39 protein-coding genes (2 of these 39 running past the window's edge) are annotated in these 57671 nt (G+C 64.3%); 19 read left to right on the top strand and 20 right to left on the bottom strand.

The features are described from left to right. Together pvdN and pvdM are read right to left on the bottom strand one after the other, a co-directional pair. A protein-coding gene (pvdN, locus tag ACSSVC_RS25405; RefSeq protein WP_492611625.1) for a pyoverdine-tailoring periplasmic protein PvdN crosses the window boundary here: on the bottom strand, positions 1-252 show its 5' end (the start). It extends 1059 nt beyond the left edge of the window; only the first 252 of its 1311 coding nucleotides appear in the window; the start codon lies at positions 250-252; its stop codon lies off the left edge, out of view. A 21-nt stretch (positions 253-273) separates the two neighbouring features. Next, the gene (gene pvdM / locus ACSSVC_RS25400; RefSeq protein ID WP_404937370.1) at positions 274-1647 is read right to left on the bottom strand and encodes a pyoverdine-tailoring dipeptidase-like protein PvdM; all 1374 of its coding nucleotides are present in this window, start codon (positions 1645-1647) and stop codon (positions 274-276) included. A 207-nt stretch (positions 1648-1854) separates the two neighbouring features. On the opposite strand from pvdM, the gene pvdP reads away from it, so the two are divergent. Continuing rightward, on the top strand, positions 1855-3483 hold the full coding sequence (pvdP, locus tag ACSSVC_RS25395; RefSeq protein ID WP_492611624.1) for a pyoverdine maturation tyrosinase PvdP: 1629 nt from the start codon (positions 1855-1857) through the stop codon (positions 3481-3483). Positions 3484-3493: 10 nt separating this feature from the next. On the opposite strand, the gene ACSSVC_RS25390 is transcribed toward pvdP, so the two are convergent. The 5 genes from ACSSVC_RS25390 to ACSSVC_RS25370 all read right to left on the bottom strand — a co-directional run bounded on the left by ACSSVC_RS25390 (position 3494) and on the right by ACSSVC_RS25370 (position 8895). After that, positions 3494-3931: an SMI1/KNR4 family protein gene (locus tag ACSSVC_RS25390; protein WP_404937368.1), complete on the bottom strand. Its 438-nt coding sequence runs from the start codon at positions 3929-3931 to the stop codon at positions 3494-3496. A gap of 18 nt (positions 3932-3949) precedes the next feature. Then, positions 3950-4249, bottom strand: a complete 300-nt coding sequence (locus ACSSVC_RS25385; protein ID WP_492611623.1) for a hypothetical protein — start codon at positions 4247-4249, stop codon at positions 3950-3952. Between the two features lie 100 nt (positions 4250-4349). Further along, positions 4350-5741, bottom strand: a complete 1392-nt coding sequence (locus ACSSVC_RS25380) for an efflux transporter outer membrane subunit (RefSeq protein WP_492611622.1) — start codon at positions 5739-5741, stop codon at positions 4350-4352. Positions 5742-5748: 7 nt separating this feature from the next. Next, the gene (locus tag ACSSVC_RS25375; protein ID WP_492611621.1) at positions 5749-7722 is read right to left on the bottom strand and encodes a MacB family efflux pump subunit; all 1974 of its coding nucleotides are present in this window, start codon (positions 7720-7722) and stop codon (positions 5749-5751) included. Further along, on the bottom strand, positions 7723-8895 hold the full coding sequence (locus tag ACSSVC_RS25370; protein ID WP_492611620.1) for an efflux RND transporter periplasmic adaptor subunit: 1173 nt from the start codon (positions 8893-8895) through the stop codon (positions 7723-7725). 275 nt (positions 8896-9170) lie between these two features. Here ACSSVC_RS25370 and ACSSVC_RS25365 point away from each other — a divergent pair, with 275 nt between their 5' ends. From ACSSVC_RS25365 to ACSSVC_RS25345, 5 genes are all read left to right on the top strand, one after another. Beyond that, positions 9171-9704 carry a sigma-70 family RNA polymerase sigma factor gene (locus tag ACSSVC_RS25365; RefSeq protein ID WP_402887581.1) on the top strand — a complete coding sequence of 178 codons (534 nt, stop codon included), beginning with the start codon at positions 9171-9173 and terminating at the stop codon, positions 9702-9704. 149 nt (positions 9705-9853) lie between these two features. After that, positions 9854-11191 (top strand): lysine N(6)-hydroxylase/L-ornithine N(5)-oxygenase family protein, encoded by a 1338-nt coding sequence (locus ACSSVC_RS25360; RefSeq protein ID WP_404937364.1) that lies wholly within the window; start codon positions 9854-9856, stop codon positions 11189-11191. A 546-nt stretch (positions 11192-11737) separates the two neighbouring features. Further along, complete coding sequence (gene mgtA, locus ACSSVC_RS25355; RefSeq protein WP_346636142.1) at positions 11738-14503, top strand: magnesium-translocating P-type ATPase; 2766 nt, start codon at positions 11738-11740, stop codon at positions 14501-14503. A 243-nt stretch (positions 14504-14746) separates the two neighbouring features. Next, a complete protein-coding gene (locus ACSSVC_RS25350; RefSeq protein ID WP_346636141.1) occupies positions 14747-15463 on the top strand; it encodes an MgtC/SapB family protein in 717 nt (238 codons plus the stop codon). 328 nt (positions 15464-15791) lie between these two features. Continuing rightward, positions 15792-16244, top strand: a complete 453-nt coding sequence (locus tag ACSSVC_RS25345) for an ANTAR domain-containing protein (RefSeq protein WP_346636140.1) — start codon at positions 15792-15794, stop codon at positions 16242-16244. A gap of 117 nt (positions 16245-16361) precedes the next feature. On the opposite strand, the gene ACSSVC_RS25340 is transcribed toward ACSSVC_RS25345, so the two are convergent. Further along, a complete protein-coding gene (locus ACSSVC_RS25340; protein WP_346636201.1) occupies positions 16362-17270 on the bottom strand; it encodes a LysR family transcriptional regulator in 909 nt (302 codons plus the stop codon). 97 nt (positions 17271-17367) lie between these two features. Here ACSSVC_RS25340 and ACSSVC_RS25335 point away from each other — a divergent pair, with 97 nt between their 5' ends. The 3 genes from ACSSVC_RS25335 (at position 17368) to ACSSVC_RS25325 (ending at position 20591) form a co-directional block, all read left to right on the top strand. Next, the gene (locus ACSSVC_RS25335; protein ID WP_404937362.1) at positions 17368-18243 is read left to right on the top strand and encodes a pirin family protein; all 876 of its coding nucleotides are present in this window, start codon (positions 17368-17370) and stop codon (positions 18241-18243) included. Positions 18244-18387: 144 nt separating this feature from the next. After that, positions 18388-19014, top strand: a complete 627-nt coding sequence (ycaC, locus tag ACSSVC_RS25330; RefSeq protein ID WP_102861744.1) for an isochorismate family cysteine hydrolase YcaC — start codon at positions 18388-18390, stop codon at positions 19012-19014. A 134-nt stretch (positions 19015-19148) separates the two neighbouring features. After that, on the top strand, positions 19149-20591 hold the full coding sequence (locus ACSSVC_RS25325) for a mechanosensitive ion channel domain-containing protein (RefSeq protein ID WP_346636138.1): 1443 nt from the start codon (positions 19149-19151) through the stop codon (positions 20589-20591). Positions 20592-20610: 19 nt separating this feature from the next. Here the strand turns inward: ACSSVC_RS25325 and ACSSVC_RS25320 are convergent, their stop codons facing one another. Continuing rightward, the gene (locus ACSSVC_RS25320) at positions 20611-21375 is read right to left on the bottom strand and encodes an AraC family transcriptional regulator (RefSeq protein WP_346636137.1); all 765 of its coding nucleotides are present in this window, start codon (positions 21373-21375) and stop codon (positions 20611-20613) included. Between the two features lie 100 nt (positions 21376-21475). Here ACSSVC_RS25320 and ACSSVC_RS25315 point away from each other — a divergent pair, with 100 nt between their 5' ends. The 3 genes from ACSSVC_RS25315 (at position 21476) to ACSSVC_RS25305 (ending at position 24827) form a co-directional block, all read left to right on the top strand. Continuing rightward, complete coding sequence (locus ACSSVC_RS25315) at positions 21476-22603, top strand: MFS transporter (protein ID WP_492611619.1); 1128 nt, start codon at positions 21476-21478, stop codon at positions 22601-22603. Between the two features lie 148 nt (positions 22604-22751). Continuing rightward, the gene (locus tag ACSSVC_RS25310; protein ID WP_346636135.1) at positions 22752-23825 is read left to right on the top strand and encodes an NAD(P)-dependent alcohol dehydrogenase; all 1074 of its coding nucleotides are present in this window, start codon (positions 22752-22754) and stop codon (positions 23823-23825) included. 90 nt (positions 23826-23915) lie between these two features. Further along, complete coding sequence (locus ACSSVC_RS25305; RefSeq protein ID WP_492611618.1) at positions 23916-24827, top strand: universal stress protein; 912 nt, start codon at positions 23916-23918, stop codon at positions 24825-24827. A 37-nt stretch (positions 24828-24864) separates the two neighbouring features. Here ACSSVC_RS25305 and ACSSVC_RS25300 read toward each other — a convergent pair whose 3' ends face one another. From ACSSVC_RS25300 to ACSSVC_RS25285, 4 genes are all read right to left on the bottom strand, one after another. After that, entirely contained in the window at positions 24865-26265 is a 1401-nt protein-coding gene (locus ACSSVC_RS25300) for a flavin monoamine oxidase family protein (RefSeq protein WP_492611617.1), read from the bottom strand. Between the two features lie 83 nt (positions 26266-26348). Then, a complete protein-coding gene (locus ACSSVC_RS25295; RefSeq protein ID WP_492611616.1) occupies positions 26349-27563 on the bottom strand; it encodes an amidase family protein in 1215 nt (404 codons plus the stop codon). 114 nt (positions 27564-27677) lie between these two features. Next, entirely contained in the window at positions 27678-28421 is a 744-nt protein-coding gene (locus ACSSVC_RS25290) for a Crp/Fnr family transcriptional regulator (protein WP_346636131.1), read from the bottom strand. A gap of 68 nt (positions 28422-28489) precedes the next feature. After that, positions 28490-37180, bottom strand: a complete 8691-nt coding sequence (locus ACSSVC_RS25285; RefSeq protein WP_492611615.1) for a glycoside hydrolase family 94 protein — start codon at positions 37178-37180, stop codon at positions 28490-28492. Between the two features lie 778 nt (positions 37181-37958). Between ACSSVC_RS25285 and ACSSVC_RS25280 the strand changes: the two genes are divergently transcribed. Next, the gene (locus tag ACSSVC_RS25280) at positions 37959-38336 is read left to right on the top strand and encodes a DUF6124 family protein (RefSeq protein WP_492611614.1); all 378 of its coding nucleotides are present in this window, start codon (positions 37959-37961) and stop codon (positions 38334-38336) included. 196 nt (positions 38337-38532) lie between these two features. On the opposite strand, the gene ACSSVC_RS25275 is transcribed toward ACSSVC_RS25280, so the two are convergent. The 5 genes from ACSSVC_RS25275 to ACSSVC_RS25255 all read right to left on the bottom strand — a co-directional run bounded on the left by ACSSVC_RS25275 (position 38533) and on the right by ACSSVC_RS25255 (position 45759). Then, the gene (locus ACSSVC_RS25275) at positions 38533-39447 is read right to left on the bottom strand and encodes a T6SS immunity protein Tli4 family protein (protein ID WP_492611613.1); all 915 of its coding nucleotides are present in this window, start codon (positions 39445-39447) and stop codon (positions 38533-38535) included. Between the two features lie 208 nt (positions 39448-39655). Beyond that, positions 39656-40804, bottom strand: a complete 1149-nt coding sequence (locus ACSSVC_RS25270) for a T6SS immunity protein Tli4 family protein (RefSeq protein ID WP_492611612.1) — start codon at positions 40802-40804, stop codon at positions 39656-39658. After that, positions 40801-42516, bottom strand: coding sequence for an esterase/lipase family protein (locus ACSSVC_RS25265; protein ID WP_492611611.1), 1716 nt, complete (start codon positions 42514-42516; stop codon positions 40801-40803). The genes ACSSVC_RS25270 and ACSSVC_RS25265 overlap by 4 nt, the downstream gene beginning before the upstream one ends. Further along, a complete protein-coding gene (locus tag ACSSVC_RS25260; protein ID WP_492611610.1) occupies positions 42513-45044 on the bottom strand; it encodes a type VI secretion system Vgr family protein in 2532 nt (843 codons plus the stop codon). Before ACSSVC_RS25260 ends, ACSSVC_RS25265 begins: the two co-directional genes overlap by 4 nt. Positions 45045-45240: 196 nt before the next feature. Beyond that, positions 45241-45759 (bottom strand): Hcp family type VI secretion system effector, encoded by a 519-nt coding sequence (locus tag ACSSVC_RS25255; RefSeq protein ID WP_025129830.1) that lies wholly within the window; start codon positions 45757-45759, stop codon positions 45241-45243. Between the two features lie 533 nt (positions 45760-46292). Between ACSSVC_RS25255 and ACSSVC_RS25250 the strand changes: the two genes are divergently transcribed. The 4 genes from ACSSVC_RS25250 to ACSSVC_RS25235 all read left to right on the top strand — a co-directional run bounded on the left by ACSSVC_RS25250 (position 46293) and on the right by ACSSVC_RS25235 (position 51179). Continuing rightward, positions 46293-46676: a DUF2946 family protein gene (locus ACSSVC_RS25250; protein ID WP_346635202.1), complete on the top strand. Its 384-nt coding sequence runs from the start codon at positions 46293-46295 to the stop codon at positions 46674-46676. Positions 46677-46794: 118 nt separating this feature from the next. Continuing rightward, positions 46795-48963: a TonB-dependent receptor gene (locus ACSSVC_RS25245; RefSeq protein ID WP_492611609.1), complete on the top strand. Its 2169-nt coding sequence runs from the start codon at positions 46795-46797 to the stop codon at positions 48961-48963. Positions 48964-49016: 53 nt separating this feature from the next. Beyond that, positions 49017-50501 carry a PepSY domain-containing protein gene (locus ACSSVC_RS25240; RefSeq protein WP_492611608.1) on the top strand — a complete coding sequence of 495 codons (1485 nt, stop codon included), beginning with the start codon at positions 49017-49019 and terminating at the stop codon, positions 50499-50501. 147 nt (positions 50502-50648) lie between these two features. After that, a complete protein-coding gene (locus tag ACSSVC_RS25235; protein WP_346635199.1) occupies positions 50649-51179 on the top strand; it encodes a DUF3087 domain-containing protein in 531 nt (176 codons plus the stop codon). 27 nt (positions 51180-51206) lie between these two features. Here ACSSVC_RS25235 and ACSSVC_RS25230 read toward each other — a convergent pair whose 3' ends face one another. Further along, complete coding sequence (locus ACSSVC_RS25230) at positions 51207-53837, bottom strand: hypothetical protein (RefSeq protein ID WP_492611607.1); 2631 nt, start codon at positions 53835-53837, stop codon at positions 51207-51209. 298 nt (positions 53838-54135) lie between these two features. On the opposite strand from ACSSVC_RS25230, the gene ACSSVC_RS25225 reads away from it, so the two are divergent. Next, positions 54136-54918 (top strand): sulfite exporter TauE/SafE family protein, encoded by a 783-nt coding sequence (locus tag ACSSVC_RS25225; protein WP_346635197.1) that lies wholly within the window; start codon positions 54136-54138, stop codon positions 54916-54918. 21 nt (positions 54919-54939) lie between these two features. On the opposite strand, the gene ACSSVC_RS25220 is transcribed toward ACSSVC_RS25225, so the two are convergent. After that, a complete protein-coding gene (locus ACSSVC_RS25220) occupies positions 54940-55560 on the bottom strand; it encodes a LysE family translocator (RefSeq protein WP_492611606.1) in 621 nt (206 codons plus the stop codon). A 206-nt stretch (positions 55561-55766) separates the two neighbouring features. On the opposite strand from ACSSVC_RS25220, the gene ACSSVC_RS25215 reads away from it, so the two are divergent. Continuing rightward, positions 55767-57671: the 5' portion of a PAS domain-containing protein gene (locus ACSSVC_RS25215; RefSeq protein WP_346635195.1), read on the top strand. It continues 543 nt past the right edge of the window; the window shows 1905 of its 2448 coding nt (coding positions 1-1905); the start codon lies at positions 55767-55769; its stop codon lies beyond the right edge, outside the window.

Here is a 57671-nt window from a genome sequence, read left to right as displayed (position 1 = left end):
GAGCACTGCCCGGTACTTTTCGATGGCCTCGCGCACCGGCCTCGGGTGCGAGGTGATCAGGAAGTTGGAAAGGTGTACGTAATCCGGGTCAAGGTCGAACAATTGGCGCAGTTGGGTCCATTGTGCGGTGCTCACGGCCACGGTCGACGGCGTGGCACTGTCGCCCCGGGCCTGGCTGATGGCGAGGTTGCCCAGGGGCAGGGCGGCGGCCAACAGGCCTGCTTGTTTGAGGAATGTCCGACGATTGGTCACAGGAAGGCTCGTGGTCATGGGTTAGCCGGCGATGGCGGGTTGAGGGGCGGGTTTTGCAGGCTTGGCCAGTTTCTGCACCTGTTCCCAGACGCGCAGATAGTTCTCGCCCCAGAGCTTGGCGATCTCGATATCGCTGTAGCCACGCTGGATCAGCTCGGCGGTGACGTTGCGGTTGTCCGCCACGCTCATCCAGCCATTGACGCCGCCGCCCTCGTTGAAATCGGAGCTGATGCCGACGTGGTCGATGCCGACTTTCTTCACTGTGTAATCGATGGCGTCGACATAGTCCTTGAGGCTGGCCTTGGGCTCTTCATCGAGGATGCCGTACAGGGAGCTGGCGTATTCGCCAAAGCGCTGTTCCGGCCAGATGGTGATCACGGCGTCGCCGGGCATCAGTGCGTTCTCCAGGCCTTGCAGCGGCCCGAGGTCGAAGCGCTTGCGCAAGGCATTGAGCTTGTCCAGGGTCGGCTGGCTGAGGGGGCGCAGGTAGGTGGAGAAGCCCACGACCTGGATCACCCCGCCGGTGGCCTTGATCTGTTGCATTTCCTGGTCGCTGAGGTTGCGCGGGATATCCACCAGCGCCCTGGGGGCGGAGTGAGAAGCCACCACCGGTGCCCGGGTCAGGCTCGCAACGTCGTCCAGGGCCTTGCTCGACATCTGCGAGACGTCGATCACCACCCCCAGGTCATTGAGGCGCTGCACGGCCTGTTTGCCGATGGGCGAGAGACCGCCAAGGGCGTCACGGGTGTCATTGAAGAAGGGCAGCGGGCGCGACGAGTCGGCCCATTCGTTGTTGCCGACATAGCTGAAGCCGAACAGGCGCATCCCCCGGGCAGTCCACTGGTCCAGCTGGTCCAGGTCGTCGCCCATGGCGTAGGCGTTGAGCAGGCTGATCACCACCGCCACCTTGCCTTCGGAGGCAATGCGGCGCAGGTCGGCGGGGGTGTAGGCAATCGCGGTCTGGTTGGGGAAGTCACGCACCATGCCCTGGATGATCCGGTAACGGGTCTCGCGCTGGTGGCGGGCTTCCTCGACGAAGCCAGCGGTGGGGCGGTGCGGCGCGTTGGGGCCGTTCCACATTTCCGGCCAGGCCAGAATGCTCAGGGCGGCCCCGGACATGCGGCCGCGACCGGCCTTGACCAGGTCGAACTGGCGAGAGGTGTCCTTGTCCGCTTCGCTGCCTTCGGTGCCGAAATCCAGGGGTACAGTGATGTGGCTGTCGAAGGAAATGATGCGCTCCTGCAGGTCGTTGGCGTGCTTGACGATCTCGTTGGGGTAGGACACCCGGTCCTTCCAGTAGTAGTGCCAGGCCGCGCCGGCACCGACACCGAGGGCGGCGACGATAAGTATCAGCAGGCTCAGATAGAGGGTTTTCTTACCAGATATTTTGATCATTGCTATCCCAGTCGCAGGCGGGCTGATGACGGGGTCGGGCCCTGGGGTTCAGTGCTGCCGGGTCCGACCTTTTGTGCACATCTATCCGCGATAAACGAGCTGGCCGAGAGCAAATTTAGCGTTCCGGGAATCGCTGGCCGGTAAATTTCCCTGCAAATCCAACGTTCTAGCTAGATGCGTGACGCGCCACTGGATAAAGGTAGAGCGATGAGGTTTTCGAGAAGAGGATTTTTGACCGGTCTGGCGGTGACAGGAGCAGCTATCCCTGTGGCGTTCTACACCCAGAAGGAGTTGCTGCGTCAGGATGTTCGTCGCAAGGAAGAGCAGGAGATCACCCCCGGGGAAGCCAAGCTGGAGGTGGCCCTGGACCCTGGCGTGCGCCTTGCCGATCACCTGCGGGGCATCTGGGATATCGTGTTCCTTGACGCCAACGGACCGCAATCCCTGCCTCGTAAAGGGTGTGAGTTGTTGCTGGATGCCGGCCCCGCCGGGCGCGGCTTGCGCGGTGTCCTGGGACGCGCGCAGAGCCTGCGAGGCGATGGCCCGGTGGAGTTCCTGGTGCAGGGCGACCTGGCGTCGGTGGATGCCGCCAAGCTGCGCTGGCGTCTGTTTGCCGGTGGCCGGATATCCGGCGCCCCCAGTCATGAGTGTCAGGTGGTGCTCGACGAGGTCTGGGCCAGTTGGGGCAATGCCGGTAGTGGCACCCTCAGTGGCAGCCTGCAGTCGTTGCAGGCGTCGCCGCTGGCGCCGGTATCCGCGGCGCGTTTTGTAGCGCGCAAGCGGGTCTTTCCTGCCGCCCGGGACCAGAGCGGGTTGAGTCCCGCTTTGCTGGCGTGGCTGGTATCGCCACAGCACCGCCTGTTCCACCAACTCTGGCACGCCTCGCGGGACCGTTGGCACACCCTGCCCAAGGACAAGCGCAACAGTTTGCGAGGGCTCGGCTGGCAGCCGGGCCCGGTCAAGCATGAGCGTGATGCCCGTGGGCGGCGCAAGCATCGCAATGCCTCGGGCATCGACTTTCTGTTCATGCACCGGCACATGTTGCTGCACGCCCGCTCGTTGCAGCCGGACCTGGTGTCCTGGCACCAGTTGCCGCAGCCCTGTGCCCGTCTTGAGCAGGACCGGCAGGCCTTTATCCGCTATTACGAAAACCATGACGGCTGTTCGGTGCCGCCGGCCTGGGTGGCCGACGACGATGAAGAGTTCACCCAATGGCTGCACGGGCTGAAAAGCGATGCGGCGTTCTATGGCAATTTCCAGGTCTGGGAGTCGCAGTACCAGGACCCCGAGTACCTCAGTCGCCTGACCCTGGGCCAGTTCGGGTCCGAGGTCGAGCTGGGCCTGCACGACTGGCTGCATATGCGCTGGGCTGATGTCGCCCGCGATCCTTCCAACGGCATGCCAGTGATGGAAGCTCGCCTGTCCTCGGACTTCGCCGGGCGCTGGTACCAGCCCCAGAACGACTTTCTCGGCGATCCCTTCTCGTCCCACGTGCACCCCATGTTCTGGAAATTCCATGGCTGGATCGATGACCGGATCGACGACTGGTTCCGGGCCCACGAGCGCTACCACCCCGGCGAAGTGTTGCGCCGCGAGGTCAATGGCGTGCCCTGGTTCGCTCCCGGGCGCTGGGTCGAGATCGACGACCCGTGGCTGGGGGCCTCGACCCATGGCTGCGGCCCCCTGGGCAATGCCCCGGGAGAAATGTCCCTGGAGATGGATCAGGAAGTCATGAAGCTGGCCTTGCGCATCGCCCTGAGCCGCGACGAAGAGGTGCCGGACCTGCTCAAGCGGGCACCGCGGCGGCCCTGGTATGCCCAGCACTTGAAGCTGTGAGGCGGGGGATTCAGTTGCTCAGGGCCACTTCGGCGACGAAGCTCAAGAGCCCACTGTATCGGCTGGTTTGCCATTGCCCGCAGCTGTGGTCGAAAAACTCGACCGGCGCCAGGCAGTGCCGGTTATCGATCCTGAACCCGTAGAAGTCACCGCAGCCGTTCTCTGAAAACAGCAGGTGACTGCGGGCGATGGCCGGGTGCGCTCGGTTGATCTCCACCAGGTGGAAATCGCTGCTGCTGTCCAGTGAGTAGAGCGTGCCCAGGGCAAAGTAGCCGCCGCCGCACTCCTTGAGGAACCAGGCGTAATCGGCTGGCAGTTGCAGCCCCAAGGCCTGCTGCGCCTCCAGGATCTGGGCTTGGCTGGCAAGGCGGTCCGACGGTAGTTCGAACCAGATCGGATGGCTGCGCTTGCGCTCGCTCAGCAGTTGCTTGAAGTTCTCAACGTTCATTTTTTGCTCCTTGCGCGGTCAGTCGTCCGCCAGGATGGCCCGGGCGCCGTGCCGCTCCAGTAAGTCCTGCAACGCCTCCAGCTCTGCGGCGGGCGGCGGCTGGCCGGTCACTGCCGCGTAGATCTCATTGAGAATGATGTCCGCGTCCCTGTGGGTGAGCTGCGCCATCAGCTGCGCCAGATTGCGGTCGCACAAGTGCGGGTACAGCAGCACCAGAAGGCGGTTGTAGTCGCGGCTGTCGAGCCCGTTGGGGTAGACCTTGCGCAGCAGGGGCAGCAGGTCTGCCAGTGGATCGCGTGGCGCGTTTTCGAGGGGCATGGGGTTCTGTTGGCGGTGGGGCGGGAGGGGATTCTAAGCGATTTAACGCTCGACCGCTGCGCTGGACGCAGGAGTGGCCGGGCCGGCCACTCCCGCCGTGTCAGTGGCTCCAGCCGCCACCCAGGGCTTTGTACAGGGCGATGCTCGATTGCAGGCGCGACAGCCGCAGTTGCACGTTCTGATCCTGGGCGGTGTACAGGGTGCGCTGGGTTTCCAGGACCGTCAGTAAGTCTTCGGCGCCGGCCTGATAGCGGCTCTGGGCGATCTCGAAGGCGCGCTGCGCCTGGTTCAGCTCTTCGCTCTGCCACTGGCGCTGCTGGTCCAGGCCGCGAATGCTATTGAGGGCTTTTTCCACATCGGCAAAACCATTGATGATCGCCCCGCGATAAGTCTCCAGCAGCTCTTGCTGGCGCGCGGTGGCCCTGTCCCGTTCGGCGCCCAGGCGCCCGTTGTTGAAGATCGGCGCCACTAGGCCGGAGGCGAGGTTGTAGAAGGGGTTGCGCAAGACATCGCCCAGCTTGTCGGAGCCCGTGCCCAGGTTGGCGGTCAGGGTCAGGGTTGGCAGCATTGCCGCTCGCGCCACCTTGACGTCAGCCTGGGCCGCTGCCAGCCGGGCCTCGGCACCGGCGATATCGGGACGGCGGGTCAGCAGTTCGCTGGGCACTCCGGCATCGATGGTCGGCCAGTTCAATTGGGCAAAGGGCTGGTCGCTCAGTTTCAGGCTCTGCACCGGCCGGCCTAGCAGGGCAGCAAGGGTGATCAGGTTTTCTTCAGCCTGTTGCCGAACCAGCGGCACCTGGCGTTGCTGGGCGGCCACCAGGCTCTTTTGCTGGGCCAGTTCCAGGGCGGTGGCCGAGCCGGAGTCGTAGCGGGTCTGCACCAGTTGCAGCACGTTCTGTGCATTGGCCAGGTTGAGTTCGGCGATGCGCATTTGTTCCCGCAGCGACAGCGCCTGGGCATAGCTGTTGGCCACGCCGCTGAGCAGGGTCAGCTCCACGGTGGTCTGATCGAACTCGCTGGCCTGGACTCCGAGCAAGGCGCTGTCGTAGGCGGCGCGGCGGCCGCCCCAGAAGTCGACTTCATAGGTGGCGCTCAGGCCCGCATCTAACGAGTTCGTGACTTTGCTGTTGTTGCTGGAATCGAGCTGGCTGGAGTTGTTGCCCCGCAGCTGTTTTCTGCGGCTGGCGTTGAAGGTGCCATTGACGCTGGGCAGCAGCGGCGCCCCGGCCACGATGGCACTGGCCTGGGCCTGGCGGACCCGGGCCATGGCTGCGGCCAGGTCGTGGCTGCCGGCCCGGGCTTCGACGATCAGTTGATCCAGCTCCGGGCTGCCGAAACGGGTCCACCAGCGCAGGTCTTGCTGCCGGGCGCCCTGGTTGGCGGGAGAGTGCCAGGACGCCGGTGCTTGCAGGCCACTTTCCGGGCGCGACGTGGGGCTGCTGCAGGCCGCCAGCAAGATGCTGGCGGCCAGGAGGGTCAGGTGCGCTTTCATAGGTCGATCATTCACTGGTAAGGGCCGTGACCGGGTCGAGCCGGGCAGCTTTGCGGGCCGGCATGAAGCCGAAGATGACGCCGGTGACCAGGGCGCAGGCGAAGGCGCCGAGCACTGCGGCCAGGGAGAAGGCCACTGCCACTTCGCTGAGGATCAGGATGCCGCCGATGATCAGGGCCACGCCGATGCCGGCCAGGCCGCCGACCACCGAGAGCATCACCGCTTCGGTGAGGAACTGGCGCAGGATGTCGCGCTGGCGGGCACCGGTGGCCATGCGGATACCGATTTCCCGGGTGCGTTCGCGCACGGTCATAAGCATGATGTTCATCACCCCGATGCCGCCCACCAGCAGCGAGATCGCGGCGATGGCACCGAGCATCAGCGACAGTGTGTTCTGGGTTCGGGCCTCGGCCTGGATCATCGCGGCATTGTTGGTCAGTTCGAAATCGCGCTTGCCGCCGTGCATGCGCAGCATCAGTTCATCGATCTCCTGTTCGGTCTGCTTGACCCGGCTGGCATCGGCGGCGGCAATCGCCACGTACTGCGGGTTGTGGTCGCCGAACAGGCGGATGCTGGCGGCGGAGTAGGGCACGGCGATGCGGTCGTCACTGTCGCTGTCGCCGGAACTGGCGCCTTTTTCCGAGAGTACGCCGACCACCTGGAACGGCACGTTTTCGATGAGGATGTACTGGCCGATGGGGTTGGTCACGTCCTTGAGGAGCTTTTCCCGGACCTTGTGGCCAATCACCGCCACTGCCGCCGCCGAGCGTTCGTCGGCCTCGCTGAAGTAGCTGCCCTGGGCCACGGGCCAGTTGAAGATATCCGGGAAGTTGGTGTCGTTGCCGCCCACGTAGCTCATGTAGTCGGCGTTGCCGAAACGCACCCCGGCCTTGGCGCCGTTGACGGCCATGATGCGTTTCACCTGGGGCAGGTTGGCCAGGGCTGCGACGTCATCGAGGGTGACGATGCCTTCCGGGGTGCGCGGGTTGGGTGAATAGCCGCTCAGGTAGATGATGTTCGAGCCAAAGGCGCCCATCTGCGCCATCACCTGGCGCTTGCTGCCTTCGCCCACCGCCAGCATCACCACCACCGAGGCCACGCCGATGACGATCCCCAGCAGGGTCAGGGCGGTGCGGAAGCGGTTGATCCACATCACCCGCCAGGCAGCCTGCACCGCTTCCAGCAGTTCGCCTTTCCAGGCGCCGGTGGCTTCGCTGCCGTCGGCCAGGCGCTGGCGCAGGTCCACCGCCTGCAAGGCGCCGGCATTGGCGCTCAGTTGCACCGACGGGTCCTGGTGGGCGGTGTCGCTGATGATCTCGCCGTCGCGGATCTCGATGATGCGCTTGGCCCGGGCTGCCACTTCACGGTCGTGGGTGATGAGGATCACCACGTGGCCCTGGCTGGCCAGTTCGTCCAGCAGGGTCATGACTTCGGCGCCGCTGTGGCTGTCCAGGGCGCCGGTGGGTTCGTCGGCGAGGATGATGTGGCCGCCGTTCATCAGGGCGCGGGCGATGGACACCCGTTGCTGCTGGCCTCCGGACAGTTGATGCGGGCGGTTGCCGCTGCGACTGGCCAGGCCCAGGCGCTCCAGCAGGGCGGCGGCGCGGGCGTGGCGTTCGGCGGTCGGGGTGCCGGCGTAGATGGCCGGCATCTCGACGTTTTCCTGGGCCGAGGCCGAGGGGATCAGGTGGTAGCCCTGGAACACGAAGCCAAAGGCTTCGCGGCGCAGCCAGGCCAGTTCGTCGCTGTCGAGCTGGGCGACGTTCTCCCCGGCGAACAGGTACTCGCCGGAGGTGGGGCGGTCCAGGCAGCCGAGGATGTTCATCAGGGTCGACTTGCCGGAACCGGAGGCGCCAACGATGGCGACGAATTCCCCGGCGTGGATCGACAGGTCGATGCCCCGCAGGACATCGACTTGCGGGCTGTCGCCGCCGCCGTAGGATTTGCGGATGTCTCTGAGGTCGATCAGCGGAGTCTGCATTCAACCCCCGCTGCTGTTGGCCGGGCCGATCAGCAGGTGATCGCCTTCGTTCAAACCGTCCATTACCTGGATGCGCAGGCGGTCGCTGATGCCGACTCGGACCTTGCGCTCGTCGATCGAACCGTTCTTGGCCACCACGCGGGCAATCTGCAGGTCCGGTTCAGTACTGCCCTGCAGAGCGGCGATGGGGGCGGTGAGGACATTTTTTGCCTGGTTGGCGACGAAGAACACTTGGGTGGTCATTTCCGCCATCAGCGCGTTGTCGGCGTTGTCCACGTCCAGCAGCACGGTATAGAGCACCACCCGGCCGCTGCCGCTCTTGCTGGTGCTGGTGGGGCTGCCGCTGCCCTGGCTGGTTTCGTTCAGGGGCTTGGGCGGGATCGGCAGGATCTGCCGCACGGTGCTGGTCCAGCGCCGGTTGCCGCCGCTCAGGGTGGTGAAGTAGGCGTGCATGCCGGGTTTGACGTGGCCGATATCGGCTTCCGAGACTTCGGCCCAGACGGTCATGGGCGAGAGTTTGGCGATGCGCAGGATCAACGGCGTCTGCTGCTGGGCGTTGAGGGTCTGGCCTTCGCGGGCGTCCACCGCGACCACGGTGCCGGACATGGGGGCGTAGATGCGCGTATAGCCCAGCTCCGCCTGGTCGCTGCGCAAGCTGGCCTGGGCCTGGCGGATCTGCGCCTTGTACATGTCAATCCGCGCCTGGGTGGCCTTGAGTTCGGCCTGGGCGGTCTGTACGTCTTCTTCGCGAGTGGCGCCGCCGGCCGCCAGGTTCTGTTGGCGCTGGTATTTCTGTCGGGCCAGTTGATTCTGGGCGTACTGCTCTTGCAGCTGCGCTTGCAGGTTCTCGATGGAGAAACGGCTGGCGTCGAGCTTGGCCTGTTGGGTGGAGGGGTCGATTTCCACCAGCAACTGGCCTTCCTTGACCTGGTCGCCGGACTCGACGTGGATCTTGCGGATCTGCCCGGAGGCCTGGGCGCCGACGTCGACATAGCGCCGAGGCTGCAGGGTGCCCAGGGCGGTGACGCTGCTTTCTATATCGCCGCGGCTGACTTGCACCGTCGCGAACTGATCCCGTCCAGGGGGAATGACGGTCCAGGCAGTGATGGCTACAACGGGAATCAAGCAGAGTGCGGCAAGCAGGGCGCGTCGGGTATGTCGGGGACGTTTCATGCAGGGTTCCGGCCAGGGGAAATCGGCCCGTCACAACTGCCGGCCGCACAAGGGGCAGCCAGGCTTGCGGCTGCCGCAGGAACGGCAGAGACGGGGAGCTGTCAGGTAAACGAGATGCCGGGGGGGGAATTTAACTGCCGACACATGGCGTTACAGCTGTCGGAATACTGAAAATAAACCCACCGCGGCACTGCGGTACTTTAAATCTATATGAGAATTACTATAAATTACGCCGCTACTAAACAGCCATCACGAATTACCGGGTGCAATCGGCCATTGCCGGTCTTGCTCAAGGACAGAATCGCCCCAGTGGGCGCTCGGGAGCCCTGTTGGAAAACTACTATCGCGAGCTGATGTGCTTCCTTAACGCCAAGCTGGGCAATCGCCAGGTGGCCGAGGATGTGGTGCACGACGCTTATGTGCGGGTCCTGGAGCGCTCCAGCGATACCCCCATCGAGCAGCCGCGGGCGTTTCTCTATCGTACGGCCCTGAACCTGGTGATCGACGGCCATCGGCGCAATGCCTTGCGCCAGTCCGAGCCCCTGGAGGTGCTGGACAACGAAGAGCGTTACTTCAACCCTTCGCCGCAGACCAGCCTGGATCATGGCCAGCGCCTGGAAATGCTGCAACGGGCCCTGGCCGAGCTGCCCCGGCTGTGTCGCGAGAGCTTCCTGCTGCGCAAGCTCGAAGGCCTGTCTCACCTGCAGATCGCCGAACAGCTGGGGATTTCCCGCAGCCTGGTGGAGAAACACATCGTCAATGCCATGAAGCATTGCCGGTCGCGCCTGCGCCAGTGGGATGCTCAATAACGCGTTGCCGTTGAGACGTATTTAGTTAAATTTTTTTTCATTGTCCTCGTCCCTACTCAACAGACGATCTGCTGTCCTGCATGGGCCAGTCGGGTCACCGTGACACTTTATCCCCCGCGTTGAGGCGGTTTATCCAGAGGACACTGGAAATGACACAGGCAATTGCATCGGCCCACGTTCACGATTTGATCGGTATCGGTTTCGGCCCCTCGAACCTGGCGCTGGCCATTGCGCTGGAAGAGCGCGGGCAGGAGCACGGTCCGCTGGACGCGCTGTTCCTCGACAAGCAGGCTGACTATCGCTGGCACGGCAATACCCTGGTAACCCAGAGCGAACTGCAGATTTCCTTCCTCAAGGACCTGGTGACCCTGCGCAACCCCACCAGCCCCTATTCCTTCGTCAACTACCTCAAGCACCACGGGCGCCTGGTGGACTTCATCAACCTGGGCACCTTCTATCCGTGCCGCATGGAGTTCAACGACTACCTGCGCTGGGTGGCCGGGCACTTCCAGGAACACAGCCGTTACGGCGAAGAAGTGCTGGCCATCGAGCCGGTGCTGCACAACCAGCAGGTCGAGGCGTTGCGGGTGATTTCCCGGGATGCCCAGGGCAGCGAACTGGTGCGCACCACCCGTTCGGTGGTGGTCAGTGCCGGCGGCACGGCGCGGATTCCGGAAACCTTCAAGGGGCTCAAGGGCGATGCGCGGGTGTTCCACCATTCCCAGTACCTGGAACGCATGGCCAGCCAGCCCTGTGTCAGTGGCAAGCCGATGAATATCGCCATCATCGGCGGCGGGCAGAGCGCGGCAGAAGCCTTCATCGACCTCAACGACAGTTTCCCTTCGGTGCAGGCCGACATCATCATGCGCGGTTCGGCACTCAAGCCGGCGGATGACAGCCCTTTCGTCAACGAAGTGTTCTCCCCGGCCTTCACCGACCTGGTGTTCCAGCAGACTGGCAGCGAGCGCGAGCGCCTGGTCAGCGAGTACCAAAACACCAACTACTCGGTGGTGGACATCGACCTGATCGAGCGGATCTACGGGATCTTCTATCGGCAGAAGGTTTCCGGCATCGCGCGCCACACCTTCCGCACCATGACCACGGTGGAGAAGGCCACCGCCACCGATCTGGGCATCGAGCTTACCCTGCGCAACAGTGCCAGCGGCGAGCGCGAAGTGCGTCACTACGATGCTGTGGTCCTGGCCACCGGCTACGAGCGGCAGATGCACCGCCAGCTGCTGGCGCCTCTGCAGGAATACCTGGGCGACTTCGAAGTGGACCGCAACTATCGCGTGATCACCGACGAGCGCTGCAAGGCCGGTATCTACATGCAGGGCTTCAGTCAGGCCAGTCATGGCTTGAGCGACACCTTGCTGTCGGTACTGCCGATTCGTGCCCAGGAGATTGCCGAGTCGCTGTACGAACATGGCAAGACCCGCGGTCACAGCCGCTCGGTACGCGACCTGCTGCTGGCCACCGCCAGCTGATCAGCGGCAAGGCATTTTTGCGCACATCTTCGCCGGCAAGCCGGCTCCTACGGTTGTCAGTGACAGTGTGGGGAGCCGTAGGCATCGGCTTGCCGGCGAAGGCGTTCCTGAACCTTGGCTGAAGAACTTTTCGATTCCCTCTGTCAGGGTTTTTCCCAGGTTTACTCTGCAAATAGTGCGGCGTAAGCTGCGCGCGTTTTCAATCAGTGGAGGCCCAGTGTGGGTACTTGTTCGAGTGACAGGAGTCGGCCGGTTTCAGTAACCGGCGCAGTCCCGGCAAGATAACGCGCAGCCTGTTCCTGCCGTTGTCTCGCCGTCCAGCGAGATGCGGCATCCCGATCGCGAACCTCTGCGGTTCGCTTCCCGACGTCACTTCCTGGCGACTTCTATTTTCCCTTCGACCCGGCCGGTTGCCGTGTCGTGGTGGCACCGACGCGCAGGTCCCGGACCTGCGGATCAGGCTTGCGTGGAGGATTTCTCCCTCCGGCACGCCCGGTCGTACCTGCCTGCGGTTTTCCCTACGCCGTTGCTGCAGGAGTCATCACCATGAAGCTCACCCTGTTGAAAGAGTTCTTTGCCGGCTTCCTGCGGACCCGGCATTTCGCCCGGCACTTCCGCCGCCTGGCCCTGTTGGAAAGCTTCAATGACGCCAGTGTCAGCCGCGAGGTGCCGCCGACCCTGGCGCAAACCCTGGTGACCGCGGCCAACAGCGATGCCGCGCAACTGCTGGACCAGCTTGGCAGCCACACCGATGGCCTGAGCACCGAAGAAGCCGATGCCTTGCGTGAGCGTCACGGCCTCAACGAGGTCGAGCACGAGCAGGCGCTGCCCTGGTGGATTCACCTGTGGCACTGCTACAAGAACCCTTTCAACCTGCTGCTGACCCTGTTGGCGGTGATTTCCTGGCTGACCGAGGACATGAAGGCAGCCACGGTGATCTTCTCCATGGTGGTGCTGTCGACCCTGCTGCGTTTCTGGCAGGAGGCCAAGTCCAACAAGGCCGCCGATGCTCTCAAGGCCATGGTCAGCAACACCGCCACGGTGATGCGCCCAGGGTCGGCGCCCCAGGCTGCGCCGATGCTCGACCGCCTGTTGGGAGCTGCCGCCGAGGCCAGGGGCGCCCAGCGCATCGAGCTACCGATCAAGCAGTTGGTGCCCGGCGACCTGATCGTGCTCTCGGCCGGTGACATGATCCCCGCCGACTGCCGGGTACTCAGCGCCAAGGATCTGTTCGTCAGCCAGGCTGCGATGACTGGTGAATCCATGCCGGTGGAGAAGTTTCCCCGCCAGCAGGACGCCGACACCCGCAACCCTCTGGACCTGGACAACATTCTGTTCATGGGCACCAACGTGGTCTCCGGTTCGGCCACGGCAGTGATCCTGACCACCGGCAACAGCACCTATTTCGGCGCCCTGGCCCAGCGGGTCAGCGCCACCGACCGCGCGCCCACCTCGTTCCAGAGCGGGGTCAACAAGGTCAGCTGGCTGCTGATCCGCTTCATGTTCGTCATGGCGCCCCTGGTGTTGTTCATCAACGGCTTCACCAAGGGCGACTGGATGGAAGCGTTGCTGTTCGCCCTGTCCATCGCCGTGGGCCTGACCCCGGAAATGCTGCCGATGATCGTCACCTCGACCCTGGCCAAGGGGGCGGTGTTCCTGTCGCGCAAGAAGGTCATCGTCAAGCGTCTGGACGCCATCCAGAACTTCGGCGCCATGGACGTGCTGTGCACCGACAAGACCGGCACCCTGACCCAGGACAAGATCTTCCTGGCGCGGCACGTGGATGTCTGGGGCGAGGATTCCGATGACGTGCTAGAAATGGCCTACCTCAACAGCTACTACCAGACCGGGCTGAAAAACCTGCTGGACGTCGCGGTGCTGGAGCACGTCGAGGTCCACCGGGAACTGAAGGTCGGCACCGCCTTCCAGAAGGTCGACGAGATCCCGTTCGATTTCACCCGTCGGCGCATGTCGGTGGTGGTGGCGGAACAGGACCGGCCACATCTGCTGATCTGCAAGGGCGCGGTGGAAGAGGTGCTGGCGGTGTGCCGCAACGTGCGCCACGGCGAGGCCGAGGAAGCCTTGACCGACAGCCTGCTGGCACGGATTCGCCAGGTCACCGCCGATCTCAACGAAGAGGGCCTGCGGGTGGTGGCGGTGGCCGCGCGGCCGATGCTTGAAGGTCGCGACACCTACAGCCTGGCGGACGAGTGCGAACTGACCCTGATCGGCTACGTGGCCTTTCTCGATCCGCCCAAGGAAAGCACCGCTCCGGCCCTCAAGGCCCTGGCCGAGCATGGGGTGGCGGTCAAGGTGCTGACCGGCGACAACGAACTGGTAACGGCGAAGATCTGCCGCGAAGTGGGCCTGGAGCAGCAGGGCCTGCTGATGGGCAACGACATCGAACGCATGAGCGACGAGCAACTGGCCAAGGCGGTGGAAACCACCAACGTCTTCGCCAAGCTGACCCCGACCCACAAGGAACGCATCGTTCGCTTGCTCAAGGCCAACGGCCATGTGGTGGGCTTCATGGGCGACGGCATCAACGATGCCCCGGCGCTGCGTACCGCTGATATCGGTATTTCCGTGGACAGCGCGGTGGACATCGCCAAGGAAGCGGCGGACATCATCCTCCTGGAAAAGAGCCTGATGGTGCTGGAGGAGGGCGTGCTGGAAGGGCGCCGGACCTTCGCCAACATGCTCAAGTACATCAAGATGACCGCCAGCTCGAACTTCGGCAACGTGTTCTCGGTACTGGTGGCCAGTGCCTTCATCCCGTTCCTGCCGATGCTGCCGATGCACCTGCTGGTGCAGAACCTGCTGTACGACATTTCCCAGATCGCCATTCCTTTCGATAACGTTGACGAGGAGATGCTGAAGAAACCCCAGCGCTGGCAGCCGGCGGATGTGGGGCGCTTCATGGTGTTCTTCGGGCCCATCAGCTCGATCTTCGACATCAGCACCTTTGCCTTGATGTGGTACGTGTTCGACGCCAACACCCCGGATCACCAGACCCTGTTCCAGTCCGGCTGGTTCGTGGTGGGGCTGCTGACCCAGACCCTGATCGTGCACATGATCCGCACGCCGAAGATTCCGTTCCTGCAAAGCCGCGCGGCCACGCCGTTGCTGGTGATGACCGGGATCATCATGGCGGTGGGGATCTTCCTGCCGATGGGCCCGCTGGCGCACTACTTCAAATTGCAGGCGTTGCCGTCGCTGTACTTTGTGTTCCTGCCGCTGATCCTGCTGGCCTACATGGCCCTGACCCAGGCAGTGAAGGGCTACTACGTCCGCCGTTTTGGCTGGCAGTAATGCTGCCCCTGTAGGAGCCAGCTCGCTGGCGAAGGCTTTCTTGCCAGCGAAAGTTACCCCGCAGACGAACGCGTCTCTGCCCGCGAAAGTTACCCTGCTGACGAAGGCGCCCTCACGGGCCTCTTCGCTGGCAAGCCAGCTCCTACGGCAGGCCGTGCGCCCACCGCAGGCCATGAGACGTTCATGGACCGCTGCTAGAGTCCTCTGGTGCCATTCATGCCGCCCCGCTCAAGGACAGTTGCCATGCAAGCCCTGAACAACATCAATTTGGATTCGCTGATCGATACCCTGGTCAGCCTCAGCGCTGCCTTTATCCTCGGTGGCCTGATCGGTTTCGAGCGCCAGTACCGACAACGCACCGCCGGTTTGCGCACCAATGTGCTGGTGGCCGTGGGGGCGGCGATCTTTGTCGACATGGCCAACCGCCTGGGAGGCGCCGACGGCGCGGTGCGGGTGGTGGCCTATGTGGTCTCGGGTATCGGCTTTCTCGGGGCCGGGGTGATCATGCGCGAGGAGGGTAACGTCCGTGGCCTGAATACCGCCGCGACGCTCTGGGCGTCGGCTGCGGTGGGGGCCTGTGCCGGTGCCGATCTGGTTCTCGAAGCGCTGTTGGGAACCTTGTTCGTGCTGGCGGCCAACACATTGCTGCGGCCCATCGTCAACAACATCAACCGCCAGCCCCTGGATGTGATTTCCGCCGAGGTCACCAACATCGTTTATGTGATTGCCCACCGTTCGAAACAGAAGGCGGTGTTCGCGCTGCTGGAGGCGGAGCTGGCGCGCAGCAACTACCCGGCCAGCGATGTCGACGTGCATGCCTTTGGCAACGATGAAGTGGAGATCGAGGCCACCCTGGCCACCACCTCGGTGGACGGCGATGAACTGGATGCATTGGTGGCTCGCCTGTCTACCTCGTCCTTGGTGCATCAGGCTTTCTGGAGCCCGAGTACCACCGAGTGAATGGGGCCTGGCTGCTGGCAACGTGCTGGCCTATTGCGTCCCCTCAGAGGTGTGTTGCCTAGTCTGGGAAAAGCCTTACAAAACCATGAGACCTTTCACCCTCTAAAAAAGCTGAGGGGCGATTAAGGTAGTTCGCAGCCTCGTAAAGGGTTGGAGATTGGGCCGGTGTGACAGCGGACTTGTCCGAAAAACCAACGGTAAGACTGAACTGGGGATGGTTTTCAGAATAATCCTAAAGAAAACCCATAAACACTTCCCTAGCCTTCTACCGATCTAGGAGGAAAGGCCGGCAATCGTCGGTCGTAGTCTCATGAGCAGGATCAGAAAAATGTCCAATAGAGCGCTGCGTATATTGATTGCCGATGATCAGCATTTTCATCGAATGCAGATCGAGCGAACACTTAACCAACTCAATTACTACCGCGTGGCTCCGGTGCACAGGCTTGAAGAGCTCCTGACGCTGGTGGAGTACGCCTGCGATCCGTTCGATCTGCTGATCATCAACGGCACCCTGGCTACTCACAGTGGTTTCGATCTGCTGGATTTCTGCCTGGACAACCCTCAGGTCGACCATGCACTGATTTACGACAGTCAGCGCTTCCCGCCGATTCCTAGCAGCCTGCGACACAGGATTCAGGCCAGCCGCGCCGAGCTGCCGGACAACGAGGCGATCAAGCGCCTGATGTTGCACATCGATCCGCCGCGGCTCAAGGCACCCAGGCCGGGTATCCAATGGCTGCCGGAACCGCAGCACGGCAGCTGGAGTGCCAGCGCCAGTTGATGTAACCGCGCTCTATGCAAAACGGCATCCCCAGGGGATGCCGTTTTGCGTTGCGCGATAAACAATCGGCAGTCAGTCCCACGGCGATTTGTTCGATCAAGGCGCAGGTGGTGCTGTTCAGGCCATGTCGCTCTGGCTGAATTCCTCGCCGAGAAAGTCGATCAGGCTGCGTACCGAAGGCAGCAGGCCGCGGCGCGACGGGAAGATGGCGTGGACGATCCCGCAGCGCGGCGCCCAGCCGGGCACCAGTTCCAGCAGACGTCCGGCGTCCAGGTCCTCGCGGACCACCACCTTGGGCAAATGGGCGATGCCGACGCCCGCCAGCACCGCATGGCGCAGGGCCAGCAAGTCGTCGGTGACCATTCGCGGCCGATGGCGGATCAAGGCTTCGGCGCCGTCGGGCCCCAGCAGTTGCCATTGGTAATCGCGCTGCGCCGCGCCCCAGTGCAGGCTCGGCAGGCCACTGAGGTCCGCCGGTGCGGCCGGACTCGACAGGCGCTGGAGAAAGTCCGGATGGCCCACCAGGCTCTGGGTGCTGTTGCCCAGCACCTTCATTACCAGATCGGTGTTTTCCAGGGGCGGGAAACGCACTCGCAGGGCAATGTCGAAGCCCTCGTGGATCAGATCGACTCGGCGGTTGGTGCTTTCGATGAACAGCTCCACCAAGGGGTACTTGAGCATGAAACGGGTGAGCATCGGCCCGACCCAGGAGTTGAGCAGGGCAGTGGGGCAGGCCACGCGCACCAGGCCTTGAGGTTCGGAGCGATTGCGTTCGATGACTTCCGCCGCACCCTCGGCTTCCACCCGCATGGCCAGGCAGCGCTGGTAATACTCCTGGCCGATCTCGGTCAGCGAACAGTGGCGGCTGGTGCGCTGGATCAGGCGCACGCCGAGGCGCTCCTCCAGCTGGGCAATCCGTCGGCTGAGCTTGGACTTGGGCATGTCCAGGGCGCGCCCGGCGGCGGCGAATCCCCGGTGCTCCACCACTTGGGTGAAGTAGTAGAGGGTATTCAGGTCTTCCAAGATCGTTCTCCAAATAGAACGCTAAGGGCGATTTTTGCAGTCTAGCGCGGCAAAGGTGTGAGTTTTAAGGTGTGTCCATCAGATAGTTCTGGAGGACGACATGAAAAACATCATCGGCATCTACACCAGCCCCCGGCCTCACTGGGTCGGTGACGGCTTCCCGGTCCGCACCCTGTTTTCCTACGACAACCTGGGTCAGCACATCAGCCCGTTCCTGCTGCTGGATCACGCCGGTCCCGCCCAGTTCAGCCCTACCAGCGCTCGCCGCGGCGTCGGCCAGCATCCCCATCGCGGCTTCGAGACAGTGACCATCGTCTACGACGGCGAAGTGGAACACCGTGACTCCACCGGCAGCGGCGGCACGATCGGTCCGGGCGACGTGCAGTGGATGACCGCCGCGTCGGGGATTCTCCACGAGGAGTTCCATTCCGCCGATTTCGCCCGGCGTGGCGGTCCTCTGGAAATGGTCCAGCTGTGGGTCAACCTGCCGGCGAAGGACAAGCTCGCAGCCCCCGGTTACCAGACCATCGTCGCGGCGGACATCCCGCAGATCCCGCTGCCCGGCCATGCCGGCAGCCTGCGCCTGATCGCCGGTGAGTTCGGCGGTCAGCGCGGTCCGGCACAGACCTTCACCCCGATCGACGTCTGGGACATGCGCCTGCTGGCCGGCAAGCACCTGGAGCTGCCCCTGCACCCGGGGCGCAACACCGCCCTGGTGGTGCTGCGTGGCACGGTCCAGATCAATGGCCAGGAGCGGGTAGCGCAAGGGCAGTTGGCGCTGTTGGAGCGCGAGGGCGACCTGATCAGCCTGCAGGCCGACAACGACGCGATTGTGCTGTTGCTCAGCGGCGAGCCCATCGACGAACCCATCGTCGGTCACGGCCCGTTCGTAATGAACAGCGAAGAGGAGATTCATCAGGCCTTCGTCGACTTTCAATCGGGCCGCTTCGGCCAGATGGACGCCACCGGGCACTGACCGGCAGCGCTGGCGCGGCGCGCATGGCCGACTAGGCTCTGCGAGTCGCGCGCTATCCCCAATGTCCGCCCTCACGCTGCAGGTGCGGCCATGGGTTTAACCCCAGCCGGGTTATCCGGCATCGATCATTAGCGAGGACTCACCATGACTAACGCCTACAAACGTCTCGACAAGGAAAACGCCGCCGTTCTGCTGGTCGACCACCAGGCCGGCTTGCTGTCGCTGGTCCGCGATATCGAGCCCGATCGCTTCAAGAACAACGTGCTGGCCCTGGCTGACCTGGCCAAGTACTTCAAGCTGCCGACCATCCTCACCACCAGTTTCGAAACCGGTCCCAACGGCCCGCTGGTGCCGGAACTCAAGGCGCTGTTCCCCGACGCGCCGTACATTGCCCGTCCCGGCCAGATCAACGCCTGGGACAACGAAGACTTCGTCAAGGCGATCAAGGCCACCGGCAAGAAGCAACTGATCATTGCCGGGGTGGTCACCGAAGTCTGCGTGGCCTTCCCGGCGCTCTCGGCCCTGGAAGAAGGTTTTGAAGTCTTCGTGGTCACCGATGCCTCCGGCACCTTCAACGCGCTGACCCGGGACTCGGCCTGGAATCGCATGTCCAACGCCGGCGCGCAGTTGATGACCTGGTTCGGCCTGGCGTGCGAGTTGCACCGCGACTGGCGCAACGACGTCGAAGGCCTGGGCACCCTGTTCTCCAACCACATTCCCGACTACCGCAACCTGATGACCAGCTACAACACCCTGACCCAAGGCCAATAAAGCCCCGGCAGCGGCGGGCATCGCGTCCGCCGCTGTATGGCATGGCCTCATCACCGGTTTTTGTCTTTTCCAGCTATACCTGCCCCAGCGTTTTTCGTGCGATCTTGCCGCCATTGTCCTGCTGGAGTTGCTCGATGCTTGCCCCATTCGCCGATCACCTGCTGTTGGCCGCGTTGACGCTGTTGCTGCTGGACCTTGCCCTGTGGCACCTGATCGGTCGCCAGGGCGATCGCTGGAAGCTGGCGGTACGGGTGCTGATCTTTTGCCTGTACAGCCTGATGCTGTTCAACCAGGGCCTGAGCCCCATGCAGACGGCGCCCTGGCCGGACGATGTGCCGTTGCACCTGGCTGCCACCGGTTTGCAGATCGGCTGGTGGCTGTTCGGTGCACGGACCCTGACGGTGTTGCTGGGCACCCTGATGATGCAGCGGGTTGGTCACACCGGGCGGCTGCTGCAGGACTTGATGGGCGCGGTGATCTTCCTGATCGCCATCATCGCCGCCCTGGCCTACGTGCTGGACCTGCCGGTCAAGGGCGTACTGGCCACCTCCGGGGCGCTGGCGATCATCGTCGGCCTGGCCCTGCAAAGCACCCTCAGCGACCTGTTTTCCGGGTTGGTCCTCAATACCACCAAGCCCTATCAGATCGATGATTGGATCGCCATCGACGGCACTGAAGGCCGGGTGGTGGACATCGATTGGCGGGCAACCCGGCTGCAGACCTCCCAGGGCAGCATGGTGGTGATCCCCAACTCCCTGGCGTCCAAGGCCAAGATCACCAACTTCAGCCGCCCCAGCGATATCTACGGTTTATCCATTAGCGTGCAGGTCAGCCCCCACGCTCGCCCGCAGAAGGTCATCGAGGCCCTGGAGCGGGCCATGCTCGGCTGCCGTTTCCTGCTCGGCAGCCCGGCCCCCAGCGTGGCCCTGAAAAGCTCCGGCAGCAGCGGCGCGGAGTACGAGATCAGCGGCTTCGTCGCCACCATGGGGCAGAAGCGCGAAGTGCGTAACCAGCTGTTCGACCTGGCATTCCGTCATCTGCAGGCCAGCGGCATCAGCCTGCTGTCCAGCGACGAGCCGGTGCAGAACCAGGCGCTGTCGCGACCTCGGGCGCTGCTGGACGCCTCCAGTATCTTTTCCACCCTGCGCCAGGAAGAGAAGGACACCTTCAGCCAGAACATGCAGTTGCAGACCTTCCGTGCCGGCGAAATCATCCTGCCGGCGGGGGCGGTCAGCGATCACCTGTTCATCATCGAGTCCGGCGTGGTGTCGGTGACCATGCAGCGTGACGGCAAACCCTTTGAAGCCGGGCGCATGGGCCCGGGTGAAGTGATTGGCGAAGCGGGCGTGGTGGCCGAGCAGGCCACGATCGCGGAGTTTTCGGCCAAGACCTTCTGCAGCCTGTACCGCATCGACAACGAGTTCCTCAAACCCTGCCTGGATGCCCGTCACGACATCGGCGACGCCATGAAGACCCTGCTGGACTTCCGCCAGCACATTGCCCAGAGCCTGGCCCAGTCGCCGCCCAAGCCTGTGGCCAAGAAGGGCTTTCTGCAGTGGTTGCGCAGCCGCACCTGAGGTGCCCCGTCGCGGTTCCTCATTTGAAGTAGGCCCGGGGCGTGGTGCCGGTCATGGCCCTGAAAAAGGCGATAAAGATGCTGTCACTGGCAAAGCCCAGTTCGAAGGCGGCGTAACCGATGCTGCGGCCGGTGGCCAGCAGCTCGATGGCACGCATCAAGCGCCATTGCTGACGCCATTGCTGGTAACCCAGGCCCGTCTCGCGCTGGAAGATGCGGCCGATGGTGCGGCTGCTGGCGCCGACCCGGGTGGCCAGCACCTGCAGCTCCGGTGGCAGGCGCTGCAGGTCTTCCAGCAAGGGTTGCAGGCGCTTGTCCCGAGGCAGGGGCAAGGACAGTGGCTGGTGCAGCGCGGCGCCGATTTCCTCCAGGCACAGGCCCAGCAGGTGCGGGTAGCGGCCCTGGCTCCAGTCGCAATCGAACGCCGCCAGGGCCATGGGTTCCAGCACGGCGCGCAGCAAGGGACTGACATCGATCACCGCCACCTCCGCAGGCAAGCGCGGACTCAGTTCAACACTGAAGTACAGCGAGCGGTAATCCACGCTCTGTTGCATCTGCGCGCGGTGCTGCACCCCGCCGGGAATCCATGCCGCCCGCGAGGGAGGCAGCAGGCACAGGCGGTCGGCGAGGGTGATCCGGGTGCAGCCCTGGCGGGTGTACAGCAGTTGCCCGCGACGGTGCCGGTGCAGGCCGGAATCATGATCGCCGAGGGTAGCGGCAATGCCGATCACCGGCGCGCTGAAGGGGTCCGGGTCGAAGCGTGCCTGGGGATCGAGCCATGCCATCTTTGTCCGATTTCCACTGTTTATTGGCCAGGTTGCGATAATACGCCAATGTCGCCTGCCTAGAATCGCCGGCATGTTTTTTTTGCCGAGCACCCACCTGATGAATCCCCGTTCCCTGTTGCCCCTGGCCATGGCCCTGCTGATGTTTGCGCAGATCGCCCAGACCCTCTTCAGCCCGGCCCTGACCGACATCGGCCGGGTCTTTGGCGTTCCTGCGCAGCAGGCGGCCCAGAGCCTGTCGGTGTTTATCCTCGGTTTCGCGCCGGGGGTGGTGCTCTGGGGACGCCTGAGCGATCGCTGGGGGCGGCGCCCGGCCTTGCTCGGCGGGCTGGCGCTGTATGCCCTGGCGCTGGTCCTGGAGTTGCAGGCTCGCAGCTTTGCCCAGCTGTTGCTGTGCCAGGGCCTGGCGGCGCTGGGGGTGGCCGCCTGTTCCGTGGTGACCCAGACCCTGTTGCGGGACCTGTTCCAGGGCCGCGAGCTGATCCGGGTGTTCTCGCTGATGGGCATGGTGCTGGCGGCCAGCCCCGCCATTGGGCTGTTTGTGGGGGCGGCCCTGAGCCGCGCTTTTGGCTATCAGGGCGCGCTGACGGGGTTGCTGGTGCTGGCCCTGGCGTTGCTCGGCTGGTGCGCCCGGGCCTTGCCGGAAACCCGTCCGCCTGCGCAGCCTCTGGCGCCCTTGGCCGGTACCTTGTGGCAGATGCTGCGGGACCCTGCGATCTGGCGCTCGGCGCTGCTGGTGGCGGTGTTCAACCTGGCCTTGCTCAGCTATTACAGCCTCGGGCCCTTTGTGTTCCGAGGCCTGGGGCAGGGCGCGCAATGGTTCGGCTACAGCGGCGCGTTGCTGGCCCTGGGCTCCGGCCTGGGTGCCTGGCTAAACCGCCGGCTGTTGGGCCGAGGCTGGTGCAGCGAGCGGCTACTGGTATTGGCGGCCCTGGCGGTGTTGGCCGGGGGCGGCGGGGTCCTGGCCTTGCAGCACAGCCTGTGGCTGGTGCTGCCGATGTTCGGGGTGGTGCTGGGGTTTGGCCTGGCGATCCCGAACATTCTCGGCTCGGCCCTGGCGGCCTACAGCGACCGGCTGGGCAGCGCCGGGGCCTGGTTCGGCTTGTTCTATTACCTGCTGATCGGCGCCGGCCTGCTGCTGGTGGGCTGGGGGCAGGTCCTGGGGCTGAGCCTTTGCCTGTGCGGCGTGGTGGCCCTGTTGCTGTGCCTGGGCGCGCGTCGCAGGTGAATGTCGGGTTTGCGACACGCGGTCGCCGCAGCGCCCCTGAAGGGTCCATTGTTTGATCATGATCAAGCCGTTGCCCGGCGCATCCGCGCAGCCTGTTGGCAGATCTGTGCAACGGCGCAGCCCCTTCCCGGAAATGGAGATCGGCAACATGGCCAAGATGAAAGCAGCGGTATTCGTGGAAAAGAACCGCATCGTGCTGGAAGACAAGGACATCCCCGAAATCGGTCCGCTGGACGCTCTGGTGCGTATCACCACCACTACGATCTGCGGCACCGATGTGCACATCCTGCGGGGCGAATACCCGGTGGCCAAGGGCTTGACCGTCGGCCACGAACCGGTGGGCGTGATCGAGCGCCTGGGCTCCCAGGTCCGCGGTTTCCATGAGGGCCAGCGGGTGATCGCCGGGGCCATCACCCCTAGCGGCCAGAGTTATGCCTGCCTCTGTGGCTGTGGCTCACAGGACGGTCCGGACACCCGCCACGGGTTTCGCGCCAGCGGCGGCTGGAAGTTCGGCAACACCATCGACGGCTGCCAGGCCGAGTACGTGCGGGTGCCGGACGCCCTGGCCAACCTGTGCCCGATTCCCGACGGTCTGAGTGACGAAGAAGTACTGATGTGCCCGGACATCATGTCCACCGGTTTCTCCGGCGCCGAGCGCGCCGAGGTCAACATCGGCGACAGCGTGGCGGTGTTCGCCCTGGGGCCCATCGGCTTGTGCGCGGTGGCCGGGGCCCGGCTCAAGGGCGCCACCACCATCATCGGCGTCGATACCGTGGCGGCGCGCATGAGCGTGGCGCGGGGCCTGGGGGCGACCCACGTGGTGGACTTCAAGCAGGGCGACGTGGTCAAGCAGATCATGGATCTGACCGACGGTCGCGGGGTCGATGTGTCGATCGAGGCCCTGGGCACCCAGGGCACCTTCGAGTCGGCGCTGCGGGTGCTGCGCCCGGGCGGCAAGCTGTCGAGCCTCGGGGTCTATTCCAGCGACCTGCGCATCCCGCTGGATGCCTACGCCGCCGGACTCGGCGACCTGAGCATCCTCAGTACCCTGTGCCCCGGCGGCAAGGAGCGCATGCGCCGCTTGATGGAAGTGGTCGCCAGTGGCCAGGTGGACCTCAAGCCTCTGGTTACCCACCGCTTCAAGCTGGATGACATCGAAGCCGCCTACGAGCTGTTTGCCAGCCAGCGCGACGGGGTGATGAAGATTGCCGTGACACCTTGATCCGTGCGCCGGGTGTCCTTGATGCACATCAAGGCGCCCGCGCCCGTCTGCCTCGACACTCAGGCCCATCAACGTCCAAGGAGGTCAACCATGAGCCAGTACCAGCGTCTGTTGCTGATTGCCGATCCCCAGCAGCACCAGTCTCCTGCGGCGCGCCGCGCTGCCGCCCTGGCCAAGGCCAGCGGAGCGGCCTTGCATGCCCTGGTGTTCGTCGAACCACCGGCGCGCACCTACCTGTGGGAAGAGCACCTGGAAGACAGTGAACGCCAGGCCTACCTGCAACGCCATGAGCGCTGGCTGCAGGTGGAAGCCCAATGGATGCGCGAGCAGGGCGTGGAGGTCACCACCCAGGTGATCTGGAGCACTCAGGTGCTCAAGGACATGCTGGACTACATCAGCGCATTCCGCCCCGATCTGCTGATCAAGGATGTGACCCTGGAATCGGCCCTCAAGCGCGTTTTCGTCACCCCCCTGGATTGCCACCTGCTGCGTGAAGCCCCGGTGCCGGTGCATCTGGTCAACGATGCCCCGCACAAACTGCCCCGGCGCATTGTCGCCGCCGTCGACCCGGCCCAGTCCGACACCCAGATCAGCGGCCTCAATGGCCTGATCATCCAGACCGCCAACGCCCTGGCCCTGCAATGCGATGCACAGTTGCACCTGCTGTATGCCTACGACCTGATGCCGATGCTCGATGGTGTCGCGCCGGTGGCGTCCACCGCCTGGAGCGTCAATTGCCTGGACGAGTTGCGCGAATCCCTGCACAAGGAATTCGAACGCCTGGGCGATGAACACAACGTGCCCCAGGAATTTCGCCACTTCATCATGGGACCGCCGGTGCCGGGCATCGCCCAGTTCGTCGACGAATACCTGGTGGACGTGGTGGTCATGGGCACCGTGCACCGCACCGGCTTTGGCCGCTTGATCGGCAGTACCACCGAACGGGCCCTGTACTCGATGCCGGGCAGCATCCTGGCGGTCAAGTCAGGCGGCGCGAGCTGAGCACCGCAGCGCGCTGGGCAGCCTGAGACGACCCGGGTCAGTGCCCGGGTTCGGCGATCGACACCGCCAGTTCGACCCCCGGTAGCAATCGGGCGGCTTCTCGCAGCCCTGAGCAATAGGCGCCATCGACATACCCGTAACGCTCGCAGGAGGTGGCTTCGCCCGCCAGCAGTACCCGGCCATAGGGGGCTGCGAGCTGGGCGATGTCGGCCAGCGAGGCCTGGGGCGTCAGGTGCAGGTAGGCGCCGCGGCTGTAGGGATCACTCGACCAGTGGGTTCGGTGCACCGCGCTCGGTGTCGGCAGCGAACCGCCGCAGGCCGTGGCCAGGGCCTCCAGGGCCAGTGCCAGGGCGGTCGGATCGTCCAGCTTGGCCAGCTCCAGGGCCGGAGGCCCCGAGACGTGGGCCGCCAGGGTCGGGGTGCCGGTGAGGGGCGTCACGTCGATCCAGTAGGGGAACAGCGGATGGTCCTTGATCAACAACCCGCTGCACGTCGCTTGCCCTGTGGGCCAGAAAGGCTGGTCGAAACTCAGCAGAAGCTTTTCGAAATGGCCAAAGCCCAGGCGCTGTATGGCCGCCTTCTTTTGCGCCGGCAAGGCCGGTGAAAACTCGATGGCCTCGGCCTTGAGCACCCCCAGCGGCACGCTCAGCAGTACATGGGAGCCGCTTTCCACACGCCCGTCGCTGCACTCCAGGGTCACGCCCCAGGCATTGCTGCGGACCTTCGCCACCGGCCAGTCGGTGCTGATGGGCAGGCCCTCGGCCAGGCCTTGCAGCAGGTTCAGGTAACCGCCGCTGATGCAGCGGTCCGCGCCCTCGTAATCGCACTCCAGGCTGTAGTTGAGCAGGGCAATGTCGCGGGCCGGCGCGGCCAGGTCGGCCTGCAATCCGGTCCTGATCACAAACTGCACCCAGTCCCGCAGGTCGGGATCGGCGATGTCCTGTGCGCGCAGCTCCAGCCACTGCTCCAGGGACAGATCCGCCGGGTACTGCCCGGCGTCCTGCATCAGTTCGGCTTCGAAGCTGTCCGCCAGTTCGAGGATCTGCACGCGCCGCGCCGGGTCCAGGCGTTGTCCCTGCGGGTCCACCAGGCCCATGCCGGCAAACAGTTCGGCGATGCAGAACGCCCGGGTATCGAGTGCCATGAACCGGGCCAGCTGGCTCAGGGGATTGCCCTCGGGATCGTGAATCCACGAACCGCCGGCATCCACTCGGGAATTGCCCAGGGCCAGGGTGTGGGTGCGGCCGCCGATCCGTGGCCGGGCCTCCAGCACCTGCACCTCGATGCCGGCGGTCATCAGTGCATTGGCAGCGGCGAGGCCGGCGAATCCGGCGCCTACCACCAGCACCCGGGTAACCGCGCCGGGCACTGCTTGCAGGGACGTCGGCCGGGCCACGGGCAGCAAACGGCGGGGTGTTGCAAAAGGTTGTGGTGACATTGGCGGTGCTCTTGTGAGTCGAAACAGAATCAGCGGCAGGCGCCCAGACAGCGCCCGCCTCGAAGGCCACGCAGGGCCGGGAATCAATCGATGGCGGCAAACAACTCGCGGGCCGCGTCCAGCAGGAACAGGTCCTGGTAATGCCCCGCCGCCAGGGACAGACCCACCGGCAGTCCCTCGACCCGGCCCACCGGGATGGACAGCTCCGGTAGCCGCGCGACCCCGGCAAAACTGCTGACGGCCATGCAACGGTCGTAGAAGTCCATGATCGCCTCGGGCGCCTGCAACTGGCCCTTGCCCGGAACCGGTAGCGGCACCGTGGGGAAACAGAACAGGTCGTTGCTGGCGGTAAAGGCGCTGACCGCGGCAAACAGCTGTTCGCAATGTCGCAATGCGCTGCTGATGTGGCGGCGATCCAGCTGCCGGACATTGGCGAAGGCGGCCTGGAAACCGGGGCTGCATGGCGGCTCGAAGGTGTTGACCCAGTGGCCGATGGAGTTGCCGGTCTCGGCGCTTTGCAGCAGACGCAGCGCCTGTTCATTGCAGGCTTTCAGGTCCCAGTCGCCCTTGACCAGTTGAGCGAAGGTCAGGGGTTTGACCACGACCGGCACCCGCGCCTGCAACGCCCGAATGACCGCCCGCAGCCGGGCCTGGATCTTCGGGTCGGCGAGGGCAAAGGCGTCTTCCAGCACATACAGGGTGCCGATGGGCTGGGGCGCTGGCGTGCAACTGCTGAGCAGCACCGGCATGACCCGGCTCAGGGTGTCGAGCCCATTGGCCAGGACCCCCACCGTGCTGACGCTGGGCACCGACGGCAGCACGCCGGCGGCCGAGATGCGCTGCGGGGTTGGGCGCAGGCCCCAGATCCCGCAGAAGCTGGCCGGCACCCGCACCGAGCCGGCGCAGTCGGTGCCCAGGGCAAAATCCACCAGGCCGCAGGCCACCGCCGAGGCCGAGCCGCTGGACGAGCCTCCGGGTATGTGTCCCGGGGCCTTGGGATTGAGGGGCGTACCAAAGAACGGGTTTTCCCCTTGCAGGCTGTAGGTGAACTCATCGCTGACCGTGCTGCCCAGGCAGGTGGCGCCGGCACCGAGCAACTGCTCGACACACAAGGCGTGGTGGCTGGCCGGTGGGTGCGCCGCGCCCCAGGCCGGGCTGCCGTAGGTACAGGTCAGGCCCTTGAGGTCGATGTTGTCCTTGACCGCGAAGCTGAGCCCCGAGAGCGGGCCGCCAGCATAGGGGGCAAAGGTCTGGCGAGTGACGAAGGCGCCACTGTCAGCGCAGGTAGAGGGCGTCATGGGCTTGGCCGTGGCTGGAGAAAAAGCGGCCTGCAGCCGCCTGGCGCAGGGCCGGGCGAGGCAGGATCAGCCGAGGATTCTGCGCCTCTGACGCCCGGTTTCTATCAGGAAATTTCAGTCCGGCGGTTTTTCTCCCGGATCGGCCTGGGGCAGGTACGGCAGCAGCCGCGCGGTCTCCTTGCGCACCACCGCGTAGCACTCGCAACTGTGCTGTTCCAGGCGTGGCCGGTCGAGGACGTTGATGCGCCCCCGGCTGTATTCGATGATGCCCTGGCGCTGCAGTTTGCCGGCGGCCTCGGTGACGCCCTCACGACGCACCCCGAGCATGTTGGCGATCAACTCCTGGGTCATCACCAGTTGGTTGCCCGGCAGGCGGTCCAGGGACAGCAGCAGCCAGCGGCACAGTTGCTGATCGATGGAGTGGTGCCGATTGCACACCGCGGTCTGGGCCATCTGGGTGATCAGCGACTGGGTGTAGCGCAGCATCAGCAGGAGCATCTCGCCGTGGCGGTTGAATTCGTCCTTGAGACGCTGCCCGGGCAGGCGCAAGGCATGCCCGGCACTTTGCACGATGGCCCGGCTGGTGGTGCTCTCGCCGCCCATGACCAGGGACACGCCCACCAGCCCTTCGTTGCCCACCACGGCGATTTCCGCCGAGGCGCCGTTCTCCATCAGGTACAGCAGCGACACCACCGCGTCCGTGGGGAAATACACGTGGCGCGGGATATCCCCTGACTCGTAGAGCACCTGGCCCAGGGCCAGGGGCACTGGCTTGAGGTGGGGCAGCAGGCGCTCCTGCACCTCGGCCGGCAGTGCGTTGAGCAAGTGATTGGGCCCGAGCCCAAGGTTGTCGAACATCTCAGAACCACCGGATGGCAAGGCGTCAGCGCTCACTCAGGGTAGTCCAGGGCGTTGCCCGGTGTCTGTCATGGCGCCGACTCGGTGATGGCCGCTGTCGGGGAAAGCCCGGTCTGCGGCGGAGGGACGTTGACGGGCCAGGTGAGCAACACCCGGCGTGTGGTGCCGTCGTCCAGCAGCGGAATGGCCAGCCCCGTCAGGGGGCGGCCGTCCAGGCTCAGGCTGAGGCTGGCGCCGGGGTTCTGCCGCACCTCGATGTGATAGACCGTCGCGCCAAACCGGTAGTCCATGCTGTAGCCGGGCCAATGAGCCGGGATCACCGGCTCGATGTACAGGCGGTCGCCTTCACGCCGCAGCCCCAGCAACGACTCGACGATCAGCCGGTACATCCAGCCCGCCGAGCCGGTGTACCAGCTCCAGCCGCCGCGCCCGGTGTGGGGCGCCACGCCATAGACGTCGGCGGCCATCACATAGGGTTCGACCCGGTAGGTGGCCACTTGCTCGGCGCTGCGTCGGCTCACCGGGTTGATCATGTGCAGCAGTTCCCAGGCCCGGGCGCTGTCCCCCAGGCGGGCGAAGGCCATGCTGGCCCAGATTGCCGCGTGGGTGTACTGGCCGCCGTTCTCCCGCACCCCGGGCACATAGCCCTTGATATAGCCCGGGTCCAGTGGGCTGTGGGCGAACGGTGGGTCCAGCAGCAGTACTACGCCGCTGTCCCGGCGGACCAGATGCTGGTCCAGGGACTCCATGGCCTGGTGCTGGCGGGCGTCACTGGCGGCCGCGGACAACACCGACCAGCTCTGGGCGATGGAGTCGATGCGGCACTCCAGGTTGCTGGCGGTGCCCAGGGCCTGGCCGTCGTCGAACCAGGCGCGGCGATACCACTGTCCGTCCCAGGCCTGGCTGTCGAGGGCGGCGCGCAAGGCCAGGGCCTGATTGCGACAGGTCAGGGCGAAGGCCGGATCGTTGTGCTGTTCGGCGGTGACGGCGAACCGTTGCAGCACCTCGTGACTGAAGAACCCCAGCCACACGCTTTCCCCCAGGCCCCGCTCGCCGACGCGGTTCATGCCGTCGTTCCAGTCCCCGGTGCCCATCAGCGGCAAGCCATGGACGCCGCGCCGGCTGCTGTGCTCAATGGCCCGTTGACAGTGGCGGTAGAGGCTTTCCCGCAGCCCGCAGGCTTGTGGCAGGTCGTAGTAGGACTCTTCGCCGGGATTGAGCAGACGACCTTCCAGGTAACCCACCTCGACCTCCAGCACACTGCGGTCGCCGGTGATCTGCACGTAGCGGCTGGTGGCCAGGGGCAGCCAGAGGAAGTCATCGGAACAGCCGGTGCGCACCCCGCGATTCTGCGGCGGATGCCACCAGTGCTGGACGTCGCCCTCGGGGTACTGGTGGGCGGCGCAGAGCAGCAGGTGCTCGCGGGCCAGGGCCGGCTCGGCGTGGATCATTGCCATGCTGTCCTGCAACTGGTCGCGAAAGCCTATGGCGCCACCGGACTGGTAGAAACCGCTGCGGGCCCAGAAGCGGCAGGCGATGGTCTGGTACATCAGCCAGCCGTTGGCCATGACATCGATAGCCGGGTCCGGGGTACGCACTTGCAGCGTGCCCAGGCTGTGCTGCCAGTGCTGATGCACGGCGGCAAGTTCGCTCTGCGCCATCTGCGTACCGCGGTATTGCAGGACCCGTCGGGTTGCGGCCTTGGCATCCACCTCGGCCCCCAGGCGGAACAGCACTTCCTGGCTCTGGCCGTCCGCCAGCTCCACCGCGACCTGCATCGCCGCACAGGGGTCGAAACCGGCGCCGGAACGTCCGGACAAACGCTCTCGGGTCAACGCGGCGGGCGCCGCGAGGCTGCCGTTGCGGCCAATGAATTCACTGCGGTCGCCGGTAAAGCTGCGCACCGCGGAGTCGGTGTCGAGAAACGCCACATGCCCGGAAAACTCCATGTTGTAAGGGTTGCGGGCGAACAGGGCGCCACTCACCGGATCGCTTTCGGTGACCACATGCATGGCCGAGCGGCCGCGCAATTCCCCCAGCACCCATTCCACGTAGCTGGTCACCGTCAGGCGCCGTGGCCGGCCGCTGCGGTTGCGGATCTTCAACCGCGAGAACTTGATCGGCGCCTGCAGCGCCACATAGATCGTCAACTCGCTGTGAATGCCGTTCTCCTCATGTTCGAACACGCTGTAGCCGAAGCCATGGCGGGTGCGATAGCTGCCGTTGCCGGGGCAGGGCTGGGGAGTGGGCGACCAGACCTGGCCGCTGTCTTCGTCACGCAGGTACAGGGCCTCGCCACTGGGGTCGCTGACCGGGTCGTCGTGCCATGGGCTGAGGCGGTACTCGTGGGCGTTTTCGCGCCAGCTGTAGGCGCCGCCGCTTTCCGAGATCACCGTGCCGAACAGCGGGTTGGCGAGCACGTTGGCCCAGGGCGCCGGGGTGGGTTGCCCGGGGTTGAGGGTGATCAGGTATTCGCGGCCGTCGCTGCTGAAACCGCCAAAGGGCGTTTCCAGGATCAGCTCCGGCAGCGGGGCTGCCGGGGCATTGCTGGCCGGCTGTGGCAGGCGCACCAGGGGCGCCTCCAGACGCGGCAGCGACGGGTCGGCACGGCGCCGATGGACCTGCTCGGCCAGGCTGCCGCGGCTGTCACTGATCACCAGGCGCGCCACTGCCAGCATCAGGATGCGGTCTTCGCCGGACAGTTGCTGGGCCGGACGCACGAAGATGCCTCCGGGACGGTCGATCAGGCTGGCTTCGCTGCCGGAAGTCACCAGGCCCATGATCAGGTCCTGGAGCTGCTGACGGTAGCCCACCTGATCCTCGTTCCAGATCACCAGATCCACCGCCAGGCCTTTCTGCCGCCAGTAGGCGTGGGCCTTGATCAACTGCTGCACCAGGGTAATGTTGGCCAGGTCGCCCACTTGCAGCAGGACGATCGGCAGGTCCCCGGAAATGCCCTGGCCCCAGAGCCCGGACTGGCTGCGGCGGTTGGCCAGCAGCAGGCTGGTGTCGGCCCGCAGGGTGGCGTTGGCGTAGAGCAGCGACGCGGCCATCTGTTGGAACAGCCGGGCTTCGGCCAGCGAGGCGTTGAGCTGGCGCAACAGCACCTGGCTGTGGGTCCAGGCCAGGTCGAAGACCCGGTCCGCCAGGTGCCGGTCACGGTATTTGTGGATCAGTTGCAGGCACTGTTCGTGGCTGTCGGCGACCCCGGTCACCAGGTCGATGGTGGCGCTCTGACCGGGATCGAGGGTGATCCGGCAGCGGATCGCCACGATCGGGTCCAGCACCGAGCCGTCGGTCCCCGAGAGCCGTTCGATCTGCGGGTCCATGGCCAGGGGCGAGGCCAGATCCCGGCCGCGGCCGATAAAGCGTGCGCGGTCGGTTTCATAGGAGATGGCGTCGATGTCCACACCGTGGGCCGCCAGCAGGTGGCACATCCAGGGCACGGCTTGCTCCTGGGCCCGTGGCCGGCGGCTGCAGACAATGGCCTGCAGGCTGGGCAGCAGTTCGGTCTCGATGAACAGGTTGCTGAAGGCCGGATGGGCCGCATCGCTCTGGGCCGGGGCCAGGACCACTTCGGCGTAGCTGGTGAGCTCGATGCTGCGGCGCCCCCGGGCACGGTTGCACAGGTGCAAGCGGCGCAGTTCGATGGGGTCCTCGGGTGACACGACGATTTCCATGTGGCTGTCGAAGTCCCGTTCCCGCACCCGGAATTCTGCCCGGGCATCGGTGAAGATCGCCTCGAAACTCTCTGGGCGGCGTCGGGTCGGCTGGTAGGCCGCGGACCAGAAGTCGCCGCTGGCCACGTCCCGCAGGTAGCAGAACTGCCCCCAGTGATCCCGGGTCGGGTCCTCGTGCCAGCGGGTCACCGCCAGTTCGTTGCAGCGGCTGTAGCCGCCACCGGCACTGCTGAGCATCAGGTGGTAGTGACCGTTGGACAGCAGTTGCACGGCCGGACGCTTGCGGTCCGGGTCGGCGAACACCCGCAGTTTGTTCTCGTGGGCCCGGGCCGCTTCGTCGGCCGCAGGCGCTCCGGCGGCGTGCAGGTATTGGGCGGCGGTTTTCGGTACCCGTTCCTGAAGCAGCAGGGCGATGGCCTGGAACTGCGGATCGGATTCGAAACGCCGCTGCATGGGCTGATCCAGCAGCAACCAGGCCAGGGCCAGCAAGCTCATGCCCTGGTGGTGAGCCATGAACGACTGCACCACGGCATGGTCCTGGCCCCGGGGCAGGCGCGATTCGGTGTAGTCCACGGCTTCATAGAGGCCAAAGCGTCCACCCAGCCCCAGCTGTGCCAGGCGCTGCAGGTTCTGGCAGGCGGCCTGGGGCGCCACCATCAGCGCCAGGACGCTGGCATAGGGCGCCACCACCCGTTCCGCGCCGAGGCCACGCTTGAGCCCCAGGCCCGGCACGCCGAACGCCCGGTACTGGTAGTTGAACTGGCTGTCGAGGGTGTTGTAGCCCGACTCGGACACGCCCCAGGGCAGGCCCAGTTGCTGGCCGTACTCGATCTGCAGGGCCACCGCGGCGCGGCAGGTCTGGTCCAGCAGGGTGCCCTGGTAGCTGGGCATCACCAGCATCGGCATCAGGTATTCGAACATCGAGCCGGTCCAGGACAGCAGCACCGGGGTGCCGGCGCTGCTGGTGAGCAGGCGGCCCAGGGCAAACCAGCTTTCCTGGGGCAGTTGCCCCTGGGCGATGGCGACAAAGTGGGTCAGGCGCACTTCCGAGGCCAAGAGGTCGTAGTAGCCGGCATCCAGGCGGTGCTCGTCGGCGTTGTAGCCGATCACCAGCAAGTGACGACGGGTGTCGTAGAGAAAGCCGAAGTCCATCTGCGCCATGCTGGCTACCGCTTCCAGCAATCGACTCAGGCTACTGATGCGCTCCAGGGCCAGCTCCTGCACGGCGGCGATCCGCTCGTGGTGCATCGGCAGCCAGAATCCGGCGTCCAGCTGGGCCAGCTGGCGCCAGCTCAGGGTGCCGAAGCGGCGGCCGTCGGCCATGGGCGGCAGGCAGCGCCATTGCAGTTCGTCATGCAGGTCACGGCATTGCGCGGCCAGCGCCTGGCGCCAGAACTCCACATCGTCCGTCGTTGTGGTCTGCGCCTGGTCGGTGCTTTCGGCAATGCGTTGCAGCAGCCCCAGCAAGGCATCCGGAGCCACGTCGGCGTGCAGGCTCAGGTGCTCATGCACGGCGCGGGTTTCCAGGCGCCAGCGCAGCACCGGGGCGGTGTCCTGGCCGGCCGCCGTGAGGGCGTCCTGGAACACATCGAGGCTGTCCAGCAGGCCGTTGGCGATCTGCAGCAGCGCCGGTGGGCTATCCACCAGGGCCTGCAGGCCGGGGCGCAGGGTCAGCAGCATGCCCACCAGGTTGCCGCTGTCCACGGTGGACACGTAGCGCGGCGGCAGGGGTTGCAGGCTCTGGGTGTCGTACCAGTTGTAGAAGTGCCCGCGGTAGCGTTCCAGCCGGCCCATGCTGGCCAGCATCTGCTCCAGGCGCTGCATCAGCCGGCGGCTGCTCAGGTAGCCGAAGTCGTGGGCCGCCAGATGGGCCAGCAGGGCCAGCCCGAGGTTGGTTGGCGAGGTGCGATGGGCGATGCGGCGCTGCGGCTGCTCCTGCAGGTTGTCCGGAGCCAGCCAGTTGTCCTCGGGGCCGACGTACTGGTCGAAAAAGCCCCAGGTGCGGCGGGCCAGGCTCTGCAGGAAACGCCGTTGGCCGCTGGAGGGCTCGAACGCCACCTGGCTTGCAGGGCGGCTGAGCCACCAGGCCAGTGCCGGGCCGGCCAGCCAGGCCAGGAGCAAGGGCGCGGCCATCAGCAGTTGCGGGCGCGGCCACAGCAGCCCCGTCAGCAGCAGGGCCAGGAGCGGACCGATCCACATCCGCCGGTACAGCTGCAGCAGGTTGTCATCCGGGCCGCGCTCGGCTTCCCGGGAGGGTTGCCATTGCAGGCGATGAGCTTTGCTGATGCCCATGCGCCACAGCGCGCGGCTCATAGCGTCCAGGCTGTAGGCGACCTCATAGGGCAGCCAGGCCAGGGGCAACAGGGCCCGAGACAGGTGCTGGCCGGCGCTGCCCAGGGCCGCGTTCAGTTGTTGCAGCAACGGTACTTCCGGGGTGTTGTGCACCAGCTCGCGCAAGGCGGCGGACAGGGGTAGCACCAGCAGCACAATCAGCACCGCCAGGGTCCAGGCCAGGGGCTGGGTGGAGCCCAGCCAGCCCCACAACAGCATGCTCAGCAAGGCCAGGGGCTCGAGGCTGCGGCGCAGGTTGTCGAGGATTTTCCAGCGTGCCAGAGGGCTCAGGCGATTGCTTTCCAGGCCGCCGGCTGCCTTGGGCGACCAGGGCAGGAGCCAGGGCAGCAGTTGCCAGTCGCCGCGAATCCAGCGCTGGTGGCGCTTGACGTCGGCGCTGTAGCGGGCCGGGTATTCCTCGAACAGCTGCACATCGCTGAGCAGCCCGGAACGGGCGTAGCAGCCCTCGATCAGGTCATGGCTGAGAATCCGGTTGTCGGCGAAGCGCCCGCCCAGGGTCTGCTCGAACGTGTCCAGGACATAGATGCCCTTGCCGACGAAGGAGCCTTCCTGGAACAGGTCCTGGTAGACGTCCGACACCGCGCGGGTATAGGGGTCGATCCCGGCATCGCTGGCGAACAGCCGGGAGTAGGCGCTGCGCGCGGTGCTCGACAGGCTGATGCCGACCCGTGGCTGGAGAATCCCGTAGCCGCTGACGATGCGCCCGCTGAGCGGGTCGGTCTGGGGCCGGTTCAGCGGGTGGTCCATGGCGCCCACGCATTGCTGGGCCACGTCCCGGGGCAGTTGGGTGTCGCTGTCCAGAGTGATCACGTAGGTGATGCTGGGCAGGGCCTGGATATCGCCGACGATCAGCGAGAAGCGCTCCTGGCCCCGGCCGCGCAGCAGGGCATTGAGGTCTTCGAGCTTGCCGCGCTTGCGTTCATGGCCCATCCAACAGTGTTCGGCGGCGTTCCACAGCCGTGGCCGGTGCAGCAGGTAGAAGCGGTCCACGGCTTCTTCGGGGTATTTAAGGTTCAGCGCTTCGATCCGTTGCCGGGCCAGCAGCAACAGGGCCGCGTCGCTGTCCAGGGTTTCGCTGGGAGCGTCGAGAAAGTCGCTGAGCAGGGCGAAATACAGCTGGGCGTCGCGGTTGGCCAGGAAGCGCACTTCCAGGCCTTCCACCAGTTCCTCGATATCCGCTGCGCTGCCGATCAGGCAGGGCACCGCTACCAGGGTCCGGGCGCGGGGGGCGATGCCTTCGCTGTAGTCCAGGCGCGGCAGAATGCCCGGGGCCACGGTCAGGGTCACCAGGCCGTTGATCAGGCCGATGGCCAAGCGGCTGGCGAGCAACAGCGCCGGTACCGCCCACAGTGCCAGCCAGTAATGGCCGGGGCTGGCTTCCTGGTACAGGGTGTCGAGAAACGGCCAGGCGAACAGCGCCGAGAGCAGCATCACCGGCCCCAGGAAAAAGCCCAGGGGCGCCTGGGTCAGCAGACGCCGGCCACGTTCGGCCAGGGGCACCCGAGCGCCGATCTGTTGTTCCAGGGTGCGGCGTCCGGCACCGATCAAGTAATGCCCGACGTGTCCGGCCACGGCTTCCGGGTCGTCGACGCGGTAGTGGGCCCGGGCCAGTTCGATGCACTGGCGGGCCACCTGTTCTTCACTGAGGGGGCAGTGGCGGGCCAGGCGTTCGAGCACATGCCGGTAATGGTCGCGGGTGGCGAAGTCCATGCGCCGGTAGACCTGGGCCGGGTCGTCCTGAAGCACCTGTTCGACTCGGCTCATCAGCTCGACGAACTCGCGCCAGTTGCTGGCCGAGAGCAGGCGCAGGCTGGAAATGCTGTTGCTGATGGACACCTGATCGGCGGCTTGCTGTTGGGCGTCGAGCTGCACCAGACGCTCGATGTTCAACCCGGTTTCCCCCAGCAGTTGCTCGATCCAGGCCAGGGGCAGCACCAGGGCGGCGTTCTGGCCCTGCAGGCGCCGCGCCAGTTCGGCGACGAAGGCGGCACTCATGGGCGGTGCCGAGCGCGCCATGTCGGCCACGGCCAGCACCACGCTCTTGGCGTCCTGCTCGGCGGTTTCCATCAGGCGGTCGGCCCAGTCGTTGGCCAGATTGCGCTCACTCCAGTTGGCCATGACCCGGAAGGCCACGCGCCGCAGGTTCTCGATCAAGGCCAGGCGCAGCATGATGGGAATCGCCCACAGCTCACCGAGCTTGAGCGGGGTGACGCTCTGGTAGCTGTCGACGAAGCGTCCCAGGCTTTCGCTGTCGACCCGGCCGTCGCCGTGGGAAATGGTTTCCAGGGCGATGTCGTAGACCCGTGGCAGGCCCGCCGACTGGCCGTTGGCCAGGCGCGGCAATTGCCGGCTGTAGCCTCGGGGCAGGTGGGTGCGGGTGATGCGGATCTGTTCTTCCAGCAGGTAGTAGTTGTCCAGCAGCCATTCGGCGGCGGGGGTGGCCCGGGGCGAGCTGCCGGTGGCGGCGGTCAGGCTTTTGCAGCAACTGGCCAGGGCGCTGGCGTTGTCCGCCAGGCGTGCCAGCAGCCAGTCGGGGTTGCGGCTTTGGCTCAGGCGGTGCTGTTGCGCCAGCAGGGTACCGTGGCTGGCCATCTGTTCACTGCTGAACAATTCCGAGCGCAGCGGTGCTTCGTATTCGATGCTGTTGCGCGAGGCCTTCCATTGGCCGTATCTGGCGGCGGGCAGACGCCAGAACCTCAGGAATGCGTGGGTCCAATGACTGTCCATGTTTTCCTTGGCATAACAGAGCCGTCCCTCGGCACGGGGTGCGAGGGAGGGCCGGGAGCGGGGCGTGCGGTCAAATCGATGCACCGTCGCGACGAACGTTTCAGGCAAAAAGCTGCAACCTTGACGGTGGCGGGAGTGGGGGAGGGTGTCTGTGCGTTGGGGCACATAGGCGGATGATCATGCATTGCTGCTGGGTGGCTTGGTGTGGCGAGGGGGCTTGTTCCTGTTTGGGGGCGTAGCGGTTGTGGGACCTGAGGTTGCGGTCTTGTTGGTGTACATATCCGTTGCTGCGGGTGACGGGGCGTTCAGATCAAGATCAAAATCAAGAGCCAGACGGCGGCCTTGCGGCCGGCCTGGAGCGGGAATGGGGGGAGCACCTTCCCTTGTAGGAGCTGCCGAAGGCTGCGAACGGGCGAGCATCGCCCGGCCAGTCGGCGCGGTACATCAGGCACATCGCAGATACGAAAACAGGGCGGCGGGACTGTGAGCGGGCTGGTTGCTGACAAGCTAACCCGCGGGGGCAAACGCTATCGCCACACATCTTTGGCTGTTTCAGAGAGTGCTGAAAGGTGCTTGGAACTACGCCGATTCGCTTTCTTTTGTAAGGCCATTCCGAGAAGTGGTTTGTCACTTGCATCTGCTTGTTTTGAGCCGCTAGTCTGCGAGGGTCATCGCTCAGTGGATGGCCGGATGTGCAAGTCCGAATACTGCAAGGAACCTATTGACGCTGAGGCGTTATTGCCAAGTGTTTTTATCCACAGTATTGAGGCGTTCATCCATGAAAAAGTCCACGTCCTATCGCTATCCCGAACTGAAATCTGCCAATGCCAGCCTGCGCGTTGTCTTGGCTCAGCAGCCCGTGATCCCCACGCAGCTCTCTCCCCATCTCACCACCCAAGCCAAGCCCGTTGCCCCCGACTCGCTGTTCAGCGTGCGCCCAGGCGTCAGTGCTGAAGAGGCGTTGGTGCATGTGTCGTTGTTGCTCAAATGCGCCGAAGAGGTCTGCGATGAAATCACCCAGCAGGGCAGCGGTATCGAGCGCGGGCTGATCTGGTCCATGGTGCATTCCGTGGAGATGGCCCGGGCGGTGGTGGAGGCGTTGCTGGACGCTAGCCCGCGAGGTCTCTGCTCATGCTCGGACGAGCCGCGCTCGTAAAGCCCGAGTCCCCCGGTCTTCTTCAAATCAGAGTGTGCTGGCCGTCGGCGAGGTGGCGACACGGATGGGGAGACATACCCGTTGCTGCGGTAACGCCGGCTTAGGATTTTGCCGCTAAGGCCAGCCCTTTCAGGGTCTTTGCTCAAGGCTGCTTCTGCAGTATTGCAGCCTTGAGCATCCGGTCATTGCCATCGCTTTAAGGCGTCGATACCGGACGCAGGCGAATTGAATCGATGATGGCATCCCACAGTTCCAGTGCGGCTTTATCGGACTTGAAAGCGGGAGCCGGTGGCTTGCCATCGTCATCGTCATCAGCTTCCTCCACGCTCAGTTCTACCTTGAGATGGGGCTCGTTGATCGACTCGTCCTTGCCCTGGGCTTCCCAGAGGAAGGTGTAGGTGCGTTGCCCCTTTGCGCTGCCCGCCAGCAGGTACTCATCGGCGGGAATGGCACCGCCACGCTCTCTTTTGCGCAGGGTCTCGATGCCTGCAACCATCTTCAGCGCGCCCATCAAAAAGCCACTCACTCGATCCAGTAACCGATCGTCCTCGGCTCCGGTGCTGGATCTGAATGACAAAAAGGTTCTAGGGTGTTCCGGGAAGGTCACGCCAATCCCGAAGTTTTCACTTTGAAAGCTGTCACCCGCGATATAAGCCCGGTCGATACAGAATCCTGGTTCGGCGGGGATTTCGTTGGGAGAGCGAGAGCGTAGGTTACGGGCTAAATCATTAACTATTTCTAATCCTCTTTTCTCTCTGTCATAAGTAACTTCTCCCGAATAGTAATAGACAGAGCCTTTTAGTGGTGTCACCAAATATGAATCAACTCTGTATGACAAGGTGCTAGCTGTTGAATCCCATGACCACAGGCTAACTGAACCATTTTGATGTTCTGTCCGCCTTAGAAACATGCTCTCTTGTGTTTTGCTATGGCGTTCACTTTTTAGTTTCTGTTCACGCTTATCGATTCTGATTGCTAGGGCGGCAGGGGTATCGTCGAGCGCTTTGATATTGTCGCCCCACAGGTAGTAGCCAGCATTGATCTTCGCCTGGGGCGGTAAATCAATTAGAAAGCGTCCGTAGCAATAAGTAATCCATCCGCTCTTGTCCATGGCCGGGCTCCGAGAGGAAAAAATCGATGTGCAGCTGATAACGCTAGTCATGGCGATAAGACCAAGGATGGTTATTAGGCAATGAGTGCGCTTCATAAACCCTCCTTGGCATCCAGCTGGCAGTCTGCCAATTGAGCGATCTTGATCACGTCGGATAATGCGGTCCATTGGCGAGTGTTCTGTGGTCGCGCGCGCTTCCTTAGGAAAATCACAAATCATCCATCCAGTTATCTTTGGGCTTCAGCTCAGCGAGGAACTCTCCCAGGGCGTAGTCATCATCTACCGCTGGGCTGTTGGCCCTCTGTTGCGGGCCTTTAGGCGGGGAGGGCGTGCCAGCATTGTCGCCGCGTCCAGGAGCCGATACCGGACGCAGGCGAATCGAATCGATGATGGCATCCCACAATTCCAGTGCGGCTTTATCGGACTTGAAAGCGGGAGCCGGGGGAGTGGCATCGTCATCGACGTCAGCTTCCTCTACGCTCAGCTCCGCCTTGAGATGGGGCTCGTTGACCGACTCGTCCTTGCCCTGGGCTTCCCAGAGGAAGGTGTAGGTGCGTTGCCCCTTTGCGCTGCCTGCCAGCAGGTACTCATCGGCGGGAATGGCACCGCCACGCTCTCTTTTGCGCAGGGTTTCGATGCCCGTAACCATCTTTGCCGCACCCATCAGAAAACCACTCACTCGATCCAGTAACCGATCACGTTCGGCTCCGGTGCTGGATCTGAATGCCAAAAAGGTTCTAGGGTGTTCCGGGAAGGTCACGCCAATCCCGAAGCCTTCACTTTGAAAGCTGTCACCCGCGATATAGGCCCGATCGATACAGAACCCAGGATCGGTGGGGATCTCGTGGGGCGCGCGCGAGCGTAGGTTGCGGGCCAGAGAGTTAGATATCTCCATAGCTCGACGCTCTCTATCCTCTGATATTTTTCCTGTCCAGCGATAAGCACGCCACGTTGGCTTCGAGGCAACATAGGTATCAAGCAGATATACCTTGGAGGCAACTTCAGAAGACCAAGACATTAGTCCTACTGAGCCTCCACCAAAATCTATTCGACGAAGAAACATACTGCCTTTCGTATCATGTTGCTGACCTTTCAATTTTTGTTCGCGTCGATCAATCTGATTAGCAAGGGCCTCAGGGGTATCGTCGAGCGCTTCGATGTTGTCGCCCCAGAGGTAGTACCCAGCATTGATCTCTGCCTGGGGCGGTAAATCAATCAAAAAACGTCCGTAGCAATGAGTGATCCATCCGGTTTTGTCCATGGTGGGACTCCGAGAAGATGAAAACGAAGTACAGCTGGCCACACTGGTTAAAGTGACCAGGCCAAGAACGGTAAACAAGCGACGAGTGAGTGTCATAAGCCCCCCTTATCATTAGGGTGCCAGTCAGCCAACTGAGCGATCTTGATCACGCCATAAAGCGCGGCCCACTGGGCTCGTCTGTCGTTGTAGCTTTCTTGGTGTTCGTAACCCTTGTCGGTGTTGTACTGCCCCGCGCCCTTGCCGCCCTGGCGGAAACTGGCCTTGATGCCCGACTTCTTGTGGGCCTGCCCGGAGTCGGTTGGCACCGTGCCATCGCCACCACTGCCAGACTGGTCCTCTTCCTTGACAGTCCAGTTTTCAAGCGTAGGTACGATGACGGGCAGGCCTCGGCGAAACCAACTGCTGTAGCTGCCGGTCTCGTTATCCTTGAGCTTAGAGCCAGGCGCCTCCAAAGGAGCTGGATCGCCTTGCCAGATCATGTCCCGCCAGCTGTGGCGGCCGTCATCAGCCGCATAGTGGGCATAGGTTTCAGAGTGATAGCCTGACGTGGACATTTGGCGATGGAATTTGGCTACAAAATCTATTCGCTCATCGAAATCTGACCGCAGGTTTATCCTTCCGTCAGTACTTCCCTCTCTCGACATATCCAAATACTGAGTGTTCTGCTCCGGCACCAACCCATACCAGGCAGTGCTCTTATAGATTTCCTCGTAAGGGTCCTGGTTCTGCGGATAGGCGCGGGGTTTTCCCTCCATATCCTTGATGACCTGCCCCTGGGCATCGCACAGGAACAACCAGGGGCGACCTTCCCGATACTCGTTGCTAGGCGTCAGTTCCAGCGCCCCTGGGGCATTGGCCACCACTGCGGTCACTTCGCCTGCGTTGTAGCCAAGGATGATGCTGGCAATACCTTCATAGCCGCAGCGCATGTGGTGGTAGATGGCCGATGAACCGATTGCCGGTTGCACGCCATGCACCACGCCAAGCACTCGTTTGTAACCGTGCAATTGGGTCAGGGAGCGTGCAACCAGCCCACCCATTGAGTGGGTGACCAGGATGACCTTCATCTGATCCGCCTGCTCAGGGCTGACGCTTGCGTGTTCGCGGTAGTGGGCGAGGACGGTGTTCTCGATGTAGTCACGCACATCCAGGGCGGACTGCCGGTTGGATTGCAGCCAGTTGTAACCGGCGCACCAGACGTCGAATTGATACTTGCTCGCCTGTTGCAGTTCATCTTCGCTGAGGGGCGTCGCCTGCCCCAGTTCTTCGCCATAGGCTGCGGGTTCATGCAGGCTTTCAGTGTTCCACCATTGCTGGATCTGTTGTCGGCTGACGATGTTGTCCAAGCGGCCCTCCATCAGGGCCATGAACGGGTTGTAGGCGCTGCGCATCACCGTCCCCCAGCCACGAATGCGCGCCGCCTCTTTGCTCAGGCCGGATGAGCCCGTATCAATCGAGCCTCGATCATCCACCTCGACGTTTTCCGGCATTAGCAGTATCTGTCGATCCTTGGGGCCTCGGCCCCACCAGACCAGCAAGGCTGCAAGAGCGGAGAGGATATCAGTGGGCCTAAAGCTGGCATTAGGCGGACTCCAGACCTTGCTCTGGTCCTCCTTGTTACGCAGGTTGCTGCCCATGATGCCTGGAATGAAGATCACCGGAATCGGCGCGGCCTGCCTCGCCAGCAGGACCTTTTCACGCTGGTCCTCGGTGCGGGTCAGTTGGGTCTTGTAGACCGGACGCCCCAGATTGTCGCGCGAGCGAGGAATGATGACGTCCTCAGTGTTATCGGCTGCTTGGCTACTCATGCAGTGGACTCCCTGTCGTCGTTGGAACTCTTTCCCTTGGCCAGAATGCGCATCTGTACTTGATCCATGGCCAGGTCCTGCTGCCTGGGCAGACGGCCTTGTCCGTCGGTCGTGAGGGTGGTGACCCCACCGTCGCCGCGCCGCAGTTCTACGGTGGTGTTTGCCAGGGGGTCAAGGGTGATTTCATCACGCAGCACATAGGCGTCATTGAACGGGGTCGACTCCCATGAGTTGAACGTGGTCGAGGCATGTGCGGGACCGATAGAGGAGTGCTTGGCCGCCTTGACCGTGAAATTGCCCGGCATGCCCAGCTCGATATTGCCGCCCTTGAGCGTCAGGTAAGCCCCGCCGCACATCAGGGTGATGTGCTCCTTGGCAGACACCAGGACGTGCTGCTTGCTTGCACTGACTTCCACGCTCTGATCCGCTTCCAGGCGAATGCTGTTCTGTTGCGCCTGCAACAACATCGGCCCCTGGTGGCTGATGTGGCGCATCTCGCCGCTCTGGGCGAACAAGCCAAGGTCGGTGCCGGCATTGACTACAAACTTCTGCCCCGAGGTGAGCTGCTGATTCTGTTGGGCGACGCTGTCGATATGCTCGCCCGCCGCCAGGGTGACGCTCTGGGGAGACACCGCGGCGATGCCCGCCTGGCCACTCAGGGCAATGGCCGGGTTGCCGCCGTTATTCTGCTGCGACTCGTCGTTGGCGCCATGCCCCAGGTCGCGCACCGCCTCGCTGAGGGTTTGCTGTGGCTCAGTGTCGTGCCCGATGCCTTGATGGTCTTGCGCATAGTCGCCCAGCCCCTTGGCCAGTTGCAGCGCGGCTTCCAGCACCTGGATGGCCGCGCCACGCTGCAACTGCCCGGCATTGGCCTGCAGTTGCGCTTCGGTACTGAGCAGCAGCCCCCTGGCCGCGCGCAAGGCGCCGCGCTCGTCGGTGCGCAGTTCAAAACCCTCGCCACGCGGTGCGCCGCCTTCGGGACGGGGATGGGTCAGGTACCCCAGGTGCAAGGCGCTGCTGCCGTGGTCGCTCATCAAGGCCGCACTGATCTGCTGGGTGGTGTCATCGATGCGCAGTTCGTTGGCCCGGCTGCCCTTGTGTTCCTTGCTCTTGATGGTGCTGAGGATCTTGTGATCCGGCAGGCGGTAGGGCGGCATATGGCTGGCCCGGTAGGTGCGTCCGGTGATGATCGGCTGGTCACAGTCGCCATCCAGGTAGTCGACTATGACTTCCTGGCCAATACGCGGGATCGCCATATGGCCCCAGTCCGCTCCGGCCCAGTTCTGTGAAACCCGGACCCAGCAGGAACTGAGTCCGTTGTGCTTGCCCTCGCGGTCCCAGGGGAACTGAATTTTTACCCGGCCATATTCATCGGTGTGGATTTCCTCGCCTTCCGGGCCCACCACCGTGGCTATCTGCGGCCCGTCAATGACCGGCTTGGGCAGTGGCATCGGCCGCCATTCGCAGTCCTCGGCAATGATCTGGGCGCGGAAGTCGTAACTCACCCCCATCTCGGCGCCAGCGGCCTCTTCTTGCTGGCTGGCGTGCTGTATCCCTGTGTGGGTGATGCGCACCGAGCGCCACCAGCGGTTGAAGTCGCCCCGGGGGTGCCCGGTCAGTTGGAAGGAAAACCCTGGAATCAGCCGCGGATCATCCCCTTCCACCGTCGCGACACGGGCATCGCGACGATGGCCCAGCAGGCGGTTCTGAGTGAAGGGTTGGCCGACGGCGCTGCTCTTGTAGCGGCCTGGGTAATCGTAGCGCTCATAGCGCTGAGCCTGATGCTCAAGGTTATCGCCGAGCAGTCGCTGCTGCTGGTCGAAGGCCGGGCGCTTGAAGCTGTAGTCACGCTGCGTCTGCTCGGCGCTACGCACGTTTTCCGTGTAGCTGAACGCGTACAGCACCGGTTGCGGGGCATCCCCGGGCGGCTGAGTGCTGTACAGCACCGCAGCCCCTTGGATGCGCTCCTGGACGTACAACTTGTCACCCTGGACCAGGGTGTGGGCGTTGGCATCGTGTTTGAAAAAATAGAACAGGCCTTCCTCGGTGGACAGGCGGTCAAACAGGTAGAGGTCGGTGTCTCCGGCCTGGACGCAGTATTCACGCGGCGCATGCTGGGTATGGATATAAGGTTGGTAATCAAGGACGCCGTGCTCGTCCAGCACCGACTTGAGGACCTCGGGCACCGTTTTCTGCTGAAAAATGCGCCAGTCGGAACTCAGGGCCAGCCGGGCCAGTTGCGGCTCCACCAGCAGACGGTAACGGGTGCGGCGAAAACCGCTTTTACCCTGGGTGAAGCTGCTGACCAAGCCATGGACATGCCGCACCTGCAGGCCGCCTTGCCAGATCGTCAGCAAGGCCGGCTGGTCGAGGATCTGGCCGAAGTCGATAGCACCGTTGTCGCTGGCCAGCTCGAGCGTCAAGCGAAAAGGCTCGGACAAGGCTTCTTCCAGGGTGAACTCGACCACCTCGAACGCCACCTGCGCGGTCAGCACAGAAAAAGTGAATTTCAAATCCCTTTGCCGCATGACTCCCATCTCCACTTCGTGAAGTGCTCATCCCCCCTGACAACATGACCGATCAGGGATTGCGCATCCGGCACTCGGCTTTCCCGAGTTTCACCCCCTCCAACGGATGACCGGTGCGCCTTCCCCAGGTCTGCCAGGGGCGCGCGACCCCATCGACCCGCCTGGCTGGTCGATGGGTTGCAACGTTTCGCTGGATTTAGCCGGCGACTGGGGTACGCCAGTCATCGGAGCCCGAAGTACCGGAGACTTCGTGGGTCCAGGTGATCTTGCGGTAGGTGAACTCGACGTCCTCCAGGTGGGTGAAATGCGCGTTCGACGGGTCCTGGCAGTTGTGCATGTAGTCTTTGATGTCGACGATGATCGCGTCTTCCAGGGTGGTGGTGAAGTAGTGCTCCTGGGTGCCGGCGGCAGAGGTGCGGAACCACTGGATTTCGATCTTGCTCAGGCGCTCACCGGAGGTCAGGGCCGCGAGCAGCAGCGGTGAAGCCTTGTCGAAAACCTTGGTGATCTTCACCGGTTTGTGTACCCGTTGGCCGGTGGGCTGACCGGACTGCGGATCGCGGGGGATGATCACTTCATGACTGAAGCCCTGGACCATGACCTGATCTTCGTGACCTTCCTGGTAGGTGTTGCCAACGGAGTCAGCGGTGAAGGCACCGGCGGTGATCAGACCTTGTTTGGTCCCGGTGACGGACATGTACGCTGGGGTTGCCATTGTTGCTCTCCTTGCTTGGACATACGGAAAACCGGAGGCCTGAATGGCCGCCGGGCTCCAGGGACATCTCAAGAGTCATGCCAACTTGCCAATAACCCTTGTCAATCAATCACTTGAAGAAAATGCAGGGTTCAACAGGCTGTTTCCAACCGAAATTCCCACAGAAAGTGCGCAAGAAGTTGCGCAGTACTGCGCAACTTCTTGCGCACTCCTCTGTACAGCCCCGGCCATCAGGCCTACAGCCATGTGCCCACAGGCTTATCCACATTTGAGTGCGCAACTTCTTGCGCATCAAGGCCAAAAGCCATCAGGGGCAATGCAGGTAGCCGGGGGCGGCCAAGGCACGGGCTCACCCGGCGGCACCCGGGGGCTGCCGTCCCCGCCACCCGGCGACTTTAGTTCTGGTCCGATCCTCCGCTCTTCGGGAGTCGGCTATAAAGCTCGCCACAACCTCACCGCGGGCAGGCCGATGAATTTCGCTTGCCATGCATTGGTGATTTTCCAGTGCTTTTTTCGCTGTTAATCTTGCCGCCATGACCCATGCCTCCTCCCACCGCCCCCACATTGCCTGGACGCTGTATTTCTGCGTGCTGTTCAACGTGTTCGTCTGCGGTCTGGGCCATGGGCAGATGGTCGGGCTGGAGCTCAATGGCGTCGGCGGGCAGTTCTGTTCCGCCATGGGCAACCCGGGCCCGGCGCTGGACGCTGACTTCAGTGATCAGGCCGCCGCCGGCGGGCTGAGCACGTTCATGTGCCCATTGTGCTCGGCAGTGAGCCTGGGCATCGCGCTGCTGTTTTGCCTGGGCTGGATGTTGCGCCGCCAACGCCCGCCACGGCTGGGGGGCGAGCAGCGCAGCAAGGCGCCGCCACGTTATTCCTGGCCTGCGCTCAATCCCCGGGCACCGCCACTGGGCTGACTCGCCCTGGCGACCGCATCAGACGGTCGCGCTTTCTCGTCCTCCGGCATTAGCTGCACGGTCGCTGTGGCGACGGCTGCCGGACGCTGTTCGATGATTTTTTTTCGAGTCCGAGTCCATGAAGTTCCTGTATCGCTCCCCCAGTTGCGCGGCGCTGTGCTGTGCCCTGTCGTTCAATGCCCTGGCCGATGCCCCGCTGCAAATGCCGCAGATGCGCATCAGCGCCGATGAAGCGCCACAAACCGGTCTGCAACTCGATACCCAGACCAGCACCGGCTCGCGCCTGGGCCTGACCCCGCGGGAAACCCCGGCGACGGTCAATGTGGTCAACCGCCAGCAGATCGAGCAGCGCGGCGCTGCCAACACCCAGGACATGCTTGCCAGCGTGCCGGGGATGAACGCCGCCGCGTCACCGGGCGTGCCCGGGTTCGTCTCGTATCGCGGGTTTTCCGGCTCGCAGATCACCCAGCTGTTCAACGGCATCAGCGTGCAATACGACTCCATTGCGGCGCGCCCGGTGGACAGTTGGATCTACGACCGGGTCGAGGCCGTCGGCGGGCCGTCGAGCTTTCTCTATGGCGCCGGCGCCGTGGGCGGTTCGATCAACTACATCACCAAGTTGCCGTCGCGCACCGAGTCGTTCAATGAAGGGCGGGTCAGCTATGGCTCCTACGACAGCCGCGAAACCTCCTTCGGTTTCAACCATGCGCTGAACGACGGGGCAGGGCCGCGGCATTACGCGCGCTTCGATGTCAGTCACACCACCAGCAACGGTTATGTCGACCGCGAGCAGCGCGATGCCTGGACCACGGTGTTTTCCCTGTTGACGGATTTCAACGACCAGCTGTCCCACACCTTGGCTTACGAGTACCAGAACGAAAGCGTCGACAGCCCTTACTGGGGCACGCCGGCGCTGAATCCGCTGGGGGGCAAGATGGAGGTGGACCAGAGCCGGCGCTTCGAGAACTACAACGTCAGCGACGGTCGTTATGAACAGCGGGTGCAATGGCTGCGCTCGATCATCGACTATCAGGTCAATGACCGTACTTCCGTGCGCAACACCCTGTACCACTACAACGCCGACCGCGAATACCGCAACCTGGAAACCTACGCCTACAACAGCAGCAACACCCAGGTGAACCGCTCCGGCATCCTGCTCCAGCGTCACGCTCAGGAGCTCAATGGCAATCGCTTCGAACTGCTGCATCACAACAGCCTGTTCGGCCTCGACAGCCAGTGGTCGGCGGGTATCGATTACAGCCACAACGTGATGAGCAACTACCCGCGCTCGGTGTCGGGCTCGCTGCCTGGGGTCGATCCGGACGCCTTTGATCCGGGCAGCTTCTGGGACTTGCCGGGCATGCAGCGCGGCTTCGAGAAGAACCGCCGCAACCAGGTGGACACCTGGGCCCTGTTCCTGGAAAACCGCCTGCAACTGACCGATCGCCTGTCCCTGCTCAGTGGCCTGCGCCATGACCAGATCGACCTGCAAGTGACCAACTACCGCGCGGTCACCGAGGCCAACCCGGCGTTCTTCCAGCGTAAATACCGGCCCACCACCGGGCGCCTGGGGCTGGTCTATGAGCTGACGCCGGCGGCCAACGTCTACGTGCAATACAGCACCGCCGCCGATCCACCGGCGGGGATTTTGACCACCGCCAGCTACGGTCAGGTGCGCGACTTTGACCTCAGCACCGGCAATCAATGGGAGATCGGCAGCAAGTTCGATTTCCTCGATGGCCGCGGCTCGGCGACCCTGGCCGCCTACCGCATCGAACGCAAGAACCTGTCCACCGCCGATCCGAGCAACCCCGGCAGCAGCCAGCCGGTGGGCCAGCAATCGTCCCGGGGCGTGGAGCTGGCGGGCTCGTTGCGGGTGACGCCCAAGCTGTTGGCCGAAGGCAACTTCGCCTACGTCGACGCCCAATACGATGAGTTCTATGAAAACGTCGGCGGGCGGCCGGTGTCGCGCAAGGGCAACAGCCCCACCAACACCCCGGACAAGGTGGGCAACCTGTGGCTGACCTACGACATTGCCCCGTCCTGGCAGGTCGGGACCGATGCACGCTACGTGTCGTCGATGTACGCCAACGCAGCCAATACTCGCTATGCCCCGGCCTACACGATCTTCGGCGCTTTCGTCGGCTACCAGTTGAATGCCGATACGCGGATCACCGGTCGGGTGCGCAACCTCACCGATCAGGTCTACGCCCGTACCACTGCGCCCACCCAGCTGTACCTGGGGGCGCCGCGGACCTTCGAGCTGGCGCTGCAAACGCGCTTTTAACCTGAGACAGCGGGGCGTCCGATGGCGCCCCGCGCATTTGCGAGCAGCCTGTGATGAAGCGTTACCTGTACCTCTGGCACCGTTGGCTGGGCATAGTGGCCTGCCTGTTCATGGCCCTGTGGTTTATTTCCGGGGTGGTGATGCTGTATGTCGGCTACCCCAAGTTGACCCCCGCCGAGCATCTGGCGCACTTGCCGGCGCTGGTCCTGGACGAGCAAAGCGCCGACCTGGAACAGGTGCTGCATGCCGCCGACCCGCAACATCCGCCTTCGAGCATCCGCCTGACCACGGTGGCCGGCGCGCCCCGTTACATTCTCGAATACCCCGGGCCGCGCAAGGTGGCGATCGAGGCTGATAGCGGCCTGCAGGCGCTGCCCACCGATCGGGTCGAGGCCCTGGCGGCGGCCCGGCAGTTTGCGCCGGGCGTGGCGGTGCGTGATCGCGGGACAGTGAACGGCGACATGTGGAGCCAATCCCGAGCCCTGGACGCCGATCGGCCCTTGCTGCGGGTGGCCACCGCCGATGCCGAACGACGTCTGCTGTATGTTTCCGGCACCACGGGCGAGGTGGTGCGCGATGCCACCGCCACCGAACGTGGCTGGAACTGGATCGGTGCCTGGCTGCACTGGCTGTACCCGCTGCGGGGCATCGGCATCGATGGCGCCTGGGGGCCGATCGTCACTTACCTGTCCCTGGCCGCGACCCTGATGGCCGTGCTCGGCTTGGCGGTGGGCGTGCTGCGCTGGCGCTTCAAACGCACCTATCGCAACGGCTCGCACTCGCCGTACCAGGGTTTTGCCCGCTGGCATCACCTGGGCGGCATGCTGTTCGGTGTGCTGCTGATCACCTGGATCTTCAGCGGCCTGATGTCGATGAACCCGTGGCGGATCTTCAGCAGTGCCCAGCCCTTGTCGGTGACGGCCTACCAGGGCGGATCGCTGCACGCGGCGGCTTTCCCCCTGAGTGCGGCCCAGGCCCTGCAGCGCTTTGCCGATGACGGCCTGCAGGCCCGGGAGCTGGAGTGGCGGATGATCGGCGGCCAGGGGTATGTGATTGGCTACGACGGTGCCGGGCGCACGCGGATTCTGGCCATGGCCGAGAACCAAGTGCTGCGTCAGTTCAACCCCGACACCTTGCGGCAGGCGGCCTGGGCCATTCGCCCCGAGCGGCCGATGATCGTCCAGCCACTGGCCGCCTACGATTTCTATTACTACGCTCGGGAGCCCCAGAGCATGATGGGCCACCTGCAGCAGCGCCTGCCGGTGCTGCGGGTGCGCTTCGACGACCCGGCCCAGACCTGGCTGCACCTGGATCTTCACACCGGGGCGATCACCGGGCAGTTGGATCAGCCGCGCCGCGCTTCGCGCTGGCTGTTCGCTCTGTTGCACAGCTGGGACTGGCTGCCGCTGCTGGCCAACCGACCCTTGTGGGACCTGTGGATGATCCTGTTCAGCGCCGCAGGCCTACTGATCAGCGTCAGCGGCGTGGTGCTGGGCTGGCGTCGCCTGGGGCGTTCATTGCGTGCGCGTCGGCGGTGAACGGGGGGAGGGCGCAATACCGCGACCTGGATCAGGGTTATGCAGTATTTGTGTCCCTCCCCGACGATTTAAGCCACCGCTCCCGGCCCCAGCGGTGATAATGCCCGCCTGCTCATTTCCCTACTGCTTCTGGAGCCCGTCGCGCCCATGTTCGTCATCACCCCGCAGGACCCCGAACTCTATCGCCGGCAAACTCGCCGCAGCACCCTGATCATCGCCCTGGTGTTCATCGTCCTGGCCATGCTGTTTTCCAGCGCGGCGGTGGCGGTGTTCGGCCAGCCCGGCGGCGATAACCTGGTGTGGAATGCCGGTGGTGTGTTCACCGGGCTGGTGATCAGCGCCGTGCTGTTGCGCACGGTGTTCTGGACCCAGCCGTGGATGGCCTCGGCGGTGTATGGCTGGCGCCTCAAGCGCAGCCTGATGCGGGTGACCAATGTCATGCATCAGGTCACCGCCGGGGTGGCGGCGCGAGACCCTGCGGCCCTCAAGCTGCTGCGTTTCTATCACCTGGGGCTGACCCAGATGCATCAGCTGGACGCCAACTCCAGTGCCCACGGGCAGATGCATGGCGAAGTGGAGCGCCACCTGGCGCTGCTGGCCGAGCAGGGCATCGACCCGCAACAGGAGCGCCTGGAGGCGCAGTGGCTGGAAGCGGTCAAGGTGCACCAGCCGCGCTGACGTTCAGGTTGATCCGCTAGCCCTGCCTCAGGGCTGCGGATCATCCAGGTAGCGCCACAAGGCCTCGGCCATTTCGTTGGACTGGCCACTGCGGCCAAACAGCTTCTGGCCGATATTCAGCCCCAGCTGGCGATAACTCTCGAACTGCGCTTCGTCGAAGAACTGGTCCACCGTGCTCTGGTTGGGAAAGCCCGGGTTGGCCCGGGCGTAGTTGAGTACGTCCGGTGTCAGCCCGGCGATCAGCCGCGGCTTGAGCACCAGGATCCGGCAGTGGGGTGTGGCTGCGATGTCCGCCTGGGTGTCGGGGCTATGGGCATAGACGTTGAGCAGCAAGGCGCACTTCTGACTGTCGGCGCTCGGTGGCTGGCGAAACTCTTGCTGGCTGGCGAACAGCGCCTTGAGTTGGGGATGGGCCAGCACCCCCGGGTCTTCGCGGATCTCCAGGGCCTGGTCGATGCGCGCCAGGCGCACCAGATTGGCCAGGTCGTCGAACTGGTAATCCGGATCGCAGCCGCTGTCGCAGGTGACGATCAGTTCCACCCCGCGCCCCTCACGCAGCAACTCGTAGGTGGCGGTGTTTTCGAAATGCCCGCCGTCGGACAGGTACTGGTAGTCGCGCCGATGCCCATGAAAGCGCGAGGTCAGCTCATAGAACAGATAGGCCTGGGTGCTGAAGTAGGTCCAGGGCGTCAGGTCACGGGGCACCCAATGTTGCTGTCCGGGATCGACGAAGTGGCTGGGCCACCAGATGCCCAGGCGTATGTTGGCCAGTCCCAGGATCAGCGACATGCCCAGGCTGTTGGCTCGCCCCAGGCCGGTGCTGAAGGCGGCGCCGGAGACGCCAATCCACTGGCCCAGGCTCAGGGGACTCATGATTTCCGAGGTCGAGCCCTGGCTCAGGTCACGGCGGTAGGGCTTGCCATCGAGGGTGTAGCGTTCCGCCGGACCGTCGCTGGCGATGCCGCCTTCGGCTGCGGGAGCCCAGTTCGGCGCGATGCACAGCGGCTTGCCCTTGCGGTCGCGCTGCACCAGTTGCTCGGCGGGGTCCACCGTCAGGTTCATGGTGACGTTGATCAGGTGCACCGGTCCGGCACTGGGGGTGGCGTAGTACTGCTGCAGCGACAGGTCGTCGCTGGACATCGGCTCGGCCACGCTGAGGTAGGTGCGGCGCTGCTGGGGCGGGCCGTTGAAGCGCCGGCCATTGGACGCGCCGAGGTAGGCGCGGGTCAGCCGGGCGCTGTAGAAGGCCTGGAGCGACGAGGTGTTGAGAAAGCCGATGAAGCGCCCACTGACGCAAACCAGCAAGGCCGTCACCAGGCTCAAGGCCAGCAGGCGCCAGACTGCAGCGGCGCTGTAGCTGATGGCGCCACCGTCATGGGCGACCCATTGCACCAGCAGCGCCCAGCACAGGCACAACAGGCTCAACAGCAGGCATCCGGCAACCAGCGCCAGTACATCCAGGGGCAGTTTGCGCATCCAGTCGGGCAGCGGTTTTTCATCCTTGAGCAGCACCAGGCGGCGCACCAGCCACACCAGCAGCGCCAGCAGCATGGGCGTGGCCAGGGCCTGATAGTCCAGCAGGTAGCGATACAGTGCCTGGGCACCGGTCACCAGCAAGGCCAGGAAACCGAGAATGGCCACCGCCGCCATGGCCCGCCCCAGGGCGCGGGTGATCTGCACCCGGTAGTTGCGCACACAGTTGTTGCAGATGCTGTCCTTGGCTGGGTCTCGGTGATCCGCCAGCCGGCGGACCAGCCGGTGGGTGATCAGCAGCGCATTGCTGCCGACCAGCGCGGCCGACAGGGCCAGGGTGCCCACCACCTGCCATTGGGCCAGGTCATAGGCCAGGGCGCCGCCGATCCACAGGCCGGTGACGATGGCCAGCATGAAGCGAAATGCCGGGTTGCCAAGGTTGGGTGGCTGGTCCAGGTCGCCTTGGGGGATCACCAGCCAGTACGCCACGGCGCAGGGCAGGGCGAACAGCAGGGCAGCCATCAGCGGCCACAGCAGCAGGCTGGCCTGGCTCAGCACCTGGAACAGGGTCAGCAGGCTGAGCATCAACAGGATCGGCATGCCGATCATGGCGTGCAGCGACAGCCAGTTGCGCCAGGTCATGGCCAGGGCATAGAGCATGTCGCCGGAGCCGGTGGGCGTCAGGTAGCGGCCGTTTTCCCGCAGCCAGGCTCCCGGTCCCCGGCCCACGGGCTGCTGGGCGTAGTCGACGCCGGTGCTGATACGTCCCGGCGGCTCGAAGCGCAGTGCCTGGTAGGCATCGCGGGCGGCCTGGCCCACGGGGTCCTGGAGGTCTCGGTCGCGCAGGCGTCCGGGGAGGAACAGGCTGGAGAAGAAACTGCCGATATAGCCGCCGCCACTGACCGTGGACAGGTAGTCGATGCGCGACAGCAGGCTGTGCTCTGTGGCGGTTTCGGGTACTGGCTGGAGTGGGGGCGTGGAGGGCGTCGCCGGTGCCGGCGCCCGGGCCATGGCTTGCAGGACGCCGAGGCAGAAGGTGGCGCTGCGGATGCCGCCACCGGACAGTGCCAGGCCCCAGTTGCCACGCTGGGGCGTGGTTTGCCCGGGGGCTTGCTGATGCAGGCTCAGGCGTCTGAAACGAATGCGCTGTTGCTCGATCTGGTACGGGTTCGCGTCGGATGTCATGGGCCTTCCTTGGGAGACGGAGGGGGCAGGATCTGGGGGAGCCCTGGATCGGTTGCCCCGGCGAGCGCCCAGCAGAATACCGGATGCGCTGGCTCCGGTGGGCGACACCGGCGCAAGTCGGGAGGGCTGACCGGGCATGTGGCGGATGCAAGGGGTGAAGGCGCTTGATGCGTCTGGCGCATGGAAAAAACAACCCTGGTTATAACGTTAGATTTTATTCATATAAATGGACATAAGCTTTAGCCGCTATGCTGCCGCCAGTTTTTGACCTGGCCGTGTGATTTGTAGGGTTTTATTGATGGATGTGGGTAATTTCGGTTTTGTAATCGCAGGCCTGGTAGTGGGATTCATCGTGGGCATGACCGGGGTGGGCGGCGGCTCGCTGATGACCCCGATCCTGCTCTGGTTCGGCATCAACCCCGCCACCGCAGTGGGCACTGACCTGCTGTACGCCGCCATCACCAAGTCCGGTGGGGTGCTGGTGCATCAGAAAAACCGCAATATCGACTGGCGCATCACCGGCTGGCTGACCCTGGGCAGCGTGCCGGCGGTGCTGGCCACCCTATGGTTCTTGAACAACCTGGACTCCGATCCCCAGGCCTTGAACGCGGTGATCAAGCAGGGGCTGGGGTTCGTCCTGCTGCTCACGGCCCTGGCCATTGTCTTCAAGAAGAAGCTCATGGCCTTCGCCCAGCGCCACGGTAGCGACTATCAGCCAAGCCCCCGCGGTCTCAATGGCCTGACGGTGGTCACCGGGCTGATCCTCGGCACCATGGTCGCGCTGACCTCCATCGGTGCCGGCGCCCTGGGCACTGTGGCGCTGTTCATCCTCTATCCGTTCCTGGCCACCAAGCGCCTGGTGGGCACCGAAATCGCCCACGCCGTGCCCCTGACCCTGGTGGCCGGCCTGGGCCATGCCAGCATGGGCAACATGGACTGGCACCTGCTGGGGTTCCTGCTGATGGGCTCGCTGCCGGGGATCTGGATCGGCAGCCACATGACCGGACGGATCTCCGACGAGATCCTGCGGCCGTGCCTGGCGGTCATGCTGTTTTCCATCGGCTACAAGCTGGCTTTCTGATTCCTCTGCGGCCGGGCCAGTTCAGGCCCGGCGATACAGCGCCAGAAACCCCGCCAGCGAGAGCATGGCCGCGCCGCAGCATTGATTGAGCCGGCGCATGCCGGTCTGGGTGAGGAACTTCGCCGCCTGCACTCCGCCGGCGGCATACAGCCCCATCACCAGCACTTCCACCAGCGCGGTGACCAGCGCCAGGGTGGCGTACTGGGCGAAGACCGGCTGGGCGGGATCGACGAATTGCGGCAGGAAGGCAGTGAAGAACAGCAGCACCTTGGGGTTGGTCATGGCCACCGAGAAACTGCGACGGAACACCTCGCCACGTTGCGAGCCGGCCCGCACCTGCTGCTCGCCCAGGGCCTGGGGCGTGCTGCGCCAGAGCTGGATGCCGAGCCAGGCCAGGTAGCACACGCCGACCCACTTCAAGACCATGAACAACTGCTGCGAGGCCATCAGCATGGCCCCCAGGCCCAGGCCCACCGCGGCAATGATCAGCACATCCGAGAGCGCCGCACCGGCCATGCCCACCGCCACCAGCTGGCGATTGCGCGAGGTGCCGTTGGCCATGGCCAGCAGCGAAGTGGGGCCGGGGATCACGGCGCCGATAAAGCAGCTTGAGGTGTAGAGCAGCAGGGTCGTGGTGTTCATCGAGGCGTTCTCGTCAGGCCGATGGGCGTTGCGTTGACGGAGGATGCCCCAAGCCCGGCGTGGTTTAAAGGCATCAGGAGGATTCCCGGTGACAGATCTGAAACGGCCTTCGAGGCAGCTAACTTCCGTGGATTCCAGGGGTCAGTTATCCTGCGCAGGCCTTTGTTTGGCAGTGCTGCCCCTTTTTTCCTTGTGTGATGCGGTCCATGACTATTTCCTCTTCTGATGGTGCAGCTCCCCAGACCTGGCGTGGCGGCGAGACCGGTGCCGCCATCCGCCAGTTCGATTGGTCGCAGACTGCGGTGGGCCCCCGGGAGCATTGGCCGAGCCTGCTGCACAGCACCTTGGGCCTGGTGCTCGAATCCCCTGAAAGTCTGTACCTGCTATGGGGCCCGCAGAAGCAGTTCTTTTTCAACGACGCCTATCGTCCGGTGCTGGGGCCGCGTCTGGCCAATGCCCTGGGGCAGACCATCGAGACGCTCTGGGCCGATGCCTGGCCGGATGTGCAGCCCATGGTCGAGCAGGCGTTTCGCGGCCAGGCCTGTCGTCACGAAGACCTGCCGGTGAACATGCAGCGCTATCCCGGAGAGGAACTGACCTGGTGGTCGTTTTCCATGAGCCCGGTATTCGACGAGCGCCAGGAGCAGGTGCTGGGGGTGCTCTGCCACACCGTGGAAACCACCGCACGGGTGCGCCTGGGGCTGCATGCCCGGCTCACCGAGGCGCGCCTGCGGGAGACCCGCGAGCTCAATACCCGGGTGCTGGCCAGCAGCAATGACTGCATCAAGGTGCTGGACCTCGATGGTCAGTTGTCGTTCATGAGCGAGGGTGGCCTGCGGGTCATGGAGGTCAGTGACTTCAACGCCATTGCCGGCTGCCCCTGGCCGGACTTCTGGCAGGGCCAGGGCAACCTCGACGCCCAGGCCGCCATCGCCGCCGCCCAGGCCGGGGAGTCGGCGCGGTTCCAGGGCGCCGCCAATACCCTGGCCGGCAACGCCAAGTGGTGGGATGTGCAAGTCACGCCGATGCTCGATGAGGCCGGTCAGCCGGAGAAGATCCTCTGCATTTCCCGGGACATCACTGCTACCCGCGAGGCCGAGGAGCAATTGCGCCGCCTCAACGAGTCCCTGGAACAGCGAGTCCAGGAGCGTACCCAGGAACGCGACCGGATCTGGCAACTGTCCACCGACCTGATGCTGGTGGCGGATTTCAACGGGCGCATCGTCGCCGTGAACCCGGCCTGGACCCGATTGCTGGGCTGGCAGCGGCACGAACTCGAAGGCAGCAGCTTCTACGATTTTATCCACCCCCAGGACAGCGTGGCGGCGGTCAACGCCTGTACCGAACTGGCTCTGGGCCAGAGTTTCTCTCGGGTGGAAAACCGCTTTCGGCACAAGGACGGCAGCTATCGCTGGGTGTCCTGGAGTGCCGTGCCCGACCCTCAGCACCTGCATGCCGTGGGGCGTGACATTCAGGCCGAGCGTGAAGCCGCGCAGGCGCTGCGCAAGACCGAGGACATCCTGCGCCAGGCACAGAAGATGGAGGCGGTGGGGCAACTGACCGGTGGTGTCGCCCACGACTTCAACAACCTGCTGACGGTGATCCGCTCGTCCACCGACTTGCTGCGGCGCAACCTCAGCGAGGAGCGCCGGCAGCTGTACATCGATGCCATTTCCGACACCGTGGATCGCGCCAGCAAACTCACCGGCCAGCTCCTGGCCTATGCCCGCCAACAGAATCTGCGTCCGGAAACCTTCGATGTCGGCGTCAGCGTGCAACTGCTGGCACAGATGATCAATCCGCTGATCGGCGCCTGCATCGAACTGCGTATCGAACTGCCGCAGCAATCGTGCTGCATCCATGCCGATGCCGGCCAGTTCGATACCGCGCTGATCAATATGGCGGTCAATGCCCGGGACGCCATGCAGGGCGAGGGCCTGCTGGTGATAGCCGTGGAACGGGTCGGGCAGATTCCCGCCAGCACCAGCCAGGGCGCCCAGAACGGTGACTTTGTCGCGGTGTCTCTGACCGATACCGGCGCCGGCATCGACCCGCAGCAGATCGAGCGGATCTTCGAGCCCTTCTTCACCACCAAGGAGGTGGGCAAGGGC

Source organism: Pseudomonas sp. E1BtOHC1 (assembly GCF_058744285.1).
This window is presented reverse-complemented; position numbering and strand designations above follow the sequence as displayed.

Excerpts from the sequence above, each read along its gene's own strand:
- ACSSVC_RS25370 (WP_492611620.1), bottom strand. The coding sequence starts at position 8,895 with ATGAAACGTCCCCGACATACCCGACGCGCCCTGCTTGCCGCACTCTGC.
- mgtA (WP_346636142.1), top strand. The coding sequence starts at position 11,738 with ATGAAGCTCACCCTGTTGAAAGAGTTCTTTGCCGGCTTCCTGCGGACC.
- ACSSVC_RS25300 (WP_492611617.1), bottom strand. The coding sequence starts at position 26,265 with ATGTCACCACAACCTTTTGCAACACCCCGCCGTTTGCTGCCCGTGGCC.
- ACSSVC_RS25250 (WP_346635202.1), top strand. The coding sequence starts at position 46,293 with ATGACCCATGCCTCCTCCCACCGCCCCCACATTGCCTGGACGCTGTAT.
- ACSSVC_RS25225 (WP_346635197.1), top strand. The coding sequence starts at position 54,136 with ATGGATGTGGGTAATTTCGGTTTTGTAATCGCAGGCCTGGTAGTGGGA.
- ACSSVC_RS25275 (WP_492611613.1), bottom strand. The coding sequence starts at position 39,447 with ATGGACAAGAGCGGATGGATTACTTATTGCTACGGACGCTTTCTAATT.
- ACSSVC_RS25270 (WP_492611612.1), bottom strand. The coding sequence starts at position 40,804 with ATGACACTCACTCGTCGCTTGTTTACCGTTCTTGGCCTGGTCACTTTA.
- ACSSVC_RS25290 (WP_346636131.1), bottom strand. The coding sequence starts at position 28,421 with ATGTTCGACAACCTTGGGCTCGGGCCCAATCACTTGCTCAACGCACTG.
- ACSSVC_RS25375 (WP_492611621.1), bottom strand. The coding sequence starts at position 7,722 with ATGCAGACTCCGCTGATCGACCTCAGAGACATCCGCAAATCCTACGGC.
- ACSSVC_RS25360 (WP_404937364.1), top strand. The coding sequence starts at position 9,854 with ATGACACAGGCAATTGCATCGGCCCACGTTCACGATTTGATCGGTATC.
- ACSSVC_RS25325 (WP_346636138.1), top strand. The coding sequence starts at position 19,149 with ATGCTTGCCCCATTCGCCGATCACCTGCTGTTGGCCGCGTTGACGCTG.
- ACSSVC_RS25240 (WP_492611608.1), top strand. The coding sequence starts at position 49,017 with ATGAAGCGTTACCTGTACCTCTGGCACCGTTGGCTGGGCATAGTGGCC.
- ACSSVC_RS25345 (WP_346636140.1), top strand. The coding sequence starts at position 15,792 with ATGTCCAATAGAGCGCTGCGTATATTGATTGCCGATGATCAGCATTTT.
- ACSSVC_RS25390 (WP_404937368.1), bottom strand. The coding sequence starts at position 3,931 with ATGAACGTTGAGAACTTCAAGCAACTGCTGAGCGAGCGCAAGCGCAGC.
- pvdP (WP_492611624.1), top strand. The coding sequence starts at position 1,855 with ATGAGGTTTTCGAGAAGAGGATTTTTGACCGGTCTGGCGGTGACAGGA.
- ACSSVC_RS25315 (WP_492611619.1), top strand. The coding sequence starts at position 21,476 with ATGAATCCCCGTTCCCTGTTGCCCCTGGCCATGGCCCTGCTGATGTTT.
- ACSSVC_RS25385 (WP_492611623.1), bottom strand. The coding sequence starts at position 4,249 with ATGCCCCTCGAAAACGCGCCACGCGATCCACTGGCAGACCTGCTGCCC.
- ACSSVC_RS25295 (WP_492611616.1), bottom strand. The coding sequence starts at position 27,563 with ATGACGCCCTCTACCTGCGCTGACAGTGGCGCCTTCGTCACTCGCCAG.
- ACSSVC_RS25285 (WP_492611615.1), bottom strand. The coding sequence starts at position 37,180 with ATGGACAGTCATTGGACCCACGCATTCCTGAGGTTCTGGCGTCTGCCC.
- ACSSVC_RS25305 (WP_492611618.1), top strand. The coding sequence starts at position 23,916 with ATGAGCCAGTACCAGCGTCTGTTGCTGATTGCCGATCCCCAGCAGCAC.
- ACSSVC_RS25310 (WP_346636135.1), top strand. The coding sequence starts at position 22,752 with ATGGCCAAGATGAAAGCAGCGGTATTCGTGGAAAAGAACCGCATCGTG.
- pvdM (WP_404937370.1), bottom strand. The coding sequence starts at position 1,647 with ATGATCAAAATATCTGGTAAGAAAACCCTCTATCTGAGCCTGCTGATA.
- ACSSVC_RS25265 (WP_492611611.1), bottom strand. The coding sequence starts at position 42,516 with ATGAGTAGCCAAGCAGCCGATAACACTGAGGACGTCATCATTCCTCGC.
- ACSSVC_RS25260 (WP_492611610.1), bottom strand. The coding sequence starts at position 45,044 with ATGCGGCAAAGGGATTTGAAATTCACTTTTTCTGTGCTGACCGCGCAG.
- ACSSVC_RS25280 (WP_492611614.1), top strand. The coding sequence starts at position 37,959 with ATGAAAAAGTCCACGTCCTATCGCTATCCCGAACTGAAATCTGCCAAT.
- ACSSVC_RS25255 (WP_025129830.1), bottom strand. The coding sequence starts at position 45,759 with ATGGCAACCCCAGCGTACATGTCCGTCACCGGGACCAAACAAGGTCTG.
- ACSSVC_RS25335 (WP_404937362.1), top strand. The coding sequence starts at position 17,368 with ATGAAAAACATCATCGGCATCTACACCAGCCCCCGGCCTCACTGGGTC.
- ACSSVC_RS25320 (WP_346636137.1), bottom strand. The coding sequence starts at position 21,375 with ATGGCATGGCTCGATCCCCAGGCACGCTTCGACCCGGACCCCTTCAGC.
- ACSSVC_RS25235 (WP_346635199.1), top strand. The coding sequence starts at position 50,649 with ATGTTCGTCATCACCCCGCAGGACCCCGAACTCTATCGCCGGCAAACT.
- ACSSVC_RS25350 (WP_346636141.1), top strand. The coding sequence starts at position 14,747 with ATGCAAGCCCTGAACAACATCAATTTGGATTCGCTGATCGATACCCTG.
- ACSSVC_RS25220 (WP_492611606.1), bottom strand. The coding sequence starts at position 55,560 with ATGAACACCACGACCCTGCTGCTCTACACCTCAAGCTGCTTTATCGGC.
- ACSSVC_RS25380 (WP_492611622.1), bottom strand. The coding sequence starts at position 5,741 with ATGAAAGCGCACCTGACCCTCCTGGCCGCCAGCATCTTGCTGGCGGCC.
- ACSSVC_RS25245 (WP_492611609.1), top strand. The coding sequence starts at position 46,795 with ATGAAGTTCCTGTATCGCTCCCCCAGTTGCGCGGCGCTGTGCTGTGCC.
- ycaC (WP_102861744.1), top strand. The coding sequence starts at position 18,388 with ATGACTAACGCCTACAAACGTCTCGACAAGGAAAACGCCGCCGTTCTG.
- ACSSVC_RS25230 (WP_492611607.1), bottom strand. The coding sequence starts at position 53,837 with ATGACATCCGACGCGAACCCGTACCAGATCGAGCAACAGCGCATTCGT.